54 protein-coding genes and 1 riboswitch are annotated in these 55,313 nt (G+C 71.9%); of the genes, 26 read left to right on the top strand and 28 right to left on the bottom strand.

The window, feature by feature from the left end:
* The first annotated feature begins 10 nt into the window (after positions 1–10).
* The 3 genes from ACIQPQ_RS07480 (at position 11) to ACIQPQ_RS07470 (ending at position 2,350) form a co-directional block, all read left to right on the top strand.
* On the top strand, positions 11–193 hold the full coding sequence (locus tag ACIQPQ_RS07480; RefSeq protein WP_383776720.1) for a DUF6104 family protein: 183 nt from the start codon (positions 11–13) through the stop codon (positions 191–193).
* A gap of 215 nt (positions 194–408) precedes the next feature.
* Complete coding sequence (locus ACIQPQ_RS07475; protein ID WP_401300876.1) at positions 409–1,266, top strand: DUF4097 family beta strand repeat-containing protein; 858 nt, start codon at positions 409–411, stop codon at positions 1,264–1,266.
* A gap of 1 nt (position 1,267) precedes the next feature.
* Positions 1,268–2,350 (top strand): helix-turn-helix transcriptional regulator, encoded by a 1,083-nt coding sequence (locus ACIQPQ_RS07470; RefSeq protein ID WP_401300873.1) that lies wholly within the window; start codon positions 1,268–1,270, stop codon positions 2,348–2,350.
* Positions 2,351–2,719: 369 nt separating this feature from the next.
* Here ACIQPQ_RS07470 and ACIQPQ_RS07465 read toward each other — a convergent pair whose 3' ends face one another.
* The 4 genes from ACIQPQ_RS07465 to ACIQPQ_RS07450 all read right to left on the bottom strand — a co-directional run bounded on the left by ACIQPQ_RS07465 (position 2,720) and on the right by ACIQPQ_RS07450 (position 6,067).
* Complete coding sequence (locus ACIQPQ_RS07465; protein WP_401300870.1) at positions 2,720–3,271, bottom strand: Clp protease N-terminal domain-containing protein; 552 nt, start codon at positions 3,269–3,271, stop codon at positions 2,720–2,722.
* Entirely contained in the window at positions 3,271–3,480 is a 210-nt protein-coding gene (locus tag ACIQPQ_RS07460) for a helix-turn-helix domain-containing protein (protein ID WP_383776708.1), read from the bottom strand. Before ACIQPQ_RS07460 ends, ACIQPQ_RS07465 begins: the two co-directional genes overlap by 1 nt.
* Positions 3,481–3,556: 76 nt before the next feature.
* Entirely contained in the window at positions 3,557–4,522 is a 966-nt protein-coding gene (locus ACIQPQ_RS07455) for a zinc-binding dehydrogenase (RefSeq protein ID WP_401300867.1), read from the bottom strand.
* Positions 4,523–4,798: 276 nt separating this feature from the next.
* The gene (locus ACIQPQ_RS07450; RefSeq protein ID WP_401300864.1) at positions 4,799–6,067 is read right to left on the bottom strand and encodes an NADP-dependent malic enzyme; all 1,269 of its coding nucleotides are present in this window, start codon (positions 6,065–6,067) and stop codon (positions 4,799–4,801) included.
* A 715-nt stretch (positions 6,068–6,782) separates the two neighbouring features.
* Here ACIQPQ_RS07450 and ACIQPQ_RS07445 point away from each other — a divergent pair.
* The 3 genes from ACIQPQ_RS07445 to ACIQPQ_RS07435 are packed head-to-tail and all read left to right on the top strand — an operon-like array spanning position 6,783 to position 9,531.
* Positions 6,783–7,754, top strand: a complete 972-nt coding sequence (locus ACIQPQ_RS07445) for an ABC transporter substrate-binding protein (protein WP_401300862.1) — start codon at positions 6,783–6,785, stop codon at positions 7,752–7,754.
* A 38-nt stretch (positions 7,755–7,792) separates the two neighbouring features.
* The gene (locus ACIQPQ_RS07440) at positions 7,793–8,731 is read left to right on the top strand and encodes an amino acid ABC transporter permease (protein WP_383776697.1); all 939 of its coding nucleotides are present in this window, start codon (positions 7,793–7,795) and stop codon (positions 8,729–8,731) included.
* A 47-nt stretch (positions 8,732–8,778) separates the two neighbouring features.
* Complete coding sequence (locus ACIQPQ_RS07435; RefSeq protein WP_401301554.1) at positions 8,779–9,531, top strand: amino acid ABC transporter ATP-binding protein; 753 nt, start codon at positions 8,779–8,781, stop codon at positions 9,529–9,531.
* Between the two features lie 88 nt (positions 9,532–9,619).
* Here ACIQPQ_RS07435 and ACIQPQ_RS07430 read toward each other — a convergent pair whose 3' ends face one another.
* The gene (locus ACIQPQ_RS07430; protein WP_401300859.1) at positions 9,620–10,378 is read right to left on the bottom strand and encodes a class I SAM-dependent methyltransferase; all 759 of its coding nucleotides are present in this window, start codon (positions 10,376–10,378) and stop codon (positions 9,620–9,622) included.
* A 129-nt stretch (positions 10,379–10,507) separates the two neighbouring features.
* On the opposite strand from ACIQPQ_RS07430, the gene ACIQPQ_RS07425 reads away from it, so the two are divergent.
* Positions 10,508–11,137, top strand: coding sequence for a CGNR zinc finger domain-containing protein (locus ACIQPQ_RS07425; protein WP_401300856.1), 630 nt, complete (start codon positions 10,508–10,510; stop codon positions 11,135–11,137).
* Here the strand turns inward: ACIQPQ_RS07425 and sodX are convergent.
* Positions 11,041–11,475: a nickel-type superoxide dismutase maturation protease gene (sodX, locus tag ACIQPQ_RS07420; protein ID WP_401300853.1), complete on the bottom strand. Its 435-nt coding sequence runs from the start codon at positions 11,473–11,475 to the stop codon at positions 11,041–11,043. The genes ACIQPQ_RS07425 and sodX overlap by 97 nt on opposite strands.
* 146 nt (positions 11,476–11,621) lie before the next feature.
* Here sodX and sodN point away from each other — a divergent pair, with 146 nt between their 5' ends.
* Together sodN and ACIQPQ_RS07410 are read left to right on the top strand one after the other, a co-directional pair.
* The gene (sodN, locus tag ACIQPQ_RS07415) at positions 11,622–12,017 is read left to right on the top strand and encodes a superoxide dismutase, Ni (protein ID WP_383776685.1); all 396 of its coding nucleotides are present in this window, start codon (positions 11,622–11,624) and stop codon (positions 12,015–12,017) included.
* 228 nt (positions 12,018–12,245) lie between these two features.
* Entirely contained in the window at positions 12,246–13,010 is a 765-nt protein-coding gene (locus ACIQPQ_RS07410; protein WP_401300849.1) for a VOC family protein, read from the top strand.
* Positions 13,011–13,073: 63 nt separating this feature from the next.
* On the opposite strand, the gene ACIQPQ_RS07405 is transcribed toward ACIQPQ_RS07410, so the two are convergent.
* Positions 13,074–13,286, bottom strand: coding sequence for a hypothetical protein (locus ACIQPQ_RS07405; RefSeq protein WP_401300846.1), 213 nt, complete (start codon positions 13,284–13,286; stop codon positions 13,074–13,076).
* A gap of 18 nt (positions 13,287–13,304) precedes the next feature.
* Positions 13,305–13,889, bottom strand: coding sequence for a dihydrofolate reductase family protein (locus tag ACIQPQ_RS07400; protein ID WP_401300843.1), 585 nt, complete (start codon positions 13,887–13,889; stop codon positions 13,305–13,307).
* 123 nt (positions 13,890–14,012) lie between these two features.
* On the opposite strand from ACIQPQ_RS07400, the gene ACIQPQ_RS07395 reads away from it, so the two are divergent.
* Positions 14,013–14,603: a TetR/AcrR family transcriptional regulator gene (locus ACIQPQ_RS07395; protein ID WP_401300840.1), complete on the top strand. Its 591-nt coding sequence runs from the start codon at positions 14,013–14,015 to the stop codon at positions 14,601–14,603.
* 181 nt (positions 14,604–14,784) lie between these two features.
* On the opposite strand, the gene ACIQPQ_RS07390 is transcribed toward ACIQPQ_RS07395, so the two are convergent.
* Both ACIQPQ_RS07390 and ACIQPQ_RS07385 read right to left on the bottom strand, forming a co-directional pair.
* Positions 14,785–15,945: a family 2 encapsulin nanocompartment cargo protein polyprenyl transferase gene (locus ACIQPQ_RS07390; RefSeq protein WP_401300837.1), complete on the bottom strand. Its 1,161-nt coding sequence runs from the start codon at positions 15,943–15,945 to the stop codon at positions 14,785–14,787.
* Positions 15,946–16,072: 127 nt separating this feature from the next.
* A complete protein-coding gene (locus ACIQPQ_RS07385; protein ID WP_401300834.1) occupies positions 16,073–17,479 on the bottom strand; it encodes a family 2B encapsulin nanocompartment shell protein in 1,407 nt (468 codons plus the stop codon).
* A gap of 157 nt (positions 17,480–17,636) precedes the next feature.
* Here ACIQPQ_RS07385 and ACIQPQ_RS07380 point away from each other — a divergent pair, with 157 nt between their 5' ends.
* Entirely contained in the window at positions 17,637–18,602 is a 966-nt protein-coding gene (locus ACIQPQ_RS07380; protein ID WP_401300831.1) for a 1-aminocyclopropane-1-carboxylate deaminase/D-cysteine desulfhydrase, read from the top strand.
* A 131-nt stretch (positions 18,603–18,733) separates the two neighbouring features.
* Here the strand turns inward: ACIQPQ_RS07380 and ACIQPQ_RS07375 are convergent, their stop codons facing one another.
* Positions 18,734–20,335, bottom strand: coding sequence for a Na+/H+ antiporter (locus ACIQPQ_RS07375; RefSeq protein ID WP_401300828.1), 1,602 nt, complete (start codon positions 20,333–20,335; stop codon positions 18,734–18,736).
* A gap of 94 nt (positions 20,336–20,429) precedes the next feature.
* Between ACIQPQ_RS07375 and ACIQPQ_RS07370 the strand changes: the two genes are divergently transcribed.
* The 3 genes from ACIQPQ_RS07370 (at position 20,430) to ACIQPQ_RS07360 (ending at position 22,665) form a co-directional block, all read left to right on the top strand.
* Positions 20,430–20,690: a UBP-type zinc finger domain-containing protein gene (locus tag ACIQPQ_RS07370; protein WP_383776658.1), complete on the top strand. Its 261-nt coding sequence runs from the start codon at positions 20,430–20,432 to the stop codon at positions 20,688–20,690.
* Between the two features lie 329 nt (positions 20,691–21,019).
* Positions 21,020–21,433, top strand: coding sequence for an anti-sigma factor (locus ACIQPQ_RS07365; RefSeq protein ID WP_006136266.1), 414 nt, complete (start codon positions 21,020–21,022; stop codon positions 21,431–21,433).
* Complete coding sequence (locus ACIQPQ_RS07360; protein WP_401300824.1) at positions 21,430–22,665, top strand: SigB/SigF/SigG family RNA polymerase sigma factor; 1,236 nt, start codon at positions 21,430–21,432, stop codon at positions 22,663–22,665. Before ACIQPQ_RS07365 ends, ACIQPQ_RS07360 begins: the two co-directional genes overlap by 4 nt.
* A gap of 104 nt (positions 22,666–22,769) precedes the next feature.
* On the opposite strand, the gene ACIQPQ_RS07355 is transcribed toward ACIQPQ_RS07360, so the two are convergent.
* The gene (locus ACIQPQ_RS07355; protein ID WP_401300822.1) at positions 22,770–23,240 is read right to left on the bottom strand and encodes a hypothetical protein; all 471 of its coding nucleotides are present in this window, start codon (positions 23,238–23,240) and stop codon (positions 22,770–22,772) included.
* A gap of 167 nt (positions 23,241–23,407) precedes the next feature.
* Between ACIQPQ_RS07355 and ACIQPQ_RS07350 the strand changes: the two genes are divergently transcribed.
* Positions 23,408–24,376: a diacylglycerol/lipid kinase family protein gene (locus tag ACIQPQ_RS07350; protein ID WP_383776648.1), complete on the top strand. Its 969-nt coding sequence runs from the start codon at positions 23,408–23,410 to the stop codon at positions 24,374–24,376.
* Positions 24,377–24,696: 320 nt separating this feature from the next.
* Complete coding sequence (locus ACIQPQ_RS07345) at positions 24,697–24,954, top strand: WhiB family transcriptional regulator (RefSeq protein WP_003992873.1); 258 nt, start codon at positions 24,697–24,699, stop codon at positions 24,952–24,954.
* A gap of 223 nt (positions 24,955–25,177) precedes the next feature.
* On the opposite strand, the gene ACIQPQ_RS07340 is transcribed toward ACIQPQ_RS07345, so the two are convergent.
* Complete coding sequence (locus ACIQPQ_RS07340; protein WP_401300819.1) at positions 25,178–26,653, bottom strand: sensor histidine kinase; 1,476 nt, start codon at positions 26,651–26,653, stop codon at positions 25,178–25,180.
* A 601-nt stretch (positions 26,654–27,254) separates the two neighbouring features.
* Between ACIQPQ_RS07340 and nagB the strand changes: the two genes are divergently transcribed.
* Complete coding sequence (nagB, locus tag ACIQPQ_RS07335) at positions 27,255–28,040, top strand: glucosamine-6-phosphate deaminase (protein WP_401300816.1); 786 nt, start codon at positions 27,255–27,257, stop codon at positions 28,038–28,040.
* 104 nt (positions 28,041–28,144) lie between these two features.
* Here the strand turns inward: nagB and ACIQPQ_RS07330 are convergent, their stop codons facing one another.
* From ACIQPQ_RS07330 to ACIQPQ_RS07315, 4 genes are all read right to left on the bottom strand, one after another.
* Positions 28,145–29,641, bottom strand: coding sequence for a glycoside hydrolase family 3 protein (locus ACIQPQ_RS07330; RefSeq protein ID WP_401300813.1), 1,497 nt, complete (start codon positions 29,639–29,641; stop codon positions 28,145–28,147).
* Positions 29,642–29,648: 7 nt separating this feature from the next.
* A complete protein-coding gene (locus tag ACIQPQ_RS07325; RefSeq protein WP_383776635.1) occupies positions 29,649–30,533 on the bottom strand; it encodes a carbohydrate ABC transporter permease in 885 nt (294 codons plus the stop codon).
* Positions 30,530–31,519: a carbohydrate ABC transporter permease gene (locus ACIQPQ_RS07320; RefSeq protein WP_401300810.1), complete on the bottom strand. Its 990-nt coding sequence runs from the start codon at positions 31,517–31,519 to the stop codon at positions 30,530–30,532. The genes ACIQPQ_RS07325 and ACIQPQ_RS07320 overlap by 4 nt, the downstream gene beginning before the upstream one ends.
* 74 nt (positions 31,520–31,593) lie before the next feature.
* On the bottom strand, positions 31,594–32,877 hold the full coding sequence (locus tag ACIQPQ_RS07315) for an extracellular solute-binding protein (protein WP_401300807.1): 1,284 nt from the start codon (positions 32,875–32,877) through the stop codon (positions 31,594–31,596).
* Positions 32,878–33,309: 432 nt separating this feature from the next.
* On the opposite strand from ACIQPQ_RS07315, the gene ACIQPQ_RS07310 reads away from it, so the two are divergent.
* From ACIQPQ_RS07310 to ACIQPQ_RS07290, 5 genes are all read left to right on the top strand, one after another.
* On the top strand, positions 33,310–34,074 hold the full coding sequence (locus ACIQPQ_RS07310; protein ID WP_401300804.1) for a GntR family transcriptional regulator: 765 nt from the start codon (positions 33,310–33,312) through the stop codon (positions 34,072–34,074).
* Between the two features lie 308 nt (positions 34,075–34,382).
* The gene (locus ACIQPQ_RS07305; RefSeq protein WP_401300802.1) at positions 34,383–34,694 is read left to right on the top strand and encodes a DUF3311 domain-containing protein; all 312 of its coding nucleotides are present in this window, start codon (positions 34,383–34,385) and stop codon (positions 34,692–34,694) included.
* Entirely contained in the window at positions 34,691–36,319 is a 1,629-nt protein-coding gene (gene mctP / locus ACIQPQ_RS07300; protein ID WP_401300799.1) for a monocarboxylate uptake permease MctP, read from the top strand. The genes ACIQPQ_RS07305 and mctP overlap by 4 nt, the downstream gene beginning before the upstream one ends.
* Before the next feature lie 158 nt (positions 36,320–36,477).
* A riboswitch (cobalamin riboswitch) is annotated at positions 36,478–36,615 on the top strand.
* Positions 36,616–36,736: 121 nt separating this feature from the next.
* Positions 36,737–39,106 (top strand): ribonucleoside-diphosphate reductase subunit alpha, encoded by a 2,370-nt coding sequence (locus ACIQPQ_RS07295; protein WP_401300796.1) that lies wholly within the window; start codon positions 36,737–36,739, stop codon positions 39,104–39,106.
* Positions 39,106–40,116 (top strand): ribonucleotide-diphosphate reductase subunit beta, encoded by a 1,011-nt coding sequence (locus ACIQPQ_RS07290; protein ID WP_401300794.1) that lies wholly within the window; start codon positions 39,106–39,108, stop codon positions 40,114–40,116. Before ACIQPQ_RS07295 ends, ACIQPQ_RS07290 begins: the two co-directional genes overlap by 1 nt.
* On the opposite strand, the gene ACIQPQ_RS07285 is transcribed toward ACIQPQ_RS07290, so the two are convergent.
* Positions 40,029–40,283 (bottom strand): hypothetical protein, encoded by a 255-nt coding sequence (locus tag ACIQPQ_RS07285; RefSeq protein WP_401300791.1) that lies wholly within the window; start codon positions 40,281–40,283, stop codon positions 40,029–40,031. The genes ACIQPQ_RS07290 and ACIQPQ_RS07285 overlap by 88 nt on opposite strands.
* A 92-nt stretch (positions 40,284–40,375) precedes the next feature.
* Between ACIQPQ_RS07285 and ACIQPQ_RS07280 the strand changes: the two genes are divergently transcribed.
* The gene (locus ACIQPQ_RS07280; protein WP_401300788.1) at positions 40,376–41,338 is read left to right on the top strand and encodes a GlxA family transcriptional regulator; all 963 of its coding nucleotides are present in this window, start codon (positions 40,376–40,378) and stop codon (positions 41,336–41,338) included.
* A gap of 25 nt (positions 41,339–41,363) precedes the next feature.
* Here the strand turns inward: ACIQPQ_RS07280 and ACIQPQ_RS07275 are convergent, their stop codons facing one another.
* The 10 genes from ACIQPQ_RS07275 to ACIQPQ_RS07230 form a co-directional block, all read right to left on the bottom strand.
* A complete protein-coding gene (locus ACIQPQ_RS07275) occupies positions 41,364–42,734 on the bottom strand; it encodes a cytochrome P450 (protein ID WP_401300785.1) in 1,371 nt (456 codons plus the stop codon).
* Positions 42,731–43,828: an epi-isozizaene synthase gene (gene cyc1 / locus ACIQPQ_RS07270; protein WP_401300782.1), complete on the bottom strand. Its 1,098-nt coding sequence runs from the start codon at positions 43,826–43,828 to the stop codon at positions 42,731–42,733. Before cyc1 ends, ACIQPQ_RS07275 begins: the two co-directional genes overlap by 4 nt.
* Positions 43,829–44,106: 278 nt before the next feature.
* Positions 44,107–44,757 carry a peptide deformylase gene (gene def / locus ACIQPQ_RS07265; protein WP_383776601.1) on the bottom strand — a complete coding sequence of 217 codons (651 nt, stop codon included), beginning with the start codon at positions 44,755–44,757 and terminating at the stop codon, positions 44,107–44,109.
* Between the two features lie 124 nt (positions 44,758–44,881).
* Positions 44,882–45,862: a tetratricopeptide repeat protein gene (locus ACIQPQ_RS07260; protein ID WP_401300779.1), complete on the bottom strand. Its 981-nt coding sequence runs from the start codon at positions 45,860–45,862 to the stop codon at positions 44,882–44,884.
* Between the two features lie 105 nt (positions 45,863–45,967).
* Positions 45,968–47,404, bottom strand: coding sequence for an HD-GYP domain-containing protein (locus ACIQPQ_RS07255; protein ID WP_401300777.1), 1,437 nt, complete (start codon positions 47,402–47,404; stop codon positions 45,968–45,970).
* Entirely contained in the window at positions 47,401–48,753 is a 1,353-nt protein-coding gene (locus ACIQPQ_RS07250) for an HD-GYP domain-containing protein (protein ID WP_401300774.1), read from the bottom strand. Before ACIQPQ_RS07250 ends, ACIQPQ_RS07255 begins: the two co-directional genes overlap by 4 nt.
* Positions 48,754–48,957: 204 nt before the next feature.
* Positions 48,958–49,260 carry a mycothiol system anti-sigma-R factor gene (rsrA, locus tag ACIQPQ_RS07245; protein ID WP_401300771.1) on the bottom strand — a complete coding sequence of 101 codons (303 nt, stop codon included), beginning with the start codon at positions 49,258–49,260 and terminating at the stop codon, positions 48,958–48,960.
* A complete protein-coding gene (gene sigR / locus ACIQPQ_RS07240) occupies positions 49,257–49,949 on the bottom strand; it encodes an RNA polymerase sigma factor SigR (protein ID WP_383776731.1) in 693 nt (230 codons plus the stop codon). Before sigR ends, rsrA begins: the two co-directional genes overlap by 4 nt.
* A gap of 386 nt (positions 49,950–50,335) precedes the next feature.
* Positions 50,336–50,980: an alpha/beta family hydrolase gene (locus ACIQPQ_RS07235; protein WP_401300768.1), complete on the bottom strand. Its 645-nt coding sequence runs from the start codon at positions 50,978–50,980 to the stop codon at positions 50,336–50,338.
* Positions 50,981–51,119: 139 nt separating this feature from the next.
* Positions 51,120–51,935, bottom strand: a complete 816-nt coding sequence (locus ACIQPQ_RS07230) for an SOS response-associated peptidase (protein WP_383776588.1) — start codon at positions 51,933–51,935, stop codon at positions 51,120–51,122.
* A gap of 50 nt (positions 51,936–51,985) precedes the next feature.
* Here ACIQPQ_RS07230 and ACIQPQ_RS07225 point away from each other — a divergent pair, with 50 nt between their 5' ends.
* The 3 genes from ACIQPQ_RS07225 (at position 51,986) to rsgA (ending at position 55,289) form a co-directional block, all read left to right on the top strand.
* Positions 51,986–52,711 carry a M50 family metallopeptidase gene (locus tag ACIQPQ_RS07225; protein WP_383777978.1) on the top strand — a complete coding sequence of 242 codons (726 nt, stop codon included), beginning with the start codon at positions 51,986–51,988 and terminating at the stop codon, positions 52,709–52,711.
* Between the two features lie 240 nt (positions 52,712–52,951).
* On the top strand, positions 52,952–54,268 hold the full coding sequence (gene aroA, locus ACIQPQ_RS07220; protein WP_401300764.1) for a 3-phosphoshikimate 1-carboxyvinyltransferase: 1,317 nt from the start codon (positions 52,952–52,954) through the stop codon (positions 54,266–54,268).
* Positions 54,269–54,278: 10 nt separating this feature from the next.
* Positions 54,279–55,289 carry a ribosome small subunit-dependent GTPase A gene (rsgA, locus tag ACIQPQ_RS07215; protein ID WP_401300762.1) on the top strand — a complete coding sequence of 337 codons (1,011 nt, stop codon included), beginning with the start codon at positions 54,279–54,281 and terminating at the stop codon, positions 55,287–55,289.
* The last annotated feature ends 24 nt before the right edge of the window (positions 55,290–55,313 follow it).

The following is a 55,313-nucleotide window of genomic DNA, read 5'->3' as shown; positions in this document are numbered from 1 at the left end:
TCCTGATGCCATGTACTTCACGGACCGTGGCATCGAAGAGCTGGAGAAGAGGCGCGGCGCGGAGGAGGTCACCTTCGAGTGGCTGGCCGAGCAGCTGCGGACCTTCGTCGACCTGAACCCGGACTTCGAGGTCCCGGTGGAACGACTCGCGACCTGGCTGGCACGGCTGGACGACGACGAGGACGACGAGTAGCGGCCGGACCGCCGGACCGGGCCGTCACACGGCAACGCGCGCAGGGGCGCCCCCGAGGGGGCGCCCTTTGTCATGCCCGGGTGGGCGGGGCGGCGGTGGCGGGTTGGCGGGTGGCGGGGGTCTCGAAAGAGTGTCTTGACTTTCGACGTCCGCGATATATCGTGTTTTACGTGAGACGCGATATGGCGTGTCACGCCGTGAGGGAGGTCGTCACCATGTCCGAGTGGTCCGTCGCCGAGCCGAGGAAGCTGTCCTTCGACGATCCCGTGACCGAGCTGCACGTCCGCGTCGTCGACGGAACGGTCAACGTGGTCGGCACCGAGGAAGGTTCCGCCCGGCTGGAGGTCTCGCACATCGAGGGGCCCCCGCTCGTGGTCTCCCACCGCGACGGCGTGCTGACGGTGGCCTACGACGACCTGCCCTGGAGAGGCTTTCTGAAGTGGCTCGACCCCAAGGGCTGGCGGCGCAGCGCCGTCGTCACCCTCGCCGTCCCGGCCGGGACGCGGGTCGAGGTGGGCGTGGTGAGCGCGGGGGCGGTGGTCTCCGGCATCGACGGCCGCGCCGAGGTCAAGGGCGTCACCGGGGACACCACCCTGGTGGGGCTGGCCGGACCGGTCCGCACCGACACCGTCTCGGGGAGCGTGGAGGCCCAGGCACTCACCGGCGACCTGCGGTTCAACTCGGTCTCCGGGGATCTGACGGTGGTCGAGGCGGGGTCCTCGGTGAAGGCCGACTCGGTGAGCGGGTCGATGATCGTCGACCTGGACCCGGCGGGCGGCGCCACCGACATCAACCTGACCAGTGTCTCCGGCGAGATCGCCATCCGGCTGCCGCATCCGGCCGACGCCCGGGTGGAGGCGAACACCGCGAGCGGCTCGGTCTCCAACGCCTTCGAGGATCTGCGGGTCGGCGGCCAGTGGGGCGCCAAGCGGATCACCGGCCGCCTCGGCGCGGGCAACGGCAGCCTCAAGGCGACGACCGTCTCCGGCTCGATCGCCCTGCTGCGCAGGCCCCCGACGGAGGACGACAGCACGACCGAGCCGACCGAGCCGACCGAGAAGAAGGTGCTCTGAGATGCCCCCCGTCTTCGCCCACGGCCGCCTGCGCCTGTACCTGCTGAAGCTCCTCGACGAGGCGCCCCGCCACGGCTATGAGGTGATCCGCCTCCTGGAGGAACGCTTCCAGGGCCTGTACGCCCCCTCGGCGGGCACCGTCTACCCCCGGCTGGCCAAGCTGGAGGCCGAGGGCCTGGTCACCCACACCACGGAGGGCGGCCGCAAGGTGTACGCCATCACCGACGCGGGCCGCGCCGAACTGGCCGACCGCAGCGGTGAACTCGCCGATCTGGAGCTGGAGATCCGGGAGTCGGTCGCCGAACTGGCGGCGGAGATCCGCGCGGACGTCCGGGGCGCGGCGGGCGACCTGCGCCGGGAGATGCGGGCGGCGGCCTCGGAGGCCCGCGAGGGTTCGGGATCGCCGTCGGGGCCGACCGGCTCCGGGGAGCCCGGGGAGTACACGGACAAGGAGTCCTGGCGGATCGCCAAGGAGGAGATGCGCCGGGTCAAGCAGGAGTGGAAGGAGCAGGCCCGCCGGGCCAAGGACGAGAGCCGCCGGGCCCGCGACGAGGCCCAGCGGGCCCGCCGCCAGGCCAAGGAGGCGCAGGACCAGGCCCGCTCCCAGGCTCAGGAGGAGATGCAGCGCATCGCCAAGCGGGTGCAGGACCAGGTCCAGGACCACTTCGCGCGGGGCGACTGGCCCACGGGCGTCCGCGAGGGCCTGACCGAACTGGCCAAGGAATTCGGCGAGTTCGGAAAAGACTTCGGCAAGGACTTCGGCTTCGGGCGCGGCGGCGCGAGCCGGGGCGGCGGCTCCGGCGCGGCCCGTGGACACGGACCGTCCCCGACGTCGGCGGACGACGTCGTGTACTCCGACACCCCGCCGGACTTCCCGGCCGAGCACGAGCCCGCCTGGGCCCACGAGGCACCGGGCGCCGACCCGGCCCGCGACCTGGACCGCCTCCTCGACCGCTTCCGCGACGACATCCGCGACGCATCCCGCGACCACGGAGTGACCCCCACCCAACTCCAGCAAGCCCGCCACCACTTGTCAGTAGCGGCCACCCACATCAACACCCTGCTGAAAACGGAAAAGGCGTAAGGACCAACTAAGCCGGGGGTAGACGGCCGACTGACCGCGCAGCTCCCCGCACCCCTGAGACAAGCCCAGCGAACACCCCCTCAGGGGCGCGGGGAACTGCGCGCCCAGCCCCCACCGGCCCGAGGCCAAAGCACGGCCCGTCACCACGGGCCTTTGAGGGGCGCGGGGAACTGCGCGAAAGGCCCCCACCGGCCCGAGGCCAAAACACGGCCCGCCACCACGAACCTTTCAGGGGCGCGGGGAACTGCGCGAAAGGCCCCCACCGGCCCGAGGCCAAAACACACCCCCGCACCACCCCCTCTTCAGGGGCGCGGGGAACTGCGCGACCGGCCCCCACCGGCCCGCAGCCAACCCCCCGCCCGACACCCCTCAGCTCGCCTCCGCCACTCCCCCGCCATACAACACACCCAACAGCCCTTCATACGTCACACCGTGATCCGCAAGGCACTCCCCCCACACCCCGGGCCGCACAGCCAGCGCAAGAAGCAGATGCTCATCCCCGATGTGCCGATCCCGATGGGCAACGGCCATCCGCAACGCCTGCTCCAGCACCCCCTTGGCCTCCCGCCCGAAGGCGACCCGACCACCCCGCCGGACACCCGCCAGCGCCCCCACCCCGTGCGCCTCCTCCACCCGGGCGACGACCTCGGCGACGTCGATACCGAGACCGGCGAGCGCGTCCGCGTCGGACCGGGACAGCCCCGCCCGCCGACGCGCCTCCAGCAGCCCCTCCCGAACCGCCGCCCGACGTTCCGCACCCAACCCCAGCGCGGTGAGCGCGGAGGCCCCGCGACCCCGCTCACCGTCGAGCAGCGCGAGCAGCAGGTGCTCGGGCCCGATGCGCCGCTCCCCCGCCTCCTCGCAGCGGACGTACGCACCCCGGACGACGTCCCGCGCGTCTTTGGTGAACCGCTCGAACATCACTGCCTCCCGTACTTCTTGTGCACGGCCTGCCTGCTGACACCGAGTTCCGCGGCGATCTCCTGCCACGACCAGCCCTGCTGCCGGGCGCTGCGCACCTGCACCGCTTCCAGCCGCTCCAGCAGCCTGCGCAGGGCGGCGACGGCACGCAGTCCGACCCGTGGGTCACGGTCACCCGCGCGCTCGGCGAGATCCGTTGCTTCGGTCATGCTGTCAATGTAGGTTGACACGCTCACGGGCGTCAACCCTGATTGACAAACAGGCCCGGTGCACCGGGAGCGGCACTCAGGCGGGAGTGAGCACGATCTTGCCGAACTGGTCACCGGAGGCGAGCCGTTCGAAGCCCTCGCGGGCCCGGTCCAGCGGCAGCACCTCGTCGATGACGGGGCGTACCCCGGTCGCGGCGCAGAAGGCGAGGAGGTCCTCCAGCTCGTCCTTGGTGCCCATGGTGGAGCCGACGACCTTGAGTTCGAGGAAGAAGATGCGGGTCAGTTCGGCGTGCGAGGGGCGGTCGCCGCTGGTGGCGCCCGAGATGACGAGCGTGCCGCCGGGCCGCAGCGACTTCACCGAGTGGGACCAGGTGGCGGCGCCGACGGTCTCGATGACGGCGTCGACCCGCTGGGGCAGCCGTGCGCCGGGCTCGACGACCTCGACGGCGCCGAGTTCGAGGGCGCGCTTGCGGCGGGCCTCGTCGCGGCTGGTCGCGAAGACCCGCAGCCCGGCGGCCCGGCCGAGCACGATCGCGGCGGTGGCGACGCCGCCCCCGGCGCCCTGGACGAGGATCGAGTCGCCGGGGCGGACGCCCGCGTTGGTGAAGAGCATGCGGTAGGCCGTGAGCCAGGCGGTGGGCAGGCAGGCGGCCTCCGCGAAGGAGAGTTCGCGCGGCTTGGGCAGGATGTTCCAGGTCGGCACGGCGACCTGTTCGGCGAAGGTGCCCTGGTAGTGCTCGGTGAGGAGGGAGCGGGGTTCGCGCGGGCCCACCCCGTGCCCGCTCTGGCCGATGACGGAGTGCAGGACGACCTCGTTGCCGTCGGCGTCGACCCCGGCGGCGTCGCAGCCGAGGATCATCGGGAGCTTGTCCTCGGCGAGGCCCACGCCGCGCAGGGACCAGAGGTCATGGTGGTTGAGGGAGGCGGCGCGGACCTCGACGGTGCTCCAGCCGGGGCGGGCTCCGGGGGCCGGTCGCTCCCCCAGCTCCAGGCCGTTCAGCGGCTGGTCACGGTCGATCCGGGCGGCGTAGACGGCGAACATGGAGCAGACGATAGGGTCCACGGCCGGTGGACGTAACCGCCACGCCCTGTGAGACACACCCTCTTGCGCTCACGGCGGACGCCCCTTTCGCGCCCACGACGGACACCCTTACGCGCTCACGACGGACACCCGTCCGCGCTTACGACGGACACCCCCTTGCCCGCAGGGGACGGCCCGCGCGCACCGCCGGAACCCGAAGTGCGCGCACGGGAAGGGGCCCCGCCCGCCCGGACGAGGCCCCTCCCCCTCGGACCGGGTCACCCCGGCCCTCAGGACTCAGCGTCGGGCGACGCCCTCCGCGCGGGCCGCCGCGGCGACCGCCGCCGTGACCGCCGGGGCCACCCGCTCGTCGAACGGCGAGGGGATGACGTAGTCCGCGGCGAGGTCGTCACCGACGACCCCGGCCAGCGCCTCGGCCGCCGCGATCTTCATGCCCTCGGTGATCCGGGAGGCCCGGACCTGGAGGGCACCGGCGAAGATGCCGGGGAAGGCCAGCACGTTGTTGATCTGGTTGGGGAAGTCGGACCGCCCGGTGGCGACGACGGCCGCGTACTTGTGGGCGACGTCCGGGTGGATCTCGGGGGTCGGGTTGGCCATGGCGAAGACGAAGGCGCCCTCCGCCATCGAGGCGACCGCGGACTCCGCGACCGTACCGCCGGAGACGCCGATGAAGACGTCCGCGCCGGACAGCGCATCCTCCAGGGTGCCGCTGAGACCGGCCTTGTTGGTGAAGCCGGCCACCTCGCGCTTGACGTCGGTGAGGTCGGTCCGGTCCGCCGAGACGATGCCCTTGCGGTCGGCGACGGCCACGTCCCCGATGCCCGCCTCGATCAGCATCCGTGCGATGGCGACCCCGGCCGCGCCCGCGCCCGAGATCACGGCGCGCAGGTCGGCGATGGAGCGCCCGCTCAGCCGCGCCGCGTTGCGCAGGGCGGCCAGCGTGACGACGGCCGTGCCGTGCTGGTCGTCGTGGAAGACGGGGATGTCGAGGCGCTCCTGGAGGCGGCGTTCGATCTCGAAGCACCGGGGCGCCGAGATGTCCTCCAGGTTCACGCCGCCGAACGAGGGGGCGAGCCGGACGACGGTCTCCACGATGTCGTCGACGTCGGTGCAGGCGAGCGCGATCGGGACCGCGTCGACGCCACCGAACTGCTTGAAGAGGATGGCCTTGCCCTCCATCACCGGGAGGGAGGCCTCGGGCCCGATGTCCCCGAGCCCGAGGACGGCCGTGCCGTCGGTGACGACGGCGACGACGGACGACTTCCAGGTGTAGTCGTTGACCAGGTCCGGCTGTTCCGCGATCGCGGTGCACACGCGCGCGACGCCGGGGGTGTACGCGAGGGACAGGTCGTCCTTGTCGCGGACCGGGACGGTGGCCTGCACGGCCATCTTTCCGCCTCGGTGCAACGCGAACGCGGGGTCGAACGAGTCGAGGGGCTCCGCACCGCCCCCCTGACCGTCCCGGCCCTCCAGGCCTGCCTGGCCGACCTGGCCGTCCTTGTCCGTTTCACTCTCGCTGCGAGGATTGACGATCTCCGCTGCCACTGTGTGTTACCCCTTAGGTCTTCATGGATGAGGGTGGCCACTCCTGGTTGAGGAGTGGGCGGGCATCGCGCAGAGCCCAGCGGTGGTACATACGGACCGCTGCGCGTCGGGCGCGCCGCACACGCGCCCTGAGCCCCGGATGAGGGGTGTGAAGAACCTTCTTACCGGACGGACGGCACCGGCGACGAGTCCATTCGGTGCAAGGTCACACACCCTGGGTTGCAGGACTCCGACAGTCGTCCGGCGCCCGCCGGGCCGTCGCCCGACGGTCCGCCGAGCGCCCGGCGGACGTTCACCGACCGTCGCCCGGCCACTCCGCTCCGGTCCTCCCGTCGTCCCCCGCCGCCCTCCCTGACACGCATCCCTACGCCCGTGACATGGCTCATGCGTGAAGAAACGACGACTCCGGTCCGAACCCTTGACACGGGGGTGAACAAATGCACCCCACGCTCCGAACGGGTCCATATCGCGAGATGGACAGGAGATCTTCCGGCCGGAACTAGGGATTCCCGTAGATGATCCGGCGAGGCCCGGCCGTGATGTACCGGACTGATGCGATTCGGGGGTCGCCCGTTATCCGATTTTGACATGAGTGGACCCCTGAATGGCGTAGTCCGAATGGCAGGATGCCGTAATCACACGAGGTCGCGACACCCGAAGGTGTGTGTTCTCGTCGACCCATCGGCACTCCATCCTTCCGCCGGAGGCACTCACCATGACCGCACGTTCCACCCGCTGTACCACCGCCGCGCGCACCCGTCTCGCCGCGGTCGGATCTCTCGCGGTCGCGGGCGCCCTGCTGCTGACCGCCTGCGGCGACCAGACCAAGGACGACAACGACTCGGGGAGCAAGGGCACCTCCTCGGCGAGCGGCGCCCCGCTGGCCGACAAGCTCCCCCAGGCCATCCGCGACAAGGGCGTCGTCCGGGTCGGCTCGGACATCGCGTACGCGCCGGTCGAGTTCAAGGACGACTCCGGCAAGGTCGTCGGCATCGACCCCGACATAGCCGAGGCCATGGGCAAGCAGCTCGGCGTGAAGTTCGAGTTCCAGAACGCCACGTTCGACACGCTCATCGGTGGTCTGGCGTCCAAGCGCTACGACGTCGCCATGTCCGCCATGACGGACACCAAGGACCGCCAGGAAGGCATCGACGGCGACACCGGCAAGAAGGTCGGCGCGGGCGTCGACTTCGTCGACTACTTCACCGCCGGTGTCTCCCTCTACACCAACAAGGGCGACACCCAGTCCATCAAGACCTGGGACGACCTGTGCGGCAAGACCATGGCCGTGCAGCGCAACACCTTCTCCCACGACCTCGCCAAGGACCAGGCGGCGAAGTGCAAGAAGGACGGCAAGCCCGCGCTCAAGATCGAGGACTTCGCCACCAACCCCGAGGCCGAGACCCGGATGCGCTCCAAGGGCGCGGACGTCGTCTCCGCCGACTTCCCGATCGCCGCGTACTCCGTGAAGAACGCCGGCGGCGGCCAGTACTTCGAGATCGTCGGCGACCAGGTCGAGGCCGGTCCGTACGGCATCGCGGTCGCGAAGGACAACGCGGAGCTGCGGGACGCGCTCCAGGCGGCCGTCCAGGCGATCATCGACAACGGCGAGTACAAGAAGATCATCGAGAAGTGGGGCGTCGCGGACGGCGCGATCACCGAGTCCAAGGTCAACGGCGGTTCCTGAACCGACACCGTTCGATCCGGCTCTGAAAGGCTCCACCCGTGACTGTTGACGTCAACAAGACGGACGGACCCGACGCCGCGCCCCCTGCCGGACCGGAGGCCATCAAGGCCGTTCCGGTCCGGCACCCCGGGCGGTACGTGTCGGCCGTCGTGGCCCTCGCCCTGCTGGGCGCCGTCGTCTACGCCTTTGCGCAAGGGAAGATCAACTGGGGCGCGATCCCCGAGTACTTCTTCGACGACCGCATCCTGCACGGCGTGTGGAACACGCTGCTGCTCACCGTGCTCTCCATGGTGATCGGTATCGCCGGCGGCATCCTGCTCGCCGTCATGCGCCTGTCGAAGAACCCGGTGACCTCGTCGATCGCCTGGTTCTACATCTGGTTCTTCCGCGGTACGCCGGTCCTGGTCCAGCTCTTCGTCTGGTTCAACCTCGGCCTGGTCTTCGAGTACATCAACCTCGGCCCGATCTACAAGGACTACTGGTCGTCCTTCATGACGCCGCTGCTGACGGCGCTGCTCGGCCTGGGTCTGAACGAGGCCGCGTACATGGCGGAGATCTGCCGCGCCGGTCTGCTCTCGGTCGACGAGGGACAGACGGAGGCGTCGCACGCGCTGGGCATGAGCCACACCAAGACGCTCCGCAGGATCGTCATCCCGCAGGCGATGCGCGTCATCGTGCCGCCGACGGGCAACGAGGTCATCAACATGCTGAAGACGACCTCGCTCGTCTCGGCGGTCCAGTTCGCCGACCTCTTCAAGGAGGCGCAGGACATCGGTCAGAACGCGGGCTCCACGGTGGAGATGTACTTCCTCGCCGCCGCCTGGTACCTGATCATGACCTCGATCCTGAGCGTCGGGCAGTACTACGTCGAGCGGCACTACGCCCGCGGTTCCAGCCGCTCCCTGCCCCCGACCCCGCTCCAGCGCCTGCGGACGGCGTTCCTGCCGGTCCGCCGCACGAAGGGAGCCCCGGCGTGACGCAGTCTCCCGCGCCCCAGGACGCGCGCCCCACGGCTACCCACCCCATGGTGAAGGCCGAGGGCATCCACAAGTCCTTCGGTCCCGTCGAGGTCCTCACGGGCATCGACCTGGAGGTGAGGTCCGGCGAGGTGTTCTGCCTCATCGGCCCCTCCGGCTCCGGCAAGTCGACCTTCCTGCGGTGCATCAACCACCTGGAGAAGATCAACGCCGGTCGGCTGTACGTCGACGGCGAGCTGGTCGGCTACCGCCAGAAGGGCGACAAGCTGTACGAGCTGAAGGACAGCGAGGTCGCCCGCAAGCGCCGGGACATCGGCATGGTGTTCCAGCGGTTCAACCTCTTCCCGCACATGACCGCGGTGGAGAACGTCATGGAGGCCCCGGTCCAGGTCAAGGGCGTGAACAAGGCCGAGGCCCGGGACCGCGCCCGGCAGCTGCTGGAGCGGGTCGGGCTCGGCGACAAGGCCGGGAACTACCCGTCGCAGCTCTCCGGCGGCCAGCAGCAGCGGGTCGCGATCGCGCGGGCGCTGGCGATGGACCCGAAGCTGATGCTGTTCGACGAGCCGACCTCGGCGCTCGACCCGGAGCTGGTCGGTGACGTCCTGGACGTCATGCGCGACCTGGCCGAGAGCGGCATGACGATGGTGGTCGTCACCCACGAGATGGGCTTCGCCCGCGAGGTGGGCGACAGCCTGGTCTTCATGGACGGCGGTGTGGTCGTCGAGTCCGGCAACCCGCGCGACGTCCTGACGAACCCGCAGCACGAACGCACCCAGGCGTTCCTGTCGAAGGTCCTCTGACCCGGAGGCCGACGGCGAAGGGAGGGGCGGTACGGGACACCCCGTACCGCCCCTCCCTCGTCGTCGCCTCCTGCCGTGGCCGTCCGGCTCACTTCAGGGCGAGCAGCAGCGTGTCCGAGGGCGAGGACCACACCGGGCGGGCCTCGGCGAAACCGGCGGCGCGGAGGGTCTCGGCGTGCCAGGCCGGGGAGGGCATGTGGCCGTCCGCGTGCTCGCCGTAGATCTCGAAGCGGCGGGCGGTGGGGGCGGCGAGGACCGGGTCGGCGGCGGCGAGCCGCCACCAGTCCGCCCAGTCGACGGCGCCGTCGGCCTTGGCCTGATCCTGGCGGGCGTGGCGCTGGGCGCGCTCGGCGGCGTTGATCCGGGGGGTGGCTTCGTCGATCATGTGGTCCGCGTTCATGAAGAGACCGCCGTCGCGGACGAGTCCCGCGACCTGGCCGTAGAGGGCCGTGAGGGGTTCGCGGTGCAGCCAGTGCAGGGCGGTGGCGGTGAGCACGGCGTCGTACGTGTCGTGCGGCAGCCGCGCGGTCCAGTCCGGGTCCTTGAGGTCGGCCGTCACGAGGGTGACGCGGTCGTCGTCCGCGAAGGTGCCCTCGGCGATGGCGAGGAGGGCGGGGTCGAGGTCGACGCCCGTACTCGTGGCCTGCGGGAAACGGGCGAGCAGACGGGCGGTGATGGTGCCGGTGCCGCACGCGAGGTCGAGGACGCGGGGCGCGGTGCCGACGAGCGCCTCGACCATGTCGAGCATGATCCGGAAGCGGTCCTCGCGGTCCGGCATGTACCACTCCTGCTGGCGGTCCCAGCTCTCCTGCCAGGCCGGCCAGTCGGTCCCCGTGCTGGTGGTCATGGAAGCCCTCTTTTCCCGTCTCCGCCGTCGCGCGCGCGTCGCACGCACCCTGCCCGTAATACCCTTGAAGCACGATCAGCCGTTACCGGCCGCACCCCCGACCATAGAGCCCTCCCGTAAGGACTACAAGTGGAACTGGCCTATTACTCGGACTATGCCGTCCGCCTCGTCAACACCGAGGAACCGGCCCGGGGCAAGGACACGCTGACCACCGTCGAGGCCGTCCGGGACCTGTTCGGGGGGAACCAGTCGGCGGCCCGCCGGGCCACGGACTCGGACGTGACCCGGCTGCGGTCGGTGCGGGGGCGGCTGCGCGCGGTCTTCGAGGCGGCCGACCGGCGCGACGAGACCCTCTCGGTGGACCTGCTGAACTCGCTGCTGCTGGAGTTCCCGGTCAGCCCGCAGATCTCCGGCCACGACTACCGCGACGACGACGGCCGCCCGCTGTGGCACATGCACCTGGCCGACCACCCGTCGAACGCGACCGCGGGGTACGCCGCCATCGCCGCGATGGGCCTCGCGTTCCACCTCACCGAGTACGGCGTGGACCGCCTCGGCCTGTGCGAGGCGAGCCCGTGCCGCAACGCCTACCTGGACACCTCCACCAACCGCTCCCGCCGCTACTGCTCCGACCGGTGCGCCACCCGCGCCAACGTGGCCGCCTACCGGGCCCGCAAACGCCTGGAGGCCGACCGGTCGGCGAGCACCGGCCTGGCCGCCGACAGCACCCAGCGCAGCGCGGCCCACGGCGAGCGCTGATCGGGGGCGGGGGGCCGCCAGCGGAAGCGGACGGCACCGAGGACGAGGTCGTCGGGGACGGTGCCGTAGTCGGTGCTGTCACCCCCGGCGTACGCGTTGTCGCCGAGCACCCACCAGCCGCCCTCGCGGCGCTCCACCGCGCGTTTGACGACGAGCAGGTCCTGCTGGAAGGGGTGCCGCAGCACCACCACGTCCCCGGGCCGCACCCGCGCCCCGTACCGCACCACCAGCCGGTCCCCGTGGCGCAGCGTCGGCACCATGGACGGGCCGGTCACCTCGGCCAGCCCGAACGGCGCGGTGGACCGCCCGCGCCCGCTCTCCTCCGACGGCTCCGGCATCGCCGGCACCTCCCCTGGTCCGTTCCGCCACCAGTCCCAGTGTGACCCCCGACTTTTGTCCTAAGCCCTAGGGGGCACCCGCGAAAACACGCCTTGCAGGGAGTAATGTCCCACCTGAGAAGACGATCACGAGGAAGGAACGCTCCATGCTTTCCCGCCTGTTTGCCCCCAAGGTCAAGGTCAGCGCTCACTGCGACCTGCCCTGCGGTGTGTACGACCCGGCCCAGGCCCGCATCGAGGCGGAGTCGGTGAAGGCCGTGCAGGAGAAGATGGCCGCCAACGACGACCCGCACTTCCAGGCGCGCGCCACCGTCATCAAGGAGCAGCGCGCAGAGCTCGCGAAGCACCACGTGTCCGTGCTGTGGAGCGACTACTTCAAGCCCCCGCACTTCGAGAAGTACCCCCAGCTGCACACGCTGGTCAACGACACCCTCAAGGCCCTGTCGGCCGCCAAGGCCTCCACGGACCCGAAGACCGGCGAGAAGGCCCTCGAACTCATCGCCGAGATCGACACGATCTTCTGGGAGACCAAGAAGGCCTGACCCAGGTCAGCGCCTTCCGGCCCGCGTCCCGTACGCGACCGGTCGACCGGCCCGCACCCGGCCCGCAGGCCGCCGAACACGGCGGTCGTGGCGGTCCGGGTGCGGGCTTTTCGGCGTCCGGTCGGCGGAGTCTCGGTGTGGGCGTCGCGCCGGTGTCGCGGTCGGCCGGTTCGGGTGGTGTCGGGGGCACGGACGGCGCGTGGTCGGTCCCGCGCCTACGATCCCCCTATGACCACTCCCGCGCCCACCCCCACCGGCCCTGTCCGCTGGAGTTATGCCTTCGTCGATCGGCCCGTGGAGGGCTACGCGCGGGCCCGCGCGTTCTGGAGTGCGGTGACCGGGGCGCGGGTGTCCGAGGCGCGGGGTGACGACGGGGAGTTCGTGACGCTGGTGCCTGATGAGGGTGACGCGTGGGTGAAGGTGCAGGGGGTCGCGGACGGGGAGGGTGGGGCGCATCTTGATCTGTGTGTCGAGGACGTCGACGGGTTTGTGGCGGGGGCCGTGGCGTCGGGAGCGCGCAAAGTGGTGGTGCATGACGGGTGGGCTGTACTGCGGTCTCCCGCGGGGCAGTTGTTCTGTGTGGTGCCCTGGGGTGGGGAGCGGGTGCGTCCCCCGGTGAACGGGGGGAGTCGGCTGGATCAGGTGTGCCTGGATGTGCCGCCGTCCGCGTACGACGCCGAAGTGGGCTTCTGGAGCGGGCTGTTGGGCGACTGGACGTCCCGGCCGGGGGCGCTGCCGGGGTTCCACGCCGTGGTGCCGCCGGTGGGGCTGCCGGTCCGGGTGCTGATTCAGCGTCTGGGCGAGGAGCGGCCCGTCTCGGCGCACCTGGACCTGGCCTGCGGTGCGGACCTCGACGCCGTGCGCGTACGGCACGAGGAACTGGGCGCGCGCGTCGTCTCGGCGCACTCGTTCTGGACGGTGATGCGTGATCCGGCGGGCGGCGTGTACTGCCTCACCGCCCGGGACGCCGAGCGGGGTTCGCTCGCGACCTGAGCGCTTGCGACCCGACCGTCCTATCGGGTGCCGGGCCGTGCGGCGTGCCGCGCGCGTCCTGACTCAGGGCACCGGTTTCCCGGAGACCTCGGCTTCCTCGTGGTGGGCGGAGTGGCCGTGCTGCTCCGTGCCGGGTTCGGCGAACTCCGCGCAGTCGGGGTTGTGGCAGGGGCCCGCGACCCAGCGCGGAACCCAGGTGCCCAGCGTCTTCTCGCGCCGGACGACGGTGTCCACGGTCTGCCCGCAGGTGGGACAGACGTGCTTTTCCCTGTCCATCTCCCCAGGGTAGGCCGGTCAGCGCCGCCGTGCGTAGGTGCGGACCAGAACTCCGTTGTCGAAGGCGCGTACGGCGTCCAGGGCGAAGTCCGTCACGGCGAACCCGGCGCCGAACATCGGCAGACCGGCGCCGTAGACCTGGGGATAGGTCTTGATGACCAACTCGTCGATCTCGTCGAGGAGTTCGCCCGCGATCTGCGCGCCGCCGCACAGCCAGACACCGAGGTCGCCCTCCTCGGCCTTGAGCGCGCGGACCCGTGCGACCAGGTCGTCCCCGATCACCTCGACGTCCGGGTCGGGCGAGGCGGCGAGGGTGCGGGAGGCGACGTACTGGCGGAGATGGGCGTACGGGCTGGTGACCCCGGCGTCGAGGCCGACCCGGTAGCTGCCGAGGCCCTGGACCACGGTGTCGAAGTGGCGGTGCTCCGCGTCCTGGATGCCGAGTCCGGCCCGGCCGGGGGTGGCCACGGTCTCCGGGTACTCCTTGGCCAGCCAGCCGAGGAACTCCTCGTCCAGGAAGGCGAACATCGACGAGGCGTCGCCGTCCGGGTTCCCGATGAAGCCGTCGATGGAGCAGGCGACGAAGTAGGTGAGCTTTCGCAAGCCGGGCCTCATTCCGTAGGGTGTCGAACGAACCGCGAACGACTACAGTTGTAGTACTTCGGCTGTAGTGGTCGCAAGGTTGTTTTCGCGAGCGGGTCGTAGACGGGGACGGAGAGGGATTTCATGGCCGGCAATCCGGAGCGGCGGGCGTCCCTGGTGGACGCGGGGGTGGAGGTGCTCGCCCGGGAGGGCGCGCGCGGGCTCACCTTCCGTGCGGTGGACGCCGCGGCGGGGGTGCCCGTCGGCACGGCGTCCAACTACTTCACCGGGCGCGACGACCTGCTGCGCCAGATCGACGTCCGGCTGCACACGCGGCTCGCCCCCGACCCGGACGCCCTCGCCGGCCTGATGCGCCGACCGCGCGACCGGGCACTGGTCGCCGCCCTCATGCACGACCTGATGGGGAGGGTGACGGCGGACCGCACCGGATACCTGGCCCTGCTGGAGATGCGGCTGGAGGCCACCCGACGGCCGGAGCTGCGCGCCTCCTACACGGAGTCGGTGCGCGGTGAGCTGACGTTCGGCATGCGCTTCCACCGGGAGGCCGGGCTGCCGGGAGGTGACGAGACCGTCGTCGTGCTGTACCTGGCCATGCTCGGCCTGATCCTGGAGCACCTGACCCTGCCGGGGGTGCTGGACGAGATCCTGCCGGGGGTGGCGGTGCCCGCGGGGCTCGTGGAGCGGGTCGTGGCGGTGGTGGTGCCGGACGCCTAGCCGACCGGCAGGCGGAGACGGGCGTGCGGAGACACGCATGCGGCGGGCCCCGCGCACCATGGGGATGCGCGGGGCCCGCCGGACCGGAGAGCCTGGTGGCCGCGGGGTGTCAGGGCCGGGCGGCACCGGGATCACCGGGGTCGGGGAGGGAGTGCCGGAGGCCGACGGCGTCCGGCCGCCGTCAGGTGGTGCGGCGGGTGACGAACTCGGCCAGGGAGAGCAGGCCGCCCGCCGCCTCCGGGTCCGGGACCGCGCGGGCAAGTTCGGACATGGCGCGCGCCATCCGGTCGGCCGCCTGCTCCAGGACCCACTCCCGGCCGCCCGCCCGCTCGACGGCCAGAGTGAGACGTTCCACGTCCTCATCGGGCCGGTGGGGCTCGCCGTAGAGCGCGGCCAGTTCCTCGGCGGCCGGGTGGCCCGAGGTGAGCGCGGCGACCACCGGGAGGGACTTCTTGCGGGCGACCAGGTCCGCTCCGGCCGGTTTGCCGGTGCGCCGCGGGTCACCCCATATGCCGATGACGTCGTCGATGAGCTGGAAGGCGAGCCCGGCCTCCCGGCCGAAGGCGTCCATGGCCTCGACGTCCTCCTCCGCGGCACCCGCGTACAGCGCGCCGAGGGCGCAGGCGCAGCCGATGAGCGCGCCCGTCTTGGCCTCGGCCATGGCGAGCACCTCGTCGAGGGCGACCTCGGTGGGGGCCCGGTCCTCCATCGCCGTGTCCACCTGCTGACCGGCGCACAGCTCCACCACGCAGGCGGCGAGCCGGGCGACGGCGGCGGCCGACGCCGGGTGCGGGTCCTGGGCGAGCAGCCCCAGGGCCAGGGCCTGGAGGGCGTCCCCGGCGAGGATGGCATCGGCGTCGCCGAACACCGTCCAGGCGGTGGGCCGGTGGCGGCGGGTGGTGTCCCGGTCCATCACGTCGTCGTGCAGCAGCGTGAAGTTGTGGACCAGTTCGACCGCGGTGGCGGCCGGGACGGCCGCGGCGCGCGCCGCCGGGCCGCCCAGGGCCTCGGCCGCGGCCAGCACCAGCGCGGGCCGGATGGCCTTGCCCGCGTTGCCCGCGGCCGGGGTGCCGTCCGCGTGCTCCCAGCCGAAGTGGTAGAGCGAGATGCGGCGCAGCGGGGCGGGCAGCGCCGTGAGGGCGGTCCGCAGGGCGGGGTCGACCGAGGACCGGGCGGCTTCCAGGATGGCCGCCGCCTCCTGCCCGTCGGAGGACACGGCGTCGGCGGCAGGTTCCGGAGGTCCGGACGGTTCGGCGGGTGCGACCGGTCCGGCCGCGGGACCCAGCCCGTCGGCGGGCGCCCCGGGCTGGGGCAGCCTCGCCCGCGTCACGTACTCGGTCATCCGGTTCCCCTCCCGAGACTCCCCCTCGCGGGGCCCGCGTACGGCGGCGGCGGTGCGCCCTCCGGCCGCGGGTCCCCTCCGCGTACCCGCCCGGCGGGGCGGGCACACGGCGCGTGCGCGGGTGAGGTCACTGCCAGCGACCGATCTCGACGTTCTCCAGGACGCCGAGGGCGTCCGGCACCAGGACGGCCGCCGAGTAGTAGGCCGTCACGAGGTACTTGATGACGGCCTGTTCGTTGATGCCCATGAACCGCACCGACAGGCTGGGCTCGATCTCGTCCGGGAGGCCGGACTGGCGCAGCCCGATGACGCCCTGGTCCTGCTCGCCGAGGCGCAGCGCGATGATCGAGCTGGTCCGGGCCTCGGTGACCGGGATCTTGTTGCACGGGTAGATCGGCACCCCGCGCCAGGTGGGGATGCGGTTGCCGCCGACGTCGATGGTCTCCGGGACGAGTCCGCGCCGGTTCAGCTCGCGGCCGATCGCCGAGATGGCGCGCGGGTGGGCGAGCAGCATCTTGGTGCCCCGCCGCCTGCTGAGCAGCTCGTCCAGGTCGTCCGGGCCGGGCACGCCGTCGTGGGGCTGGATGCGCTGGTCGTACTCGCAGTTGTGGAGCAGGCCGAACTCGCGGTTGTTGACCAGCTCGTGCTCCTGGCGCTCCTTGAGCGCTTCGACCGTCAGCCGCAGCTGCTGCTCGGTCTGGTTCATCGGCTGGTTGTAGAGGTCGGCGACGCGCGAGTGGATGCGCAGCACGGTCTGCGCGATGCTCAGCTCGTACTCGCGCGGACTGGCGTCGTAGTCCACGAAGGTGTGCGGGATGTCCGCCTCGCCCGCGTGGCCGGCCGCGAGGTCGACGGCCTTCTCGCCGTACCGGTTGGTCTGCTGCTCCGGGATGGCGCGCAGTCCCTGGAGGTGCGCGCGCAGCGAGTCGGAGCGCTCCGCGACCTGCTCGAAGTCCTGGCGGGACAGGACCAGGACGGTGCAGGCGGTCGCGGCGCGGGCGGTGTACTCCCAGATGGCGTCCCCGTCGAGCAGGGCCTGCTCGCCGAAGTAGGCGCCGTCGGCGAGGACGCCGAGGACCTGGTCGTCGCCGTAGGGGCCGGTGCCGACCTTCTCGACCCGGCCGTGCGCCAGCAGGTGGACCGTGTCGGCCTGGCTGCCGAAGGAGGCGATGACGTCGCCCGGCCCGTACTCCTGCTGACGGCAGCGGGAGGCCAGTTCGAACAGGACCTCGTCGTCCTCGTACGACCGCAGTGCGGGGAGTTCGCCCAGTTCGGCGGGGATGACCTCGACGCGGTCCCCGGTCTTGATGAACGTGACACGGCCGTCGCCGACCGCGTAGGTCAGCCGACGGTTCACCCGGTACGTACCGCCCTGCACGTCGACCCACGGCAGGTTCCGCAGCAGCCAGCGGGAGCTGATCTCCTGCATCTGCGGTACGGACTTGGTGGTGGTGGCCAGGTTCCGCGCGGCCGCGGTGCCAAGGCTCTGCTGCTGCTTGCCCTGCTCCGTGCGGACCTCTTCGCCTACCGACATAAAAGATTGCCCTCCCAGTGATGCACGGGCGCCGTTCTGCGCCGGTGCACTGCTCTCGCGAGAAAGCTTTCCATCACTCAGTGTGCTCTTGCCATTACCCGAAAGAGGGGGAATGGATCATCGTCCGGGTGGGAAGGCTCGCTCTTCACACCGAACGATGTTCGACAATGACCCGGTGACCAGGCCCGCCGCGTTCGACTCCGCCCCGCTGCGCCCCCGGCTGCCCTCGCCGCTGCGGGAGGTGGCCGACGAGCGGTTCGCGCGGCGCGGTGTCCGGCTGCTGCTGAAGCGGGACGACCTGATCCACCCGGAGCTGATCGGCAACAAGTGGCGCAAGCTCGCGCCGAACCTGGCGGCGGCGGGCGGGCGGACGGTGGTGACGTTCGGGGGCGCCTACTCCAACCACCTGCGGGCGACGGCCGCGGCCGGGCGCCTGTTCGGGCTGGCGACGGTCGGCGTGGTGCGCGGCGACGAGCTGGCGGACCGGCCGCTGAACCCGTCGTTGGCGCGCTGCGCGGCCGACGGCATGCGGCTGCGCTTCGTGGACCGCGCGACGTACCGGCGCAAGTCCGAGCCGGAGACCCTGGCCGCCCTGCTGCGCGCGGCGGGCGCCGAGGGGGCGTACGTCGTCCCCGAGGGCGGCAGCAACGAGGCGGCCGTACGTGGCTGCCGGGCCCTGGGCGAGGAGCTGCGCGGGCTGGCGGATGTCGTCGCCGTGGCCGTGGGAACCGGCGGGACCCTCGCGGGCCTGGCGGCCGGACTGGGGCCCGGACAGCGCGCGCTGGGCATTCCGGTTCTGCGCGGCACCTTCCTCGGCGACGAGGTGCGGGCGCTCCAGACGGCGGCTTTCGGCGGGCCACAGGGTGACTGGACGCTGGACGAGCGGTTCCACTTCGGCGGCTACGCGCGGGTCCCTGCCGAGCTGGACGCCTTCGCGGCGGACTTCGGGGAGCGGCACGGACTGCCCGTCGAACGTCTCTATGTCGCCAAGTCGCTGTACGCCCTTGTCGCCCTCGCGCGCGAGGGGGCGTTCCCGCGCGGCACCCGGCTTGCGGCGGTGGTGACGGGGGCGCCCTTCCCGGCGGACGAGGCGCTTCCGCCCGGCGGAGCGCCCCCGGCGTGAGCACGGTGACGCGCACCCCGGCGTGACCACGGTGACGGGCGCTCTCGCGCGTGGCCCACGCGCGCGTGCGCGAGGCACGCGGCGCGCGCACGGCAAGCGGCCCGGCTCCCCGACAGCCCGCGGCTTCCGCGCTACCCCGCCTCCCGGTACGCCGCCGCTTCCTCCAGGTCGAGTCGGCGCAGCAGCGTGCGCAGCATCTCGTCGTCGATGTAGCGGCCGTCGCGCAGGCGGACGAAGACCTCCCGCTCGGCGCCGATCATCTCGCGCGACAGTCTGCGGTACGTGTCGTCGACGCTCTCGCCGGTGACCGGGTTGACCTGGCCGAGGCGTTCCCAGACGGCGTTGCGGCGGCGCTCCATGACGGCGCGCAGCCGGTCGGCCAGGGGCGGCGGGAGGGCGTTGCGCTCGTCGGCGAGGAGGTCGTCCAGGCGCCGCTCGGCGACCTGGGAGGCCTGCGCCTGCGCGTTGGCCTCGGCGAGGGTGGCGGCCTGCGGATCGCTCTCGGGGAACTTCAGCAGGCGGATCAGCGGGGGCAGGGTCAGCCCCTGCACGACCAGGGTGCCGATGACGGTGGTGAAGGTCAGGAAGAGGATCAGGTTGCGGTGCGGGAACGGTTCGTCGCCGTGGTCGACGGTGAGCGGGATGGAGAAGGCGATGGCGAGCGAGACCACCCCGCGCATCCCGGCCCACGCGATGGTGATCGGCCCCCGCCAGGTCGGGTTGTCCTCGCGCGCGCGGATGCGGGCCGACAGCAGCCGGGGCAGGAAGGTCGCCGGATAGACCCACAGGAAGCGGACCGCGACGACCACGAGGAAGAGGAGCACGGCGTACCAGGCGGCGTCCCCGGTGTCGTAGTCGTCCCCGAGGCCGCGCAGGACGACCGGGAGCTGGAGGCCGATCAGGGCGAAGACCGCCGACTCCAGGACGAACGCGACCATCTTCCAGACCGCCTCCTCCTGGAGCCGGGTGGCGAAGTCGACCTCCCACGCGCGATGCCCGAGGTAGAGGGCGACGACGACCACGGCGATCACCCCGGAGGCGTGGAACTGCTCGGCCGCGGCGTAGGCGACGAACGGGATGAGCAGCGACAGCGTGTTCTGGAGGAGGGGTTCCCTGAGGTGGGTGCGCAGCCAGTGCAGCGGGGCCATGAGGATCAGGCCGACGGCCGTGCCGCCGACGGACGCGATCAGGAACTCCTCGATGCCGCCCGCCCAGGACGCGCCCTCGCCGACGACGACCGCGAGGGCCACCTTGTAGGCGGTGATCGCGGTGGCGTCGTTGAGCAGGGACTCGCCCTGGAGGATGGTGGTGATCCGCGACGGCAGGCCCACCTTGCGCGCGACGGCCGTCGCCGCGACGGCGTCCGGGGGCGCCACGACCGCGCCCAGCACCAGCGCCGCGGTGAGCGGCAGGCCCGGCACCAGCAGGTACGCGACCCAGCCGACGGCGAGCGTCGCGAAGAGCACGTAGCCGACGGACAGCAGCGCCACCGGTCTGAGCTGCGCGCGCAGGTCGAGGTAGGAGCTGTCGGACGCCGAGGTGTACAGCAGCGGGGGCAGCAGCAGCGGCAGCACGATCTCCGGGTCCAGGGTGTAGTCCGGCACGCCCGGCACGTACGCGACGGCCAGTCCCACGGCGACCAGCAGCAGCGGGGCGGGCACCGGGCCGCGCCGCGCCCCCGCCGCGATCGCCGCGCTGCCCGCCACCAGCAACAGCAGTGGCATCACGTCCATGTCTCGCCCGCCCTCACGTCCGGCCCGGTCCCATGTCCGGCCCACCCTCGTTTTTCCGCGCGGTCGCCCGCACGCCCGTCGTAATCTGGCAATCATGAAACAGTGCACGCACGCCGACGCGCTGCCGCACCCCGATCCCGTCCCGCTCGACGAGACGTGTCCGGAGTGCCTGCGGGACGGTACCCACCCGGTGCAGCTGCGGATGTGCCTGACATGCGGCCATGTCGGCTGCTGCGACTCCTCGCCCGGCCGGCACGCCACGGAGCACCACAAGCAGTCGGGGCATCCCGTGATGCGCACCTTCGAGCCGGGCGAGAGCTGGCGGTGGTGCTTCGTCGACCACGTCCTCGTCTGACCGCGGACACCCGCCCGAGCGGACGCCCGCGCCCGGCCCCGGGGCCCTTCCCCGGCCGGGGGTCCCGTCTGACGGGCGGACCGTCCAGCGGGTACGGTTCGGGCATCTGACGCCGGGGTACGTCAACCCGGCGCGGCCTCTTCCCTTTTGGGCCCGCAGACCCCTAGACACGGAGCGTGTTCGCAGCTTTACTGTGAGTGACGTCGGGGGGTCGGGGTCCCGGGGACAGGACGGATGAGAGCGCGGTAGCGTCACCGCTGCACCACACACGCGTTACCCCGGGGGGCGACCCTCGGCCCCGAGAAGCTTGTACCACCTTGGAGGTGAGGGTGTCCCAGATCGCAGGCGAGCCCGCGACCCAGGACTTCGTGGAAGTCCGGCTGCCGGCTGCGGGTGCCTACCTGTCGGTGCTGCGCACGGCCACGGCCGGCCTCGCGGCCCGGTTGGACTTCACCCTGGACGAGATCGAGGACCTGCGCATCGCGGTGGACGAGGCCTGCGCGATCCTGCTCCAGCAGGCCGTGCCGGGCTCGGTGCTGAGTTGCGTCTTCCGTCTGGTCGACGACTCGCTGGAGGTGACCGTCTCGGCGCCGACCACCGACGGCCACGCCCCTTCGCGGGACACCTTCGCCTGGACCGTGCTGTCCGCGCTCGCGGGCAAGGTCTCCTCCGCCGTGGACGAGGACAGAACCGTTTCGATCAGCCTCTACAAACAACGCGGCGCGGGACCCGGGCCGGCGTGAGGAACGGGGACGGGCCGGTGCGGGACGAAGAGCGCGGCACACGGGAGCTGCCGGGCGACGACGCCGAGATTCCGGTCTCTGCGGTCACCCCGGTCGCTCCGGACGGTTCCCGACACCTGGCGGACGGCATCGACGGCATTCCCGAGCAGGCCAGGCCGCACCCGGAGGCCGACCCGGCCGCCGCGCCGACCGGCCTCCCGGAGCACGCCGTGCAGGACCCGCCTCGCGCGAGGCGGAACGGGGGTACCCCCGGCCGGGCTGAGACAAGAGCTCGACAGAGGGCGACGGGCGGGACGATGAGCGAGCACCAGCGAGACGACCAGCAGAGCGTGCCGGGCACCCGGCACGAGCCCCAGGAACACGGCGTGGCCCAGGAGCCCGCCGGACACTCCGGACACCCGGACCGCGTCGAGCAGCCCGACCGCGCCGCGCAGCCGGGTCACCCGCACCACACCGTGCCCCTGGAGCGGCCCGGCGCGCAGGACCGCAGCGGCGCACGCGCGCTCTTCGTCGAGCTGCGCGGCCTGACCGACGGCAGCCCGGAGTACGCGGAACTGCGCAACAGACTGGTGCGGATGCACCTGCCGCTCGTCGAGCACCTCGCCCGCCGGTTCCGCAACCGCGGCGAGCCGCTGGACGACCTCACCCAGGTCGCCACCATCGGGCTGATCAAGTCCGTCGACCGGTTCGACCCGGACCGCGGGGTGGAGTTCTCCACGTACGCGACCCCGACCGTCGTCGGCGAGATCAAGCGGCACTTCCGCGACAAGGGCTGGGCGGTCCGGGTGCCGCGCAGACTCCAGGAGCTGCGGCTGTCGCTCACCACGGCCACCGCCGAGCTGTCCCAGCTGCACGGTCGCTCCCCCACCGTGCACGAGCTGGCGGAGAAGCTGGCGATCTCGGAGGAGGAGGTGCTGGAGGGCCTGGAGTCCGCCAACGCCTACTCCACGCTCTCGCTGGACGTGCCCGACACCGACGACGAGTCCCCCGCGGTCGCCGACACCCTCGGCGCGGAGGACGAGGCGCTGGAGGGCGTCGAGTACCGCGAATCCCTCAAGCCGCTGCTGGAGGACCTGCCGCCGCGCGAGAAGCGCATCCTGCTGCTGCGGTTCTTCGGCAACATGACCCAGTCGCAGATCGCGCAGGAGGTCGGCATCTCGCAGATGCACGTCTCGCGGCTGCTGGCCCGCACCCTGGCCCAGCTCCGGGAGAAGCTCCTCGTCGAGGAGTGAGCCGCCCGGCCCGGACGTCCCGGTCCCGACGACGGGAGACATGGCGCCCAGGCAGACGACCGTGGCGGCGCGGACGTCTCGCGGCCACCCCGCCCCGCCGTGGCTCAGGACTGCTCGGTCGCCTCGGGGTCGGCCGACCGGCCGGGGCCGCGGATACCGAGGGCGCGGGTCGTCTCGCCGTTGACGAGCAGAACCAGCGCGGCGACGGCGACCACCGCGAGCGCGATGCCCGCCGGGATCGCGGCGCTGTCGACCTGGAGCAGGTTGTAGGCGACGGGCAGCGCCACCAGCTGGGTGATCACCGCCGGGCCGCGGCTCCAGCCGCGGAGCCCCAGCAGCCCCCGCGCCGCGAGCAGCGGCAGCAGCGCGAGCACCGCGAGCGTCACCCCGCCGGTCACGGCCTGCTGCCGGTCGTCGGGATCGCCGGTGAAGCCGAGGACGAGAATCCACACCCCGCCGACGAGCAGCGCCAGCCCCTCCAGCGCGACGAGCGCCGCCGCGTACGTCAGACGGCGCGGGCGCGGGCCCGTGCTCGCGGGGGCGTCGGCGGTACCGGGGGTCTGCTCGCTGCTCACCCCAGCAGGGTAGCCCTCCGGGCCGGACCGCCCCCGAGGCGGCCCACGACCACGCGGCGCCGCCGGGCGCGCCCGCCCCGTTCCGTGGCACGCCTCACGCCCGCACCCCCGCCCCCGGCCCGGCTCGGCCTGGGCCCAGGTACCACCCAGTAGGTACGCTGCCCTCCATGCGTGCACTTCTCGTGGTCAACCCGGCAGCAACCACTACGAGTGCACGGACGCGTGACGTCCTCATCCACGCGCTCGCCAGCGAGATGAAGCTGGAGGCGGTGACCACCGAGTACCGGGGCCACGCCCGCGACCTCGGCCGGCAGGCGGCGCGCGGCGGCGAGATAGACCTCGTCGTCGCTCTCGGCGGCGACGGCACGATCAACGAGGTCGTCAACGGACTGCTGCACGACGGCCCCGACCCCGAGCGGCTGCCCGGCCTCGCCGTGGTGCCCGGCGGCTCCACCAACGTCTTCGCCCGCGCCCTCGGTCTGCCCAACGACCCCGTCGAGGCGACCGGCGCCCTGCTCGACGCGCTGCGCGAGGGCCGGGAGCGCACCGTGGGCCTCGGGCTCACCTCCGGCACCCCGGGCACCGAGGACGAGGCGGTCCCGTCCCGCTGGTTCACCTTCAACGCCGGACTCGGCTTCGACGCCGGAGTGGTCGGCCGGGTCGAACAGCACCGCGAACGCGGCAGCAGATCCACACACGCCCTCTACATCCGCCAGGCCGTGCGCCAGCTCCTCGGCGAGCCGCAGCGCCGGCACGGTTCGATCACCCTGGAGCGGCCGGGCGCCGACCCGGTGACCGATTTGGTGCTGTCCATCGTGTGCAACACGGCTCCGTGGACCTATCTGGGCAATCGCCCGGTGTACGCGTCGCCTAAGGCCTCGTTCGATACGGGGCTCGACGTATTCGCTCTCAGCCGCCTGTCCACCGCCGCGGTTGTCCGGTATGGGACGCAGTTGCTCACTTCGTCCCCCGAGCGGGGCCCCCATGGGAAGCATGCGGTCTCCCTGCACGACCAAGACGGCTTCACCTTGCATTCGAAGGCGCCCCTGCCCCTCCAGATGGACGGTGACCACCTGGGGCTGCGAACCAGCGTGACGTTCACAGGCGTACGCCATGCACTGCGTGTGATTGTGTGAGCAGAAGAGGCGAAAGTCCTTTCACTCGAACGTTTAGACCAGGGTCCACCCCATGGAAGTACGGCTGTGACCTAGTCGACACCGAGGAATCAAAAAAAACTTTCCGGAAGGGGTTGTATCCGCCGCTGAGGTTTGCGAGTCTCTACGTGGCGATCGGGACGGCCCGCAACACCGGCCTCCACTGATCACCAGAACCCCTCTTCACTCCACAAGGACCACGTCGGCGAACCCGGCTGGTGGCCCTTCACTTGTTGAGGGATTCGTGAAAGCGTTCACATTCACAAGCAACCTGCACGTAATACCAAGGAGAGGTAGCAGCCATGGACTGGCGTCACAACGCCGTTTGCCGCGAGGAAGACCCCGAGCTCTTCTTCCCCATCGGCAACACCGGTCCTGCGCTGCTGCAGATCGAGGAAGCCAAGGCCGTCTGCCGCCGCTGCCCGGTGATCGAGCAGTGTCTGCAGTGGGCGCTCGAGTCCGGTCAGGACTCCGGCGTCTGGGGTGGTCTCAGCGAGGACGAGCGCCGCGCCATGAAGCGCCGCGCCGCCCGCAACCGGGCCCGTCAGGCCTCCGCCTGACAACACCCGCCCCGCACACAGCCTGAGCTTGGCGGCGCGTACAGCGTGTACGCATCTCCCGCCCCCGAGCCGCAGCGCGCAGTACCCCCGATGCGCAGCAACAGCTGGCAACGAGCATCCGAGCCCCGGACCCCTGAACGGTCCGGGGCTTCGTGCTGTCCGCCCGCCCCGCCGTGCGCCCGCCCCGGTGCGACGCTCTCCCCGGTCCGACGCTCCTCCGGGGCTACTTCTGGGCGCGGACCGGCAGGTCCAGGATGACCCGCGTGCCCCGCTCCGGCGCCCGCACCATGTCGAACGATCCCCCCAACTCGCCCTCCACCAGCGTCCGTACGATCTGGAGGCCGAGGTTGCCCGAGGTGTGCGGGTCGAAGCCCTCGGGGAGGCCGACGCCGTCGTCCTGGACGGTGACGAGGAGACGGGTCTCCTTGGTGGTGCCGCCGCGTACGGCCGACACCTCGACGGTGCCGGTCTCGCCCTCGCGGAAGCCGTGCTCCAGGGCGTTCTGGAGGATCTCGGTGAGCACCATGGACAGCGGGGTGGCCACCTCGGCGTCGAGGATGCCGAAGCGGCCGGAGCGGCGGCCGGTGACCTTGCCGGGCGAGATCTCCGCGACCATCGCCAGCACCCGGTCGGCGATCTCGTCGAACTCCACGCGCTCGTCCAGGTTCTGGGACAGCGTCTCGTGGACGATGGCGATCGAGCCGACCCGGCGGACCGCCTCCTCCAGCGCCTCCCGGCCGCGCTCGGACTCGATACGGCGGGCCTGGAGACGCAACAGGGCGGCCACGGTCTGGAGGTTGTTCTTCACCCGGTGGTGGATCTCCCGGATGGTGGCGTCCTTGGTGATCAACTCGCGTTCGCGGCGGCGCAGTTCCGTGACGTCGCGGAGCAGGACCAGCGAACCGATGCGGGTGCCATTGGGTTTGAGCGGGATGGCGCGGAACTGGATCACGCCGTCGCGGGCCTCGATCTCGAACTCGCGGGGTGCCCAGCCGCTGGCCACCTTGGCGAGCGCCTCGTCCACCGGGCCCCGGGTCGGGGCGAGTTCGGCGGTGGTATGGCCGAGGTGCTGGCCGACCAGGTCGGAGGCGAGGCCGAGCCGGTGGTAGGCGGAGAGCGCGTTGGGCGAGGCGTACTGGACGATGCCGTCGGCGTCGAGGCGAACCAGGCCGTCGCCGACGCGCGGGGCGGCGTCCATGTCCATCTGCTGGTCGGGGAAGGGGAAGGAGCCGGCCGCGATCATCTGCGCGAGGTCGGACGCGCTCTGGAGGTAGGTCAGCTCCAGGCGGCTCGGGGTGCGCACGGTGAGCAGGTTGGTGTTGCGGGCGATGACGCCGAGGACGCGGCCCTCGCGGCGGACCGGGATCGACTCGACCCGGACGGGCACCTCCTCGCGCCACTCCGGGTCGCCCTCGCGGACGATGCGGCCCTCGTCCAGGGCGGCGTCCAGCAGGGGGCGGCGGCCGCGCGGGACCAGGTGGCCGACCATGTCGTCCTGGTAGGAGGTGGGGCCGGTGTTGGGCCGCATCTGGGCGACGGAGACGTAGCGGGTGCCGTCGCGGGTGGGGACCCACAGGACCAGGTCGGCGAAGGAGAGGTCGGAGAGCAGCTGCCACTCCGACACCAGCAGATGGAGCCACTCGAGGTCGGAGTCACCGAGGGCGGTGTGCTGGCGGACGAGTTCGTTCATGGAGGGCACGTCTGCGAGCGTACCCGTGGCTGGTGGGGGGCCGGAGAGACACCCGCGGGCCGCGGCGCCTGAGAGGGACCCTCAGCCCTCCCGGCACCGCAGCCCGGAGCAATATCGGCCGCGGGGTGTGCGGTCCCGTCGGCCGAGGGTGAGGACCGGGGCAGTCAGGGCAGAGAGCCTCGGGTCCTCGGTCCGCCTTCCTGTGCGGGGAAGACGGAGATGTGTGGCGGTCGCGTGCCGGTCGGTCGCGTCCGCGGTCTGTTCCCTGCGTGGTCCGCGTGTCCGCGGGCCGGTGGTGCGCGCTCCACATCATTGTGGACTAGACCACTCTGGGGTGTCCATGCGTCGGAGCCTGTTCGTTCGTGTGACTCTTCGACGCTCCACCCCGCACAACGCAGCCTAGCCGGTGCGGGTTCCTGTGCGGACCCCGATGGGCGGGGCAATTTCCCCGATCGGGCGGCCGTCCACGATCCGTCGGCACCTGGGCGGGGATACCCGGTTCTGTTAGATTGGATTGGTCTAAACCACATAGCTCGGGCGGGCCCACCGGGCCCCCCTCCTCCCGCCCCTCTCCCCCTCTTCGACTCCCTCACCAGAACGGCAGGCCAGCGTGGAAGTTGTCATCGTTGCGGACGCCGGGTCGGGCGGCGAGCTGATCGCCGAGGCCCTGGCACAGCTCCTGCGGCGCAAGCCCGACGCCCTGCTGGGCGTGGCCACCGGTTCGACCCCGCTGCCCGTCTACCAGGCGCTGACCGCCAAGGTCCGCGCGGGCGCCGTGGACACCTCCCGGGCCCGCATCGCCCAGCTCGACGAGTACGTCGGACTGCCCGCCGAGCACCCCGAGTCCTACCGCTCGGTGCTGCGCCGCGAGGTGCTGGAGCCGCTGGGCGTCGGCATGGACGCCTTCCTCGGCCCGGACGGCACCGCCGCCGACGTGCAGGCGGCCTGCGAGGCGTACGACCGGGCGCTCACCGAAGCCGGGGGCGTCGACCTCCAGCTGCTGGGCATCGGCACCGACGGGCACATCGGGTTCAACGAGCCCTGCTCCTCGCTCGCCTCCCGCACCCGGATCAAGACGCTCACCGAGCAGACCCGCGTGGACAACGCCCGGTTCTTCGACGGGGACATCGCGCAGGTCCCGCACCACGTCATCACCCAGGGCATCGGCACCATCCTGGAGGCGCGGCACCTGGTGCTGCTCGCCACCGGGGAGGGCAAGGCGGACGCGGTCGCGGCGACCGTCGAGGGGCCGGTGGCGGCCGTCTGCCCCGCCTCGGCGCTCCAGCTCCACCCGCACGCCACGGTCGTGGTCGACGAGGCCGCCGCGTCCAAGCTGAAGCTCGCGGACTACTTCCGCCACACCTATGCCGCCAAGCCGGACTGGCAGGGCATATAGGCTCCCGCCGGCAGCGGGCGGCACGGTACGGCGAAGGCGCCGGGCTCCGATCGGGGCCCGGCGCCTTCTCGCTGTCCGCGGGTGCGCGTTACTCGTGTAGGTGGTCAGCCCGGAAGGCGGGTGAGCACCTCCGCGGCGGCCCGTCCGCAGACGCGGGCGGCACCGAACGTGGCGATGTGCAGCGCGCCGCGCGGCGGGGCCTGCGGGACGCCCATCTCGACGACAACGGTGTCGGGGCGGGCGGCGAGCAGGGTGTCCAGGGCGCCCGTCATCCAGGGGTGGCGGTGCTCGTCGCGGACGACGGCGACGATCCGCCGCTCCCCCGCCGCGATCAGCGCCGCGTGCCCCGCGTCCGCCCCGGCGAAGGTGCCGGTCTCGGTGCCGGGCAGCAGCGCGCCCAGCTCGGCGGCGACCCCCCAGGGCGTCTCGTCGCCGACCGCGATGTTGGCGACGGGGGCGAGCGCGGCGACGTACGGTGCCTCGGTGAGCGGGACGTAGCCGTCCGGGCCGGTCACGCGCAGGGCGCGGCGGGCGGCGGTGAGGCCGATGTCGGCGCGGACCGTGCCGGTGCCCGCGGCGGGGGCGGCCGAGGCCGTCCAGCGGGCCAGCTCGCGCACCCGGCGGGCCGCGTCGGCGAGCCGCTCCTCGGGCAGGTCGCCCTCGCGGACCGCGGTGACGAGGGCGTCGCGCAGCCGCCGTACGGTGTCGTCGTCGGCGAGGCCGCCGCCCACGCAGATGGCGTCGGCGCCCGCCGCGAGCGCGAGGACGCTGCCGCGCTCGATGCCGTACGTACCGGAGATGGCCTGCATCTCCATGCCGTCGGTGACGATCAGGCCGTCGTAGCCGAGTTCGCCGCGTAGCAGGTCGGTGAGGATGCGGCCGGAGAGGGTCGCCGGGTGGGCCGGGTCCAGGGCGGGGACCAGGATGTGGGCGCTCATCACGGCGCGGGTGCCGGCCGCGATCGCCGCGCGGAACGGCGCCAGTTCGCGGGCGGCGAGCACCTCGGGGTCGGCGTCGATGCGGGGCAGGGCGAGGTGGGAGTCGACGGCGGTGTCGCCGTGGCCCGGGAAGTGCTTGGTGCAGGCGGCGACGCCGGCCGACTGCAGGCCCGTGACGTAGGCGGCGGTGTGCCGGGCGACCAGGTCGGGGTCGGCGCCGAAGGAGCGGACCCCGATGACGGGGTTGTCCGGGTTGGAGTTGACGTCCGCGGAGGGCGCCCAGTTGAAGTCGACGCCGCAGGCGGCGAGGCGGCGGCCGAGTTCGGCGGCGACCTCGCGGGTGAGGTCGGTGTCGTCGACGGCGCCGAGGGCGTGGTTGCCGGGGAAGCTGGAGCCGGTGCGCACCTCCAGGCGGGTGACGTCGCCGCCCTCCTCGTCGATCGCGACCAGGACGTCACCGCGCTCGGCGCGCAACTGGGCGGTGAGCGCGGCCAGTTGTTCGGGGGTGGCGATGTTGCGGCCGAACAGGCCGACCGAGGCGAGGCCCTCGCCGAGGCGGCGCAGCAGCCAGTCGGGGGCGGTGGTGCCGGGGAAACCGGGCTGGAGGACGGTCAGGGCGTCGCGGGTCAGCGTGTCCGTGGGACCGCCGGCGAGTGTGGTCATCGGGGCGTTATCCCTTCACCGCGCCGGCGGTGAGACCCGCGGCCATCTTGCGCTGGACGAGGAGGAACAGGACGACGATCGGGACGGCCATCAGGGTGGCGCCGGCCATCATCGGGGCGTACTCGGTGCCGTGCTTGGTGGTGAAGTTGCCGAGCCAGACGGTCGCGGTCTGGTTCTTCTGGCTGAGCAGCATCAGGGCGTAGAGGTACTCGTTCCAGGCCTGGATGAAGGCGTAGACCGAGGTGGCGACCATGCCCGGGGCGAGCAGCGGGAAGACGACGCGGACGAAGGCGCCGGTGCGGGAGCAGCCGTCGACCATGGCGGCCTCCTCCAGCTCCTTCGGGATGTTGACGATGAAGCCGCGCAGGGTCCACACCGTGAACGGGAGCACGAAGGTCAGGTAGGTGATGATCAGGCCGGTGAGGCGGTCGTACTGGCCGAGGTCGTTCAGGAGCAGGAAGACCGGGATGATCATGGCGACCAGGGGGACCATCTGGACGGCGAGGATGCCGACGATGACGATCTTGCGGCCGCGGAAGGCGAACCGGGAGATGGCGAGGGCGGCGAGCATGCCGACGGCCATGCCGATGACGACGACCGCGAGGGAGACGAGGAGGCTGCGGCCGACGGGGCCCCAGAAGTCGGCGATGTCCATCGCGCGGCCGAAGTTGTCGAAGGTGATCGCCGTCGGCAGCAGGCTCGGGTCGGGGTCGATGGCGTCCTTGGCGGGCTTGAACGCGGTGTTCAGCATCCAGTAGACGGGGAACCCGGCGACGACGAAGACGAGGAGGCCGAGGAGGTTCCAGCCCAGCTTGGACTTGCGCGGGCGGGACGCGGCGGCCGGGCGGCCGTCGGTCTTCGCGGGCGGCGCGGGGGTCGTCAGCGTGCTCATTCGACCTCTCCGATCTTCAGCATCTGGCGCATGTAGACGGCGACCACACCGAGCAGCAGGACGACGGTGATCAGGGCGATCGCCGAGCCCTGCGCGTAGTCGTTGACGACGAAGGCGCGGTCGTAGGAGTAGGTCGTCAGGATCTGGAACTCGGCCTCGGGGTGGCCGTTGCGCATCACGAAGACCTGCGGGAAGACACCCATGTCCCAGATGACCGACAGGGTCGTGAGCATCACGATGATCGGCTTGAGGATGGGCAGGGTGACGTACCGGAAGACGCCCCAGGCGCCCGCGCCGTCGAGGCGGGCGGCCTCCTCCATCTCCTTGGGGACCTGGGTGAGACCGGCGCTGAGGGTGATCACCACGAAGGGGACGGCGCCCCAGACCACCAGGAGCATGATCACGGCGAGGCCCTGCGGGCCGCTGGCGAACCAGTTGTGACCGATGAGGTCGACGCCGGGGAGCTTGCTGAGGACGGCGTTGAGGATGCCGTAGTCGGCGTCGAAGAGCCACTTGAAGACGGTGGTGGCGACGATGATCGGCATGCCCCAGCTGGCCACCAGGGCGATGTTGACGAGGGTCTTGACCCAGCCGGAGACGCGCTGGAGGAGCAGCGCGATCAGCATGCCGATGACCATCGTGAAGACGACGCACCCGGCGGCGAAGATCACGGTGCGCAGGACGACGGCCCAGAACTCGCTGTCGCCGAGCACGTTGGTGAAGTTGTCGAAGCCGACCGACTCGGCGGGCTGGAAGCCCCACAGCTGGGACTGGCCGAACTTCTGGAAGGAGAGCGTGACCAGGCGGTACATGGGGTAGCCCATGACCAGCGCCAGGACGAGCAGACAGGGCGCGAGCAGCAGCCAGGGGGTGCCCGCGGCGCCGGCGGTCCGTTTGCGGGCGCTCGGTGGACGCGGCGCGGCCGGGGGCGGTGCCGGCCGCGGCGGCGGCACCTTGGCGGGGGTGGTCGTGTCTGCGGCACTCATCGCGCGCTCCTCAGCGGTCCCTTGAGGTCGGACGGACGCAGCGGGGCTCCGCCGCAGCGGAGCCCCGCGTCACGTCACTTGGTGTTGATGACCTTGTCGATCGCGGCGTCCGCTTCCTTCGCGGCGTCCTCGACCGACTTCTTGCCGGTGCCGATGCTCTGGAGCATGGTCTGGAGCACCTGGGCCTTCTCGACCTGGCCCCAGCCGGGCGCCATCGGGACGAACCAGTTGGACTCGGCGGCGGTGGCCGGGACGACCGTCGCCGGGTCGTTCTTGAGGGTCGCGAGGTCGGTCTTGTTGTTGGGCAGGTTGCCCTTGCCCATCAGGCCCTTCTGACCGGCGGGACCGGTGAAGGCGTTGATCCACTCGGCGGCGAGGTCCTGCGCGTCCGACTTGACCGGGACGGCGAGGTCGGAGCCGCCGAGGAAGACCGGGATGTTCTTGCCGGACGGGCCGGGCATGACGAAGTTCTCCAGGTTGCCCTTGAGCTTGCCCGTCTTGTCGTTCTCGGGCGCCTCGGACGTCCCGCCCTCCCAGGCGGCGCCGAAGATCATGCCGGACTTGCCCTGGCCGTAGACGAGGTAGCGGTCGGACTCGTCCTTGGTCTTGTCGCCGTGCATGTACTTGTCGACGATGTTCTTGTACTCGCTGAGGCCCTTGAGGGACTCGGGCGAGGAGAGGTTGGCCTTCCACTGGCCGCCCGACTCGGTCGCGATGGAGCCGCCCGCGTCGTAGACGAAGGACATGGCGGCGTACCAGTCACGGCTCGGCTGGTACCAGGCGCTGAACTTGTCGCCCTCCTTCTTCTGGACCTTGTCCAGGGCGGCGGTCAGCTCGGCGTAGGTCTTCGGGGCGGCCTTGACGCCGACCGAGGCGAAGACGTCCTTGCGCCAGTTGCCGACGCGGCCACCGGCGTAGTACGGCACGCCGTAGGTCTTGCCCTCGTAGGTGACGGAGGCCTTGAGGCCGTCCAGCCAGGCGGAGGAGTTGTCGAACTTGCCGGCGTCCAGCGGGGCGAAGGCGCCCTTCACCATGTAGCCGAGCATCTCGGTGTTGCCCATCTCGACCACGTCGGGGGCCTTGTCGGTGGCGAGGACCGCGTCGAGCTTGGCGTTCTTGTCCGGCCAGCCGTAGTACTCGTGGGTGACCTTGAGGCCGGGGTGCTTCTTCTGCACGGCCGCGTCGGCGGCCTTGACCAGGTCGGGCCAGTTGTTCTGCGCGTCGACGGTGAGCCAGACCGTCAGTTCCTTGGCCTCGGAGCCCTTGTCCGAGCCCCCGCTGTCCTTGTCGTCCCCGCACGCCGCGATGGAGACCATCATGCCCGCGATACCGATCGCGGCTATCAGCTTGCGCTTCACGCCAACCCTCCTCAGGGATGCCACAAACCCCCCTGCCTCCCCGCCGCGGTCGAGCGTCAACGCGTACCGTCCGTGGGGCCAGGACCTGGACCAATGGTGTAGACCAGTACCGGGAGCTTGGCTCAGACCAATTGGGCTGTCAAGGGTGTGAAACGGGGGTTGAAGCGTCCGTTACGGGACCGCGATATGCAGGGACTTTTCAATTCACCGGGCCCCGAAAAAGGCTTGCGCGCGGGGCATACCACGCGCACGGCCCGCACGTGCTGGACTAGACCAACGAAGGCCTCAGAGGTATACAGAGGAGATCACGGAGCGCGCGAGGTCACCGCGGAGGTCCCGCGGGCGGCACCTGGCCCACGAACCCGTGCCACGATTGAGCCGCGGCCGGCGGGGAGTCGGCCTCGACGGCATCAGGAGCCGGGAAGGCAGGACATGAGCACCGAGGTCAGCAGTGCGGAGAACGAGGGTGGGGCGACCGTCCGTACCGCGCGCGTGCCCAAGTACTACCGCCTGAAGAAGCATCTGCTCGACATGACGGAGACCCAGTCGCCCGGCACCCCGGTCCCGCCCGAGCGGACCCTGGCGGCCGAGTTCGACACCTCGCGCACCACCGTGCGCCAGGCGCTCCAGGAACTCGTCGTCGAGGGACGGCTGGAGCGCATCCAGGGCAAGGGCACCTTCGTCGCCAAGCCCAAGGTCTCCCAGGCCCTCCAACTCACCTCCTACACCGAGGACATGCGGGCCCAGGGCCTCGAACCCACCTCGCAGCTCCTGGACATCGGGTACATCACGGCCGACGACCGGCTCGCCGGGCTGCTCGACATCACCGCGGGCGGGCGGGTGCTGCGCATCGAGCGGCTGCGCATGGCCAACGGGGAGCCGATGGCCATCGAGACCACCCACCTCTCCGCGAAGCGCTTCCCGGCCCTGCGCCGGTCCCTCGTCAAGTACACGTCCCTCTACACCGCCCTCGCAGAGGTGTACGACGTCCACCTCGCCGAGGCCGAGGAGACCATCGAGACCTCGCTCGCCACCCCGCGCGAGGCCGGGCTGCTCGGCACCGACGTGGGCCTGCCGATGCTGATGCTGTCCCGGCACTCGCTGGACAAGGACGGCGCGCCGGTGGAATGGGTGCGGTCGGTGTACCGGGGGGACCGGTACAAGTTCGTCGCCCGCCTCAAGCGGCCGACGGACTGAGCGGCCGGGGCGAGTCCGGGCGGCCGGGCGGTCCGGGGAGGTTTTCCGAGCGGCCCGGAGGGGTTTTCCGGGGTCTTCCGCCGCCCCGATCGCTCAACCGTGCTGAGCGGTTCCCGTAATTCCTGGGGAATTGGGCCGTTCCGTGAAAGCCCCTGTTCCGCGGTCCGGGGAGATTCCGTGGAACCGGGCGTTTCCGGGTTTGAGGACCGATCCACGGGAGAGGTCTTCCCCTGGGTTTTTCCGTCACCTACATTTCGCTGCGCGTTGCACCTGCGACCGAAGTGATCAGCGAGGGACGGAGCCGCCCTGTGTCCACACCCCCACAAGTCCCGGCCAGGCCGGTGGTGACGCCCCTGCGCGTCGTCATCGGCCTGTGTCTGTTCGCGCCCTTCGTGGCGATGCTCTGGGTCGGGTCCTACGCCAAGACGGACCCGGCCTTCATCGGCATCCCCTTCTTCTACTGGTACCAGATGCTGTGGGTGCTGCTGTCCACCCTGCTGACCGTGCTCGCCCACCAGCTCTGGCGGCGTGACCAGCGCGCCCGCCACGGCGCCGCCCGGCCCGCCCCCGGCACCGGACCGGACACCGCCCCGCAGCCGAAGGACGGTGCGTCCGAGTGAACGACGGCGTCAACGGCGTCGCGCTCGCCGTCTTCATCTTCTTCTTCCTGGCCGTCACGGTCATGGGCTTCCTCGCCGCGCGCTGGCGCAAGGCCGAGAACGAGCACAGCCTCGACGAATGGGGCCTCGGCGGCCGGTCGTTCGGCACCTGGGTCACCTGGTTCCTGCTCGGCGGCGACCTCTACACCGCGTACACCTTCGTCGCCGTGCCCGCGGCGATCTACGCGGCCGGGGCGGCGGGCTTCTTCGCCGTGCCCTACACGATCCTGGTCTACCCGCTGATCTTCACCTTCCTGCCCCGCCTGTGGTCGGTGTCGCACAGGCACGGGTACGTCACCACCTCGGACTTCGTGCGGGGCCGGTTCGGCTCCAAGGGGCTGTCGCTGGCCGTCGCCGTCACCGGCATCCTCGCCACCATGCCGTACATCGCGCTCCAGCTCGTCGGCATCCAGGCGGTGCTGGACGTGATGGGCGTGGGCGGCGGCGAGGACACCAACTGGTTCGTCAAGGACCTGCCGCTGCTGATCGCCTTCGGCGTGCTGGCCGCGTACACCTACTCCTCGGGGCTGCGGGCACCCGCGCTGATCGCGTTCGTGAAGGACACGCTGATCTACCTCGTGATCGCGGTGGCGATCATCTACATCCCGATCAAGCTCGGCGGGTTCGACGACATCTTCGCCAAGGCGGGCGACGCCTTCGCGCAGACCAACCCGGCGACCGGCGCGCCCCGCGGCGCCCTGGTCCCGGCCGAGGCGGGGCAGTGGACGTACGCCACGCTCGCCCTGGGTTCGGCGCTGGCGCTGTTCATGTACCCGCACTCGATCACCGCGACGCTCTCCTCGCGCAGCCGCGAGGTGATCCGCCGCAACACCACGATCCTGCCGCTGTACTCCCTGATGCTGGGCCTGCTGGCGCTGCTGGGCTTCATGGCGATCGCGGCCGGGGTGAAGGTGTCCAACGGGCAGCTCGCCATCCCGCAGCTCTTCGAGGACATGTTCCCCGACTGGTTCGCGGGCGTGGCCTTCGCGGCGATCGGCATCGGCGCGCTGGTCCCGGCGGCGATCATGTCCATCGCGGCGGCGAACCTCTTCACCCGCAATATTTACAAGGACTTCATCAAGCCCGACGCGACGCCCAAGGAGGAGACCCGGGTCTCCAAGCTGGTCTCGCTGCTGGTGAAGGTGGGCGCGCTGGTCTTCGTGCTGACCATGGACAAGACGGTCGCCATCAACTTCCAGCTCCTGGGCGGCATCTGGATCCTCCAGACCTTCCCGGCGCTGGTGGGCGGCCTGTTCACCCGCTGGTTCCACCGCTGGGCGCTGCTCGCGGGCTGGGCGGTCGGCATGGTCTACGGCACGGTCGCCGCGTACGGCGTGGCCTCGCCGACGCAGAAGCACTTCGGCGGCTCGTCGAAGGAGATCCCCGGCATCGGTGAGATCGGCTACATCGGCCTCACCGCGTTCGTGCTGAACCTGGCCGTCACGGTGGTCCTCACCTTCGTCCTGAAGGCGCTGAAGGCCCCCGAGGGCGTCGACGAGACCCGCCCGGAGGACTACACCGCGGACTCCGGCGACCCCGGCGTCCAGGTGGAGCTGCCGCCCGCCACGGCGGGCTCCTCGCACTAGCGCGACCGGGCGCGGGCGCCACCCCTGGCGTTTTGCCGACACCTTCCGCGCCACCCCTGGACAGACACGCCGACGGGCCGCCGTAAGCACTATGCTTCGGCGGCCCGTTGACGCTGCGGAGCCACCCCGACACAACATCTGGGGCTGGCGCGACAGGGCGACACAAGATGTATGCTCGTGCTCGCTGTCGCCGCAGGGGAATCCGGTGCGAATCCGGAACTGTCCCGCAACGGTGTACTTGCGTGTTTCCGCACGCGTGGTCAGTCCGAGGACCTGCCGGCAGCGCACCCGAACCGTCCGGTGCGGGTGCCTGACGTCCGGGTCTCGCGGAGTGGGCCGGTGGACGCGACGCCGTGCGCGCTCGTGTGCTGCCCCCTGCCCTCCGCCAGGCCCCCGCCGAGCGAGGGAGAGCCCCCAGTGACCATCGCGCCAGCCGAACCGGCTTCAGCAGTCCAGGTGGAGACCGACGGTCCCGGGACCGCACTGCTGCGGACCCTGACCGAGCTGACCGCCGACCTCCCCGACGCCGACCCCGGACGGGTCGCCGCCGCCGCGCTGCGCGGCCGGTCCGCGCGGGCGGACGAGGCCGAGCTGCGCGAGCTGGCCACCGAGGCGGCCGCCGGACTCATCGCCGAGGACCCCGCCTACTCCCGGCTGGCGGCCCGGCTGCTGACCATCAGCATCCGCGCCGAGGCGGCCTCCCAGGGCGTCACCACCTTCACCGACTCGGTCGCCGTCGGCCACCGCGAGGGCCTCATCGCCGACCGCACCGACGCCTTCGTCCGGCTGCACGCGGCCCGGCTCGACGCGCTGATCGACCCCGCCGCCGACGACCGCTTCGGCTACTTCGGCCTGCGCACCCTGCACAGCCGCTACCTGCTGCGCCACCCGCACACCCGCAGGGTCGTCGAGACGCCCCAGCACTTCCTGCTCCGCGTCGCCGCCGGACTCGCCGAGGACGACTCGGTGCGCGCCCTGGACGAAGTCGCCGCGCTCTACGGGCTCATGAGCCGGCTGGACTACCTCCCGTCCTCCCCGACCCTCTTCAACTCCGGCACCCGGCACCCCCAGATGTCGTCCTGCTACCTCCTCGACTCCCCCAAGGACGAGCTGGACTCCATCTACGACCGCTACCACCAGGTGGCCCGCCTCTCCAAGCACGCCGGCGGCATCGGCCTGTCCTACTCCCGCATCCGCTCCCGCGGTTCGCTGATCCGCGGCACCAACGGGCACTCCAACGGCATCGTGCCGTTCCTCAAGACGCTGGACGCCTCCGTCGCCGCCGTGAACCAGGGCGGGCGGCGCAAGGGCGCCGCCGCGGTCTACCTGGAGACCTGGCACTCCGACATCGAGGAGTTCCTGGAGCTGCGGGACAACACCGGTGAGGACGCCCGCCGTACGCACAACCTGAACCTCGCGCACTGGGTGCCCGACGAGTTCATGCGCCGCGTCAACGCCGACGAGCAGTGGTCGCTGTTCTCCCCGGCCGACGTGCCCGACCTGGTCGACCTGTGGGGCGAGGAGTTCGACGCCGCCTACCGCAAGGCCGAGGCGGACGGCCTCGCCAGGAAGACCATCCCGGCCCGTGAGCTGTACGGCCGCATGATGCGCACCCTCGCGCAGACCGGCAACGGCTGGATGACGTTCAAGGACGCCGCCAACCGCACCGCCAACCAGACGGCCGAGGCCGGACACGTCGTCCACTCCTCCAACCTCTGCACGGAGATCCTGGAGGTAACCGACGACGGCGAGACCGCGGTCTGCAACCTCGGCTCGGTCAACCTCGGCGCGTTCGTGACCGGCGGCGACATCGACTGGGAGCGGCTGGACGAGGCCGTGCGCACCGCGGTCACCTTCCTCGACCGGGTCGTCGACATCAACTTCTACCCGACCGAGCAGGCGGGCCGCTCCAACTCCCGCTGGCGTCCGGTGGGTCTGGGCGCGATGGGCCTCCAGGACGTCTTCTTCAAGCTGCGGCTGCCGTTCGACTCCCCCGAGGCGCGCGCCCTGTCCACCCGGATCGCCGAGCGGATCATGCTCGCCTCCTACGAGGCGTCCGCCGACCTCGCCGAGCGCAACGGCCCGCTGCCCGCCTGGGAGAAGACCCGCACCGCCCGCGGTGTGCTCCACCCCGACCACTACGGCTTCGAGTTCACCTGGCCCGAGCGCTGGGCGGCGCTGCGCGAGCGGATCGCCGCCACCGGCATGCGCAACTCGCTGCTGCTGGCCATCGCGCCGACCGCCACCATCGCGTCCATCGCGGGCGTGTACGAGTGCATCGAGCCGCAGGTGTCCAACCTGTTCAAGCGCGAGACGCTGTCCGGCGAGTTCCTCCAGGTCAACTCCTACCTGGTGCAGGAGCTGAAGGACCTCGGCGTGTGGGACGCCCGCACCCGTGAGGCGCTGCGCGAGGCCAACGGCTCGGTGCAGGACTTCGTGTGGATCCCGGACGAGGTGCGCGCGCTGTACCGCACGGCGTGGGAGATCCCGCAGCGCGGCCTGATCGACATGGCCGCCGCCCGGACGCCGTACCTGGACCAGGCGCAGTCGCTGAACCTGTTCCTGGAGACGCCGACCATCGGCAAGCTCTCCTCGATGTACGCGTACGCCTGGAAGTCGGGCCTGAAGACGACGTACTACCTGCGTTCCCGGCCCGCCACCCGCATCGCGCGCGCGGCCCAGGCCCAGGCGCAGCCCGAGAAGACCATCCCCGTCCAGCAGGTGTCCTCCGAAGAGGCCATCGCCTGCTCCCTGGAAAACCCCGAGTCCTGCGAGGCCTGCCAGTAATGTCCAGCAATCAGAACCTTCTCGACCCGGGCTTCGAGCTGACGCTGCGCCCCATGCGCTACCCGGACTTCTACGAGCGCTACCGGGACGCCATCAAGAACACGTGGACCGTGGAGGAGGTCGACCTCCACTCGGACGTCGCCGACCTCGCGAAGCTGTCGCCGGAGGAGCAGCACCTGATCGGCCGCCTGGTGGCGTTCTTCGCCACCGGTGACTCGATCGTGGCGAACAACCTGGTGCTGACGCTGTACAAGCACATCAACTCCCCCGAGGCGCGGCTCTACCTGAGCCGGCAGCTCTTCGAGGAGGCCGTGCACGTCCAGTTCTATCTGACGCTGCTGGACACCTACCTGCCCGACCCCGAGGACCGGACGGCCGCGTTCGCCGCGGTGGAGAACATCCCCTCGATCCGCGAGAAGGCCGAGTTCTGCTTCAAGTGGATGGACTCGGTGGAGAAGCTGGACCGGCTGGAGACGAAGGCCGACCGCCGCCGCTTCCTGCTCAACCTGATCTGCTTCGCCGCGTGCATCGAGGGCCTGTTCTTCTACGGCGCCTTCGCGTACGTGTACTGGTTCCGCAGCCGCGGCCTGCTGCACGGTCTCGCCACCGGCACCAACTGGGTGTTCCGCGACGAGACCATGCACATGTCCTTCGCGTTCGAGGTCGTCGACACCGTCCGCAAGGAGGAGCCGGAGCTGTTCGACGCCGAACTGGAGCAGCAGGTCACCGACATGCTGCGGGGTGCCGTCGAGGCGGAGCTCCAGTTCGGGCGCGACCTGTGCGGTGACGGCCTGCCGGGCATGAACACCGAGTCGATGCGCCAGTACCTGGAGTGCGTCGCCGACCAGCGGCTCGTCCGCCTAGGCTTCGCCCCGGTGTACGGCTCGGAGAACCCGTTCTCCTTCATGGAGCTCCAGGGTGTTCAGGAGCTGACCAACTTCTTCGAGCGCCGTCCGTCGGCGTACCAGGTCGCGGTGGAGGGCACCGTGGACCTGGACGAGGAGTTCTGAGCCGAGGCCCCTTCGGGGCTCCGGTCCTCCCCCCGCTCCGCCGCCGCCAGTTGGCGGTCGATCCGGCGCTCGTGGCGCAGTCCCACGAGCGCCGGAGCCATGAGGAGGAGGAAGACGACGAGGACGGTCAGGGCGGTGGCGATTGCCGTGAGTGCGTTCGTGTTCATGCCGTAAGTTTCGTACCGCCCCGACACTCCTGACAGTGGCAGTACTGCCGCACACCTTCAAATTCCTGCCAGCTCGGGTGCACACTGGACGCATGCTCCAGAACGTGGCCGTGATCCTGCTCAACGGTGTCCACCCCTTCGAACTGGGGGTCGTCTGCGAGGTCTTCGGCATCGACCGCAGCGACGAGGGCCTGCCGGTCTACGACTTCGCCGTCGCCTCCGCCGAGGGCCCGACGCTGACCACCCACGCCGGGTTCACCGTGGGCGTCGCGCACGGACTGGACCGGCTGGAGACGGCCGACCTCATCGCGGTGCCGGCCGGGGAGACCTACGCGGTCCGGGAGTACCCGCCGGCGATGCTGGACGCGCTGCGCAGGGCCGTGGACCGGGGCACACGGGTGCTGAGCGTCTGCTCGGGCGCGTTCGTGCTGGCCGCGGCCGGTCTGCTGGACGGACGCCGGTGCGCGGTGCACTGGCGGCACGCCGACCAGCTGGCCCGCATGTACCCGCGGGTGACCGTCGAGCCCGACGTGCTGTACGTCGACGAGGACCCGGTGATCACCTCGGCCGGGACCGCCGCCGGGATCGACGCCTGTCTGCACCTGGTGCGCAAGGAGCAGGGGCCGGAGGTGGCCAACCGGATCGCCCGGCGGATGGTCGTGCCGCCGCACCGGGACGGCGGGCAGGCCCAGTACATCGAGCGCCCGCTGCCCGCCGCGCCCTGCGACACGGTCGGGGAGGTCCTCGGGTGGATGGAGCAGCACCTCGACCAGGAGGTCACGGTCGAGCAGCTCGCCGCCCGCGCCCACATGGCGCCGCGCACCTTCGCCCGTCGCTTCCAGCAGGAGACGGGCACCACGCCCTACCGCTGGATTCTGCGCCAGCGCGTGCTGCTCGCCCAGCGGCTGCTGGAGGCGACGGACGAGACGGTGGACGCGATCGCCTGGCGCACCGGGTTCGGCACGGCGGCGGCGCTGCGCCATCAGTTCGTCCGGGCGCTCGACACCACCCCGAACGCCTACCGGCGTACGTTCCGGGGCCCGGAGGCCGCCTGACCGCACGCCGGCGGGCGCCGGTCGCTCAGCGCGGGACCGGCTTCAGCAGCAGCCGCTGGGGACGCAGCGTGATGCCCACGCGGGTCGCGTCCACCGAACCGGGGACCTGCTCGAAGCGGAACGTCCCGGCGAGCACGGCGGTGACCAGCGTGAGCAGGGCCATCGAGAAGTGGTCGCTGGGGCACTTGCGGTTGCCCACGCTGAACGGCCGCATGGCGTACTTGGGGATGTCCACCGACCGTTCGGGAAGCCAGCGGTCGGGGTCGAACTCCAGGTGCCGGTCGTAGGAGAGCGGGTCGCGCTGGATGGCGTAGGGGCTGTAGATGATGTCGGCCCCGGCCGGAATGCGATAGCCACCGAGTTCGGTGTCGGTGACCGCCCGCCGCGTCAATATCCATACGGCGGGACGCAAACGCATCGTCTCGACGACGACGTTGTTGGTGTGGGGCAGCTCGCGCACGTCGCCGAATGCGACAGGGCGTCCTCCGGTGAGGGCGTCGACCTCGTCGCGGACTTTGTCGGCCTGTTCCGGGTGATCCGCGAGAACGAGCAGCAGCGACATGATCGTGGACGCGATGGTTTCGCTTCCGGGGGTGAGTATCGCGACCACCTGGTCGTGGATCTCCTGTTCCCCGATGGGGTTCCCGTCGTCGTCCGTCGCCTCCAGCAATGCCGTCAGCAAATCGTCCGGCCTTTGACCGCTTTCCCGGCGTTCGGCGATGATCTCGTCGACCAGGAGATGCAAATCGGCCAGTGCCCTGTTGAATTCACGGTTGGCCGGAAGCGGCAGCCTGTAGAGCGGTCCGAGCGGTACGACCATGCGGTGGTACATACCTTGGAAGACGCTGGCGAGCGCGACGCACAGCCGCTCGGCCCGTTCGTCCATGAACTGTCCGCGCAGCAGGCAGCGGGCGGCGACCCGCACGGCGATGCGGAACGACTCCGAGGTGGCGTCGATCGTGGCGCCGTTCTTCCAGCGCTCGGCGAGCGCGTGCGTCTCCTCCTCCATGATCGGACCGTAGGCGGGGATCGCGTCGAGCCGGAACGCGGGCTGGATGGTGCGCCGCTGGCGGCGGTGGAGCGGGCCGTTGGCGGTGGCCACGCCCTCCTTGCCGAGCAGGCCCTCCAGGGACTCCCAGAGGGGCCCGGAGATGATGTAGTCGGGGCTGAGGGCCAGCGCCCCGGTGAGGGCGGGCGACGTGACGGCGTACACCGTCTTGGGGCCGAGCTTGAGGCGCACCACGTCGCCGTGGGCGCGCAGCCGGTTCATGAAGGCCAGCGGGTCGCGGGCCAGCTTCCAGCCGTGGCCGAGAAGCGGAACCCCGCCTCCGGCCACCGGCGGTTCGGATGTCCCCGGTGCGTGGGGCGTCGTGGGCCGCACCGACTCGACGGTCATTTCTCACCTGCCGCTTCGTTGTTGACGTACGGGGGCGTGGCGCGGTCGTCCCAGCTGTCGACCATGTACCGGCCGGACTCGTGGTGGAACCAGTAGACGGAACTGAACCAGTTCCGCATGTTCCCGAGACAGGCCCGTACCGCGGCGGCCAATTCGTCCCCGTGGGCCGTACCGTCGGCGAGACGGTCGGCCATGCGTAAGACGTCCTGTTCCGCGGAGAGGAATGCGGATATGCATTCCTCGATGCGCCGCCTGAGTTCCTCGATCGCTTCTTCGAGGGTCAGTCCCTGATGGGTGATGAGACTGATGCCGAGATTGTGGACCTCGTCGCCCGCCAGTTCTTTGGGGAGCGAGCAGAGGTCGTTGTACCAGGCGGCGAATTCCTGACTCAGCAGGGCCGCCCGCCGAAAGGACGGGTTCTTCCGCACCGTGTCCGGGAGTTCGCGTCCCGCACTCGGTTCGAGAAGGTCGGTCCAGATCCAGTGCGCGAACGTGAGCCGCCTTAGCGCGAGATACTCCTCGACCGTGGGAATCCGTCCGTCCACCCGGTTCTGGAATTCCCGGTCGTACGCCTCGATGACGGCGTGGAAGTGACGGGCGAACCGCGCGTTCCACGTCTCGGGGAGGAAGGAGAACAGCCGGCCCACGCTCTCCGCGAGCCCGGCGACCAGCGGGTCCTCGTGGTCCAGGTGGTCGCGCGGGGCGTCCAGGGCCGCGTGCAGGCGGAGTTTCAGCTCCCGCCAGGCACCGGCCCGGCCGTGGACGACGTCACGGTCGTGGCGGTCGTCCCAGACGAAGAACCACGCGCTGTAGTCGGCGACGGCCTGGAGCACCTCGTCGGGCGCGCCGAGGTAGTACCCCGCCATCAGATCCGTGTAGCAAAGGCCGTCGGCATATTCCGCGACCTTGTCCGCCGGCATCAGCCGCATTTTCAGCAGCCACGAGCGGGTCCTCTCCTGCAACCGCGGCCAATAAGGATGCAGTTGCCGGGGAAAGGCCCTCTCGATGACCGGAAGAGCGAGCGAGGGAGGAACCGCGATCGCGGTCACCGTCGCCGTGGTGCTGCATGTGGTGCTGTATGGGAAAGCTGGCACGAACAACCCCTCTCAGCCGCCAGTGGGCGCACGCCCCTCCCGCCGTGCCGGGCGTGCGCCGTTGCGTATCCCCGCACTTCCCATTCAGCACCACAACTGACCGTTCTGGGAACGGATTTGCTTCATTCACTACCCCGACATGCCGAGAATCCACCCTTGCGTGACTTGTTACGGATCAGCAGATGTGCATAAGCGATCGAACGTGCGTCGGACATACGAACGACGCCCGGCCGGAGGGGTTCCGGGCCGGGCGCCGTGGGCGGAGCGGGCGGCGGGGCTCAGTCGTTGGCGACCACGGGGTAGCGGGGCGTGTTCTCGGCCATCTGCCGCAGCGCGTCCTTGCGTTCACGCTTGGAGAGCCGGTCGATGTAGAGGTACCCGTACAGGTGGTCGGTCTCGTGCTGCAAACACCGAGCGAAGTATCCGGTGCCGCGGACCCGGATCGGGTTGCCGTACTCGTCCTGACCGGTCACCTCGGCGTAGTCGGGCCGGGCCAGCGGCGCGTACGCGGTCGGCACCGAGAGGCAGCCCTCGTTGCTGTCGTCCAACCGGCGCCGCTCGGCGGGCAGTTCGACCAGCTTCGGGTTGCAGATCACTCCGACGTGGCGGGCGCCCTCGTCGTCGGGGCAGTCGTAGACGAAGACCTTGCGGTCGACGCCGATCTGGTTGGCGGCCAGGCCCACGCCCTCGGCGGTGCGCTGCGAGGCGAACATGTCCGCCACCAGCTGCCGCAGCTCGTCGCCGAACTCGGTGACGTCCTTGCACTCCCTGTGCAGCACCGGGTTGCCGACCACGGTGATGGGCCGGGAGGTCCCGGCCTCGCGCCAGGCCGTCTCGCGCTCCTCGGTCTCCCCGGTGTCGACGACGTAACCCTCGTCGTCCACGGGGAGCACGCCCGCGTGCTGCTGATCGGTGTCCTGCTGCGCCATGACCGACGTGTGCCTTCCTGGAAAAACGGGGGATGTGAGGGGACGGGACCGGCTGTTCGGGGGGTCCGCGTGCTGCTACAGGGTACGGGGGCCTCGCCGGGGGTGCGCTCGGCCGGGGTTTCGCTCAGCAGACCTCTTCGAGGTCGCGCCAGTCGCGGGAGTCGGGGCTGTCGGCGACCCAGCCGTCCAGCAGCCCCCGCACCAGGGCGGCCGGGGCGGCCACCCCGCACTCCCGCTCGGGGACCCACAGCTGGCCGTCGGTGCGGTGCCCGAGCGGTCCGGGGTGCCCCGGCTCGCTGTGGTCGTGCGGGTCGAGGTGCTCGCCGTCGCCCTCGTCGGACGGCATCCGCGACTCGGAACACATCCGGCACAGCAGCCGTACGGAGGACGACCAGTCCTCGGCGGCGAAGCCCGCGTCGGCGGCCAGCTGCTCCAGGGCGTCGCGGTCGGCCTCGGTGGCCGCCTCCAGCAGCACCACCCAGGTCGGCACCGGCGACGGCGCCCACAGCTCGATCTCGTCGAACACCGGATAGGAGTGCCCGGCGGACGTGGTCCGCTCGCCGTGCGGCACCCCGTCGTGCAGGACGACCTCGCCCCAGCGGCGCCCGGAGGACGGCAGCGGGATCGACAGCACCTCGATCCGCGCCGGGTCCAGCCTGCGGCCCCACACCACCTCGGCCTCGCCCTCGGGCGACAGCCGTACGGCGGCGCTGCCCAGCTCCATCCCGGCGGGCTCCCCGACGGTGGTGGCACCGCCGGGGACGTGCAGCCCGTACGCCTGCCAGGCGCGGCGGGCCAGCGGCCAGTCCTGGAGGGCGGTGGCGGCGATGCCGACGTTCCACCAGTCGGGGGCGCCGGTCTCCCGGTCGAGCAGGGCGACGGCGCGCAGCCCGGCGGCGCGCGCCTGCTCCCAGTCGTGCCGGAACTTGTGCAGCAGGGCGAGGTTGAACCAGGACTCCGAGAGCCAGGGCTCCAGATCGGCCGCCCGGGTCAGGAGCGCCCCCGCGTCCTCGTACCGGCCGTCGCCGATGAGTGTGAACGCGCGGTCGGTGGCCTGCCGCCAGGAGGCGGAGGGCCGGTGCCGTCCCTTGCCGAAGATCCTCACGATTCCCGCCTGCCAGTTCCGTGGTGTGGGCTGGCCAGTGCCCCCGGACACTCTCTCCCTCGCATCCAACCACGTGGGGCTGGAAGGCCGCTCATTACCCATCGGTTACCCACCGGCGGGCAGGGTCAGACCGCCCCGGGACAGGACCCTGGCCAGGGCTTCGACCACCTCCGGCGCGTAGGTGCCGCCCGTCCCCAGGCGCAGTTCCTCCAGGGCGGTGAGCGGCCCGCCCGGCCCGGCGTCGCGGACCTTCTCCTCGTACGCGTTGACCACCCGCACGATCCGGGCGGCCACCGGCTGCTCGGCGCAGGGGTCGGCCTGCCGCTCGACCACCGCGGCGACCCGCGCGTCCGCCCCGGTCCGGCGGACGACGGCGCCGCCCAGCAGGGCGATCCGGCGCTGCTCCTCCTGCGGGAGCCCGGCCGTGGCGCCCGCCGGGACCGGGTCGACGAGGCTGAGCTGGCCGATGTCGTGCATCAGCGCCGCGTACTCCAGCACGGTCAGCTGCGGCCCGGTCAGCCGCAGGTCCCGGCCGACGGCCTGGCAGAGCACGGCGACCCGGCGGGCGTGCCCGGCCGGGGTGTACCCGGCGATCTCGGTGGCGCGGGCCAGGGAGGCGATGGTCTGCCGGTAGGTGGCGCGGGCGGCGGCGTACCGGCGCAGGGAGAGCTGGGTGAGCAGCAGCGGCACCGAGAACACGGGCAGCGCCCACAGGCCCACCACGGCGACCGCGAGCGCCATCGCCGCGCCGGTCGCGCAGACGGCCGAGCCGATGCCGGGCACGGACCGCACCTGGTCGCGCAGGAGCGGGGCGAACGGCCAGCCGGTGCGGGCGTGGGCGAGGGCGGCGGCGACCACGGCGTCGCAGAGCGTGGTGAGGACGAGCAGCGCCAGCAGGAGCAGCGCGTACGCCGGTCCGCTCCCGTCGTCGAAGGCGCCCCGGTTGTACAGCGGCTGGAAGCAGACGGCGGCGAAGCCGACGGAGAGGACGCGGCGCACCAGGTGGTCCGTGACGGGGCCTTCGCCGCGCGCGAGATGCGGCACGCTGCCGAGCAGCGCGGCGGCGGCCACCACGGCGACGACCTGCGCGACCCCGTGGTGGGTGGCGTGCCCGGCGTGCTCGCCGAGCAGGGCGTACGCGAGGGACCCGGCGGCGCCGAGCGGCGCGGCCTCGCGCAGTCCGGGGACCCGGCCGCTCCAGCGGATCAGCTCACCGAGGGCGACGAACGTGCCGAAGGCGAGCGCGACGGACCCCTCCCGGACCCCGTCCCGGAGGGTGAGGAGGAGGCAGACGGCGACGAGGAGCGCGGCGGCGGCGCGCAGGGCGAGAAGGGGCGCACGGGAGGCAGGCGGGGGGTGCGCGCCCGGGGAGGCGGCGTAGAGGGTGCGGGGGTCGAGGTCGGGGTCGGCGTCGATGTCTAAGGAGGTGGCGGGGGCGGTGGCGGGGGCGGTGCGGGTGCCACTGGCGGCGCTGGTGGCGGGGGCGGTGCCCGTGGCGCTGTCGCGGGGCCCGGTGGTCGGGGTCGTCGGGGGGCGGGTCATCGGTGGGCTCCGGGGCGGGCGGGGGCGCGGGTGCGGCCGGTCCGCGCGGTCTCCGCGGCCCGGGTGGCCGCGGCGGTCTGGGCGGGGACGGACGGGTGGGTCTCGTCGGCGGTCACCACCGGGTGCCAGCCGTCGCGGGCGATCACCCGGACGAGGGCGGCGACCATCCGCGGGTCGAACTGCGCTCCCGCGCACCGCTCCAGCTCCGCGAGGGCCACCGGGACGGGCCGGGCCCTGCTGTAGGAGCGGGTGGAGGTCATCGCGTCGAAGGCGTCGGCGACCGCCACCACCCGCGCGGACTCCGGGATCTGACCCCCGGACAGCCCGTAGGGGTAGCCGCCGCCGTCCATGCGTTCGTGGTGGTGGAGGATCGCGGAGCGGGCGTCGCCGAGGAAGGAGATGCCGCGGGTGATCTCGTGCCCGTACTCGGGGTGCAGCTCGATCACGCGGCGCTCCTCGGGGGTCAGCGGACCGTCCTTGCGCAGCAGCCGGGTGGGGACGCCGAGCTTGCCGACGTCGTGCAGGATGCCCGCGAGGCGCAGGGTCTCGACCCGGTCGTCGGGCAGGCCCAGTTCGCGGGCGATGAGCATCGAGGCCTGGCCGACCCGCTCGCCGTGCCCGCGGGTGTAGCCGTCCTTGAGGTCGACGGCCTGGACCAGGGCGCGGATGGTGGCCCGGTGGGCGGCGCGCTCACGGTGGTACTGGGCGAACACCCACCAGGAGACGCCCATCGGGAACAGCACCAGCAGCGCGGCGACCGGCCCGTAGGGGCTGCGCCACAGGACGGCCATCATCAGGCCCGCCAGCCCGTGCACCCCTACGGGTGCCAGGGAGCGCAGGAAGAGGTCGCGCGCCCCCCGCCACAGCGGCAGGCCCTCGGCGAGGGCGAGGATGCCGCCGTCCAGGGCGGCCAGCGCCAGGCAGAAGACGAGGACGGCGACGGCGGCGGGCGCCAGCGCGTGCGGCAGACCGGCGGCGGGCCCGTCGTCCCGGCCGCCGAGCACGCCGTACACGGCGGAGGCGGCCCAGACGCCGATCATGAGGTGCGCGGCGCGCCACACCCGGCGGACCAGGCACGGTCGCCGCTCCCCCGGCGCGGTCAGCGCGCCCGGCAGCGGGACGAGCGCCGCGGCGGCGGGCGGCAGCAGGAAGGCCCCGGCGAGCAGCACGGGGTAGAGGGTGCCGGCGAAGCGGCGGCGGGCGACGCGCTCGCCGCCCGCGTAGAGCGCGGCCAGCAGGACGACCGCCCACCAGGACGGCGGTTCGGCCGGCAGCGGGGCCAGGCAGCAGAGCGCGCCGAGCGCGGCACCGGCGACGCAGACCCGCGCCCGTACCGGAATGCCCTCCATGCCGCCCTCCCCCGACCGCGCGCGCCGCCGTACGCGCGCTCCAGGCTCAGGAGCCTAGGGCGGCGCGCGGCGGCGGCGCGGAGATCAGCGGGGGATTAGCACATTCGGGTGACGACGGAGCCGGGCGCGTCACAAGCGTCCTACGGGCGCCCCTCAGGACCTCTGTCCGGGACCCCTACGGGTACTCCAGGACCCCTACGGATCTCAAGGCCCCTGCGGTCCGGCGGTCACGTCGTGCTCGGGCACGGCCTGACCGGAGCGGATCAGCTCCAGCCGGCCCATCACCTTGGACCGCAGGTCGCTCGGCACGTCGTCGGAGCCGCAGCAGCGCTTGACGAGCTTCTTCACGGCCTCTTCGAGCCCGTACTTCTCCAGGCACGGCGAGCACTCCGTGAAGTGCTGCTTGAACTTGTCGCGATCGACGTCCGGCATCTCACTGTCGAGGAACTCGTAGAGGTGGTCGAGTACCTCGCCGCAGTCCGTCTCGTGCGGCTCTCCGCAGCTCATGAGCCCGAGCCTTTCGCTTCGTTCGACTCTCCCGCACCGGCCGGGACCAGTCCGCGCTCGCGGGCGTAGTCCTCCAGCATGCCGCGCAGTTGACGGCGGCCACGGTGCAGGCGGGACATCACCGTACCGATGGGTGTCCCCATGATGTCCGCGATCTCCTTGTAGGCAAAGCCCTCGACATCCGCGAGATACACGGCGATCCGGAACTCCTCCGGGATCGCCTGGAGCGCTTCCTTCACGTCCGAGTCGGGCAGGTGGTCGAGCGCCTGCGACTCGGCGGAGCGCAGCCCCGTGGACATGTGGGACTCGGCCCGCGCCAGCTGCCAGTCCTCGATCTCCTCGGCCGCGCTGCGCTGGGGTTCGCGCTGCTTCTTGCGGTACGAGTTGATGAAGGTGTTGGTCAGAATCCGGTACAGCCAGGCCTTGAGGTTGGTGCCCTCGCGGAACTGGTGGAAGGACGCGTACGCCTTGGCGTACGTCTCCTGCACCAGGTCCTCGGCGTCGGCCGGGTTGCGCGTCATGCGCAGCGCGGCCGAGTACATCTGGTCGAGGAACTCCAGCGCGTCCCGCTCGAAGCGCGCGCTGCGCTCGGCGGTCGACTCCGTGTCTCTGGTCGCGCCGCCGCCCTGGCCCTCGGGCTCCGCCTGGCCGTTGTCGGTCCCTGCGTCGGTACCGGTGACCGGACCCACCTCCTCAAGATCCCGGGTGGGGCCGAGACCGGTCCCACTCGAATCGGAGGATAGACGACTACCCGCACCGCCCGCCGCTCGAAGCGGGGCGGTCTTGGCCGCGTGCAGCACCGTCCAGTCCAGGTCGGCGCGGCTGCCGCGGCTCGGATCGGTCTCTGCCGGGCGCGGCGCCCCCACCGGACGGGGCGGGGTGGCGGGCGGGCAGACGGTGGAACCCATGCGGCGGACTTCCTCTCCCACGACGTGTGTGCGGTGCTTTCGGCGGGACACCGCCTCAGCACTTCTGTTCGCCTCAACAGCGACCTCCGCCGCAACATTCCCCTCCCTTTACCCGGGCCGTGCCGGGCCTTCCCGGTACGCCGTCCCGCGCGCCGCCCTGCGCGCCGTCACCGGCCGGAGGCGCCCGCCGGGAGGGCGGCGGCCCAGCGCGCGACCCCGGCCGTGATGATCTCCAGGGCCTGCCCCTCGGTGGTCGGGGCCCGCTTGGGGACGGCGAACCCGTGGTCCCCGTACGGCACTTCGACGAGGTCGAACGGTCCGTCGGGGAACTCGGCGGGTGTCCCGAAGGGGTCGTTGCCGCCCTGGACGACGAGGGTGGGCACACCCGCGCCGAGGAGTTCGGCGGCGCGGGACTTCTCGGGCCGCCCCGGCGGGTGCAGCGGGAAGCTGAGCGCGAGCACGGCGTGCGCGCCGAGTCCGGCGGCCGTACGGCAGGCCACGCGCGCGCCCGCCGACCGGCCGCCGGAGATCACGGGCAGGCCGGGCCGGGTGACGTGGGGCCAGATGCCGCGCCAGCCGGTGTCGAGGGTCTTCGGCGCGGGTGCCACCTTCTTGCCCGCCACCCGCCAGGGCTGTTCCACGAGGGCGACGCTGACGCCGTGTCCGGGGAGGACGGCGGCGAGGGCGCGCAGGTCGCGGGCGTCGATGCCGCCGCCCGCGCCGTGGCTCACGGCCAGGACGAGGCGGGGGCGGGCGGCGCGGTGCCAGGTGATCCGGGCGGGACCGGCGTCGGTCTCGACGACCTCCGCCACACCCGCTGTCACTCCTGCCGCGCCCGTCGCGTGTGCCGCTTCCGCAGCACCTTCCGCATCCGTCGCGCCCGCCGCGCCTGCCGCATCCGCCACGCCTGCCGCACCCGTCGTGCCTGTCGCGCCTGTCTCTTCCGTCACATCAGAAGAGTGTGCCCTCCTCGGGGCCCTCCAGCTCCTTCAGCAGCTCCGGCCCGTTGTTGCGGACGTTGCTGACCGCGGTGGAGACGGGATAGGCCCGCATCAGGCCCTCCGGGGGCGGCGCGAGGAGGGAGCGCAGGTCCTCGACGTCCGTCCGGGACGGGTCGAGCCAGGCGTCCCAGCGGTCGGGGGTGAGCATCAGCGGCATCCGGGGGTGGATGTCGGCGAGCGCGCGGGGGCCGTCGGCCGGGGAGACCGCGAGGGGGCTCGTCTCGGCCTCGGTGGTGAGGACCGAGCAGGTCACCCACCAGGCCTGCGGATGGTCGTCGGGGAGGGTCCGGTCCCGCCAGAACTCGTACAGCCCGGCCATCGCGAAGACCGAGCCGTCGGCCGGGAGCACGAAGTAGGGCTGCTTGCGGGGCCGCTTCTTCTTCCCCTCGACCTCCAGGTCGCGCTCCTGCTGCCCGGTGACCCACTCGTAGTAGCCGTCGGCGGGCAGCACGCAGCGCCGGGCGGCGAAGGCGCGGCGGTACGACGGCTTCTCGTGGACGGTCTCGGCGCGCGCGTTGATCATCCGGGCGGCGCCCTCGGGGCTCTTGGCCCACGACGGGACGAGCCCCCAGCGCAGCTTCCGCAGCTGGCGAACCGGACGCTTGTCGTCCGCGTCCTTCAGAGGGCGGTCCAGGATCGCGTGGACCTCTTTGGTGGGCGCCACGTTGTAGTCGGGCGCGAGGGTCTCCTCGGGCTCCCACCGCTCGACCTCGAAGATCCCCGCCAGGTCCTCGGGACCACGACTCGCTGCATACCGTCCGCACATACGTGCCACACTGCCAGACTCCGCCGGACGAGAAGGGGCCCGCTCCGAACATGGCCAGCATCGCCGCCGTCACCGCGTTGCCCGACCTCTGGGACCGGCTCACCGGCACCCAGTCCGCACCGGACCTGTGGGTGGTGATCGCCACCCTCGCCGCCGCGCTGGTCGTCGTGGTCCCGCACGGGCTGTGGCGGCTGTCGCGCAACGCGATCACCATCGCGCACGAGGGCGGCCACGGCCTGGTCGCGCTGCTGACCGGCCGCACCCTGACCGGGATACGCCTGCACTCCGACACCAGCGGCCTGACCGTGAGCCGGGGCAAGCCGCACGGCCTCGGCATGATCCTCACCGCGGCGGCCGGGTACACCGCGCCGCCGCTGCTGGGCCTCGGCGGGGCGGCCCTGCTCGGCGCGGGCCGCATCACGCTGCTGCTGTGGGCGGCGACCGCGCTGCTGCTGGCGATGCTGGTGATGATCCGCAACGCCTACGGGGCGCTGACGGTGGTGCTGACCGGCGGCACGTTCCTGGTGGTGTCCTGGCTGGCCGGACCGCAGGTGCAGGCCGCGTTCGCGTACGCCGTGGTGTGGTTCCTGCTGCTCGGCGGGGTGCGCCCGGCCTTCGAACTCCAGGCGAAGCGGTCGCGCGGCGGGGCGGGCGACTCGGACGCCGACCAGCTGTCCCGGCTGACCCACGTCCCGGCGGGCCTGTGGCTGTTCCTCTTCCACGCGGTGTCCCTGTGCGCGCTGCTCGGCGGGGGGCGCTGGCTGCTGGGGCTGTGAGACGGGGACCCGTGGCGGGGCGACCCGGTCGGCGACCGCGGTGCGGCGGGCCGGGCCAGGAGCGGTGCGGCGGGCCGGGCCGGGAGCCGTGGTGAGGGTGGGGCCGGGCCGACGGGAGGCATGAGCAGTGGCGCGTGCCGTCGGCACGCGCCGTCACCGGCCGCCCTTGCCCCCGGTCTTTGCCCCGCTCGCCCCCGACGGCGCGGCACTCGATGCCTGGCCTGCTTATAAAGTGGGGCCATGGCCCCGAACCCCGCCCACACCGCCCTCTGGCCCGCCCCGCACGCGCGCGGGACCGTCGACGCGACCGTCCACGTACCGGGGTCCAAGTCGGTGACCAACCGTGCCCTGGTCCTCGCCGCGCTCGCCTCCGAGCCGGGCTGGCTGCGCCGCCCGCTGCGCTCGCGCGACACGCTGCTGATGGCGGCGGCGCTGCGCGCGATGGGCGTCGGCATCGAGGAGGGCGTCGGCCCCGACGGCACCGGCGAGGCCTGGCGGGTCCTCCCGGCGGGCCTGCGCGGCCCGGCCACCGTCGACGTCGGCAACGCGGGCACCGTGATGCGCTTCCTGCCGCCGGTCGCCGCGCTGGCCGACGGCCCCATCCGCTTCGACGGCGACCCCCGCTCCTACGAGCGGCCCCTGACCGGTGTCATCGACGCCCTGCGCGTGCTCGGCGCCCGCATCGACGACGACGGCCGGGGCGCGCTGCCGCTGACCGTGCACGGCGGGGGCGCGCTGGACGGCGGCCCCGTGGACGTGGACGCCTCCTCGTCCTCCCAGTTCGTGAGCGCGCTGCTGCTGTCCGGGCCGCGCTTCAACCAGGGCGTCGAGGTCCGGCACACCGGCGCCACGCTGCCCTCGCTGCCGCACATCCGGATGACGGTGGACATGCTGCGCGCGGTGGGCGCCCAGGTGGACACCCCGGAGTCGGGCGGCGAGCCCAACGTCTGGCGGGTCACGCCGGGCGCGCTGCTCGGCCGGGACCTGACGATCGAGCCCGACCTGTCCAACGCCCAGCCGTTCCTGGCGGCGGCGCTGGTCACCGGCGGCCGGGTCGTCGTACCGGACTGGCCGGAGCGCACCACCCAGCCGGGTGACCGGCTGCGGGAGATCTTCACCGAGATGGGCGGTTCCTGCGAACTGGCCGACTACGGCCTGGTGTTCACCGGGTCGGGCGCGATCCACGGCATCGACGTCGACCTCTCGGACGTCGGCGAGCTGACCCCGGGCATCGCGGCCGTCGCCGCCCTCGCGGACTCCCCGTCGACGCTGCGGGGCGTGGCGCACCTGCGGCTGCACGAGACGGACCGGCTGGCCGCGCTCACCAAGGAGATCAACGAGCTGGGCGGCGACGTCACCGAGACCGCCGACGGCCTGCACATCCGCCCGCGGCGGCTGCACGGCGGGATCTTCCACACCTACGACGACCACCGCATGGCCACGGCCGGCGCGATCATCGGGCTGGCGGTGGAGGGCGTGCAGATCGAGAACGTGGCGACGACCGCGAAGACCCTGCCCGACTTCCCCGAGCTGTGGACCGGGATGCTCGGGGCGTAGGGGTTCCGCGATGCGCCGCTACGGCAAGCACACCGACGAGGACGACATCCGCTCGCGGCCCAACCGCAAGGGGAACCGGCCCCGGACCAGCATCCGGCCCAAGCACGAGGACGCCTCCTGGGGCATGGTCCTCACCGTGGACCGGGGGCGGCTGACAGTCCTGGTCGACGACCGGATCGTGACGGCGATGAAGGCCCGCGAGCTGGGCCGCAAGGCGGCCGTCGTCGGCGACCGGGTCGCCCTGGTCGGGGACCTGTCCGGGGCGAAGGACACCCTCGCGCGGATCGTCCGCATCGAGGAGCGCACGTCGGTGCTGCGCCGCACCGCCGACGACGACGACCCGTACGAGCGGGTCGTCGTCGCCAACGCCGACCAGCTGGCGATCGTCACCGCCCTGGCCGACCCCGAGCCGCGCCCCCGGCTCATCGACCGCTGTCTGGTCGCGGCCTTCGACGGCGGCCTGGAGCCCCTGCTGGTGATGACCAAGTCGGACCTGGCCCCGCCGGATGCCCTGCTGGAGCTGTACGGCGACCTCGACATCCCGTACGTCGTCACCAGCCGGGACGAGCTGGAGAAGGGGGACGCGGCGGACCGGGTGCGGGAGTTCCTGACCGGGCGGGTCACCGCCTTCGTCGGCCACTCCGGCGTCGGCAAGACGACGCTGGTCAACGCGCTGGTCCCGGAGGAGCGGCGGCGCGTGACCGGCCATGTCAACGCGGTCACGGGCCGCGGCCGGCACACCACCACCTCGGCGCTCGCCCTGCCGCTGCGCGGCGCGGACGAGTGGGTGATCGACACCCCGGGCATCCGGTCGTTCGGTCTCGCGCACATCGACCCGTCCCGGGTGATCCACGCCTTCCCGGACCTGGAGCCGGGCACGGTGGGCTGTCCGCGCGCGTGCAGCCACGACGAGCCGGACTGCGCGCTGGACGCGTGGGTGGCGGACGGGCACGCGGACCCCGCGCGGCTCTACTCGCTGCGGCGGCTGCTGTCGACGCGGGAGCGCACGGAGGGCGACTGACCCTCCGCCGACCCGTGCGACCCG

Origin of the sequence: Streptomyces sp. NPDC091281, assembly GCF_044757425.1 — a bacterium.
Classification (GTDB): Bacteria; Actinomycetota; Actinomycetes; order Streptomycetales; family Streptomycetaceae; genus Streptomyces.
Note: the sequence above shows the minus strand (reverse complement) of the source record. Positions and strands in the feature narration are given on the sequence as shown.

Excerpts from the sequence above, each read along its gene's own strand:
- ACIQPQ_RS07480 (WP_383776720.1), top strand. The coding sequence starts at position 11 with ATGTACTTCACGGACCGTGGCATCGAAGAGCTGGAGAAGAGGCGCGGC.
- ACIQPQ_RS07475 (WP_401300876.1), top strand. The coding sequence starts at position 409 with ATGTCCGAGTGGTCCGTCGCCGAGCCGAGGAAGCTGTCCTTCGACGAT.
- ACIQPQ_RS07470 (WP_401300873.1), top strand. The coding sequence starts at position 1,268 with ATGCCCCCCGTCTTCGCCCACGGCCGCCTGCGCCTGTACCTGCTGAAG.
- ACIQPQ_RS07465 (WP_401300870.1), bottom strand. The coding sequence starts at position 3,271 with ATGTTCGAGCGGTTCACCAAAGACGCGCGGGACGTCGTCCGGGGTGCG.
- ACIQPQ_RS07460 (WP_383776708.1), bottom strand. The coding sequence starts at position 3,480 with ATGACCGAAGCAACGGATCTCGCCGAGCGCGCGGGTGACCGTGACCCA.
- ACIQPQ_RS07455 (WP_401300867.1), bottom strand. The coding sequence starts at position 4,522 with ATGTTCGCCGTCTACGCCGCCCGGATCGACCGTGACCAGCCGCTGAAC.
- ACIQPQ_RS07445 (WP_401300862.1), top strand. The coding sequence starts at position 6,783 with ATGACCGCACGTTCCACCCGCTGTACCACCGCCGCGCGCACCCGTCTC.
- ACIQPQ_RS07435 (WP_401301554.1), top strand. The coding sequence starts at position 8,779 with ATGGTGAAGGCCGAGGGCATCCACAAGTCCTTCGGTCCCGTCGAGGTC.
- ACIQPQ_RS07430 (WP_401300859.1), bottom strand. The coding sequence starts at position 10,378 with ATGACCACCAGCACGGGGACCGACTGGCCGGCCTGGCAGGAGAGCTGG.
- sodX (WP_401300853.1), bottom strand. The coding sequence starts at position 11,475 with ATGCCGGAGCCGTCGGAGGAGAGCGGGCGCGGGCGGTCCACCGCGCCG.
- sodN (WP_383776685.1), top strand. The coding sequence starts at position 11,622 with ATGCTTTCCCGCCTGTTTGCCCCCAAGGTCAAGGTCAGCGCTCACTGC.
- ACIQPQ_RS07410 (WP_401300849.1), top strand. The coding sequence starts at position 12,246 with ATGACCACTCCCGCGCCCACCCCCACCGGCCCTGTCCGCTGGAGTTAT.
- ACIQPQ_RS07405 (WP_401300846.1), bottom strand. The coding sequence starts at position 13,286 with ATGGACAGGGAAAAGCACGTCTGTCCCACCTGCGGGCAGACCGTGGAC.
- ACIQPQ_RS07395 (WP_401300840.1), top strand. The coding sequence starts at position 14,013 with ATGGCCGGCAATCCGGAGCGGCGGGCGTCCCTGGTGGACGCGGGGGTG.
- ACIQPQ_RS07390 (WP_401300837.1), bottom strand. The coding sequence starts at position 15,945 with ATGACCGAGTACGTGACGCGGGCGAGGCTGCCCCAGCCCGGGGCGCCC.
- ACIQPQ_RS07385 (WP_401300834.1), bottom strand. The coding sequence starts at position 17,479 with ATGTCGGTAGGCGAAGAGGTCCGCACGGAGCAGGGCAAGCAGCAGCAG.
- ACIQPQ_RS07380 (WP_401300831.1), top strand. The coding sequence starts at position 17,637 with ATGTTCGACAATGACCCGGTGACCAGGCCCGCCGCGTTCGACTCCGCC.
- ACIQPQ_RS07375 (WP_401300828.1), bottom strand. The coding sequence starts at position 20,335 with ATGGACGTGATGCCACTGCTGTTGCTGGTGGCGGGCAGCGCGGCGATC.
- ACIQPQ_RS07370 (WP_383776658.1), top strand. The coding sequence starts at position 20,430 with ATGAAACAGTGCACGCACGCCGACGCGCTGCCGCACCCCGATCCCGTC.
- ACIQPQ_RS07350 (WP_383776648.1), top strand. The coding sequence starts at position 23,408 with ATGCGTGCACTTCTCGTGGTCAACCCGGCAGCAACCACTACGAGTGCA.
- ACIQPQ_RS07345 (WP_003992873.1), top strand. The coding sequence starts at position 24,697 with ATGGACTGGCGTCACAACGCCGTTTGCCGCGAGGAAGACCCCGAGCTC.
- ACIQPQ_RS07330 (WP_401300813.1), bottom strand. The coding sequence starts at position 29,641 with ATGACCACACTCGCCGGCGGTCCCACGGACACGCTGACCCGCGACGCC.
- ACIQPQ_RS07325 (WP_383776635.1), bottom strand. The coding sequence starts at position 30,533 with ATGAGCACGCTGACGACCCCCGCGCCGCCCGCGAAGACCGACGGCCGC.
- ACIQPQ_RS07320 (WP_401300810.1), bottom strand. The coding sequence starts at position 31,519 with ATGAGTGCCGCAGACACGACCACCCCCGCCAAGGTGCCGCCGCCGCGG.
- ACIQPQ_RS07310 (WP_401300804.1), top strand. The coding sequence starts at position 33,310 with ATGAGCACCGAGGTCAGCAGTGCGGAGAACGAGGGTGGGGCGACCGTC.
- ACIQPQ_RS07290 (WP_401300794.1), top strand. The coding sequence starts at position 39,106 with ATGTCCAGCAATCAGAACCTTCTCGACCCGGGCTTCGAGCTGACGCTG.
- ACIQPQ_RS07285 (WP_401300791.1), bottom strand. The coding sequence starts at position 40,283 with ATGAACACGAACGCACTCACGGCAATCGCCACCGCCCTGACCGTCCTC.
- ACIQPQ_RS07280 (WP_401300788.1), top strand. The coding sequence starts at position 40,376 with ATGCTCCAGAACGTGGCCGTGATCCTGCTCAACGGTGTCCACCCCTTC.
- ACIQPQ_RS07275 (WP_401300785.1), bottom strand. The coding sequence starts at position 42,734 with ATGACCGTCGAGTCGGTGCGGCCCACGACGCCCCACGCACCGGGGACA.
- def (WP_383776601.1), bottom strand. The coding sequence starts at position 44,757 with ATGGCGCAGCAGGACACCGATCAGCAGCACGCGGGCGTGCTCCCCGTG.
- ACIQPQ_RS07255 (WP_401300777.1), bottom strand. The coding sequence starts at position 47,404 with ATGACCCGCCCCCCGACGACCCCGACCACCGGGCCCCGCGACAGCGCC.
- ACIQPQ_RS07250 (WP_401300774.1), bottom strand. The coding sequence starts at position 48,753 with ATGGAGGGCATTCCGGTACGGGCGCGGGTCTGCGTCGCCGGTGCCGCG.
- rsrA (WP_401300771.1), bottom strand. The coding sequence starts at position 49,260 with ATGAGCTGCGGAGAGCCGCACGAGACGGACTGCGGCGAGGTACTCGAC.
- ACIQPQ_RS07230 (WP_383776588.1), bottom strand. The coding sequence starts at position 51,935 with ATGTGCGGACGGTATGCAGCGAGTCGTGGTCCCGAGGACCTGGCGGGG.
- ACIQPQ_RS07225 (WP_383777978.1), top strand. The coding sequence starts at position 51,986 with ATGGCCAGCATCGCCGCCGTCACCGCGTTGCCCGACCTCTGGGACCGG.
- aroA (WP_401300764.1), top strand. The coding sequence starts at position 52,952 with ATGGCCCCGAACCCCGCCCACACCGCCCTCTGGCCCGCCCCGCACGCG.
- rsgA (WP_401300762.1), top strand. The coding sequence starts at position 54,279 with ATGCGCCGCTACGGCAAGCACACCGACGAGGACGACATCCGCTCGCGG.